Here is a 50,025-nt window from a genome sequence, read left to right as displayed (position 1 = left end):
TCCCACAATTCGTCCATCGTGCCGACGCCGCCGGGGATGGTGATGAAGCCATCGGACAGGTCGGTGAACATGCGCTTGCGTTCGTGCATGCCGGGCACGACATGCAGTTCGGTGCAACCACGATGCGCGACTTCGCTGCCGACCAAGGCTTCGGGGATGACGCCGATAACTTCGCCGCCTGCTTCAAGCGTTGCGTCAGCCACAGCGCCCATGAGGCCAAGCCGACCCCCGCCATAGACCAATCCGATTCCGCGCTGAGCCAGTTCGCGGCCAACCATCCGTGCGCATTCAATATAAACTGGGTCGGCCGGGGTGGCTGAACCGCAATAGACGGCAAGACGTTTCAACGTTTCAAGTCCTCGATCATCAATTCGGCGGTGGCCTTGGCGCTGCCCACTACACCCGGAATACCAGCCCCCGGATGCGTTCCTGCGCCGACAAAGTAAAGATTGGAAAGTACATCGTCGCGATTATGCACGCGGAACCATGCGCTTTGGGTCAGCACAGGTTCAAGGCTGAAGGCACTGCCCAGATGCGCGTTGAGATCGGTGCCGAAATCGGCGGGCGTATAATGGAATTTGGTGACGATACGCTCGTGGATGTCCGGAATCAGGCGGCGTCCGACCTCATCGAGGATGCGCTTTTCGAAGACCGGACCCATTTCCTCCCAGTCGATCGGCAGCTTGCCCTGATGCGCGACTGGAGCCAGTGCGTAGAAGGTCGAGCAGCCTTCGGGTGCCATAGAAGGATCGCTGACCGTCGGGTGGTGCAGATAGAGCGAGAAATCCTGCGGCAGAACGCCATGGGTGTAGATGTCGTCGAGCAACCCTTTATAGCGCGGCCCGAACAGGATCATATGGTGCGGGATGCCGGGCCAGGTGCCCTTGATGCCAAAATGAACGACGAACAGGCTGGGGGAGAATTTCTTGCGCGAAAGGCTTGCTGCGGCTTTCTCTCCACGCGGATGGTGACCAAGCAGATCACGGTAACTGTGCATGATGTCGCCATTGGTGGCGACCGCGTCGCAATCGATCCGGTGTCCTGATTGGGTTACCACTCCGGTGGTACGCTCGCCTTGCGTTTCTATCCGCTCGACAGGGTCTCCCAATATCAGAGTGCCGCCAATGCGTTCGAATTGCTTCACCATCGCTGCGATCAGCCGGTTGGTGCCGCCCTTGGCGAACCAGACGCCGCCGTCTTTCTCCAGCTTGTGTATCAGCGCATAGATGGCGCTGGTCTTCATCGGATTGCCGCCGACCAACAATGTGTGGAAGGACAGTGCCTCGCGCAGCTTCTCATTCTTCACAAAAGAAGAAACCATCGAATAGACACTGCGCCAAGCCTGATATTTGGCGAGTGCCGGAGCCGCTTTTATCATCGAGGCGAAGTCGAGAAATGCCTTTGTGCCGAGTTTGACATAGCCTTCGTCATGCACGCCCGCGCTATATTCAAGGAACTTCGCATAGCCTGCGACATCCTCGGGATTCAGCTTTTCGATTTCGGAGCGCAGTTTGGCGTCGTCGTTGGAATAATCGAAATTGGTGCCGTCAGCCCAGTTGAGCCGGTAAAAAGGCATGACCGGCATCAGTTCGACATCCTGCGCCATGTCATGCCCGGTCAGTGTCCAAAGCTGGGTCAGGCAGGGCGGATCGGTGATCACCGTCGGGCCGCCATCAAAGATGAAGCCGTCGCGCTCCCAATAGTAAGCGCGTCCACCGGGCTTGTCGCGGGCTTCGATGATGGTGGTCTGAATGCCTGCGGCCTGCAGGCGGATGGCAAGTGCCAGTCCGCCGAAGCCCGAGCCGATGACGACGGCTGATTTCATCTTTTTGTCTTCCGTGCCCGAATTGCTTGTAACGCCTTACCGATGGGGACCGGTGGTTTACCAGAGAGAATGCGCGCTTTGTCGCTGCCAGTACTCTGCCCGGCATAGAAGCGTTCGATCAATCCGGGCTTAAGCCTGTAGAAGCGCTCGAGTAGCTTGTACCGTTCGCCAGGTTCGGACGCGCGAAAGAGCATCCGGTTGAGAATGCGATAGAAACTGCCGCCCTTCCAATGCTCCTGCGCGCGCTGCCGCATCAGCATGTTCAATCGGTCGCCGTCGTAATCGGGCAGTTCGGAAATATAGATCGCGTTGCGCACGGCATCAGGCAACGAGTAGCTGGTGACCGGGTGGAGGAAAGCGCCGCGTGCACCGGCCTTGGCCGTCCGCCCGCTGCCGCTCGCCCAGTAGTTTTCGAGGTCGCCGCCCATGATGACGGGCAACACGCCTGTTTCCTCGCGCAGCACCCGTTCGACCTGCCAGCCCTTGCCATCGGCATAGGCCGCGATTCTCTGCGCCATCACCCGTCGGTCGAGGTCTGGCTTGTCGCTATAATAAGTGTCCTCGACGAACACCTTGTCCATGCCGAATGGCAGAACATAAACGAAGCGATAGCCGTCATGCTGTTCGACCGTTGCATCCATCACGATCGGCCGCGTCAAATCATGCGGTTCGGAAAGTTGCATCAACTGGCCGGTGAACTTCTGCCAGCCGCAATCGAGATGATGATAGTCCGCCACCCCGCGCGCATCGATCACCCCGCCCGCATTGATCCGCTGTGCTCCGTCGAGCACGACAAGACGCGGGCTGACGGCTTTGACCGTGCGCCCGGTCAGTAGTGACGATGCCGGCAGATTATGCCGCAACAGCCAATCGAGCCGCTCGGACTCGATGGTGTAGTAGATATTGTCGAGGCTGCGACTATGCGCCGGGAAATGCACGTCATAGCCCGACCAGCCATAGGTGACGAGTGGCGCGGTCAGCCAGCGGTGCTCGGGCGCGACGTCGCTCGCGAAAAAGCTCCAGATATGATTGCCGCCGAAATGCTGTTCCTGCTCGACCAGTACGATCTTGAGTTCAGGACGCTGCCGCGCAACGGCAAGCGCGATCAGCCCACCGGCAAGGCCGCCGCCGACAATGGCAAGGTCACATTTGATAGGGGTTGGAGCAGCCAACGGCATGTAGAAGGCCCTAGCGCAGGCGATTTGGCTTCAAAAGCCGCTATGTGCACAAAGGCGTGGATAATGCGGGGATATTCGCTGGGGCCAAACGATACAGGCCGAAGCTTTCGCTCCGGCCTGCCCGTCGGGATATTGCGAGACTGCGTGCACAATCCCGTCCGGTTCCCCTGTTAACTCAGAATTCGCCTGCCACGCCCACGCGGGCACCAATGCTATCGCCACCGGCATAAGAAATGCCACCGGTCACCGCGAACGGGTTTTCAGTGTTGGCGCGATAAGCAAAGGACAGACCGATCGCTTGTTCGCCACGATAGGTCGCCGCGTTCAACGCATAGCTGACCCCGCCGACATTGGATGGCATCGGTGCCGTCGTGAGAGCTAATGCCGTTGCCGAACCTCGGCGAGAATCCCGACGATCGCGATCGGTCAGCGCGAACAGTTCACTGATCTGGGCCGTGTGCGTTGCCGTCAGTGTCTGTAGCGCGGGAATCGCCCCGAGGCTAAGCGATTCCAAGGCAGTGAGGCGGGTGTTCTGTGTCGTATTCACCACCTGGATTGCGGCAATCTGCGTGTCCTGCACTGCATTTTGTGCAACGGCGCTATCTGCTGTAGTCTGCGCGGCATTGGCGGCTGTTTGTGCTGTCGCTGCATTGGCCACAGCGGTATTTGCGGTCGTCTGGGCGGTTGCTGCATTGGCTAGCGCTGTATTTGCGGTACCCTGCGCCGCCGCAGCACTCGCCGTTGCTCCGCCAACCGCAGTGTTCAATTGGGCCACGGTCGCAGCATCGCTTGCGGCAACGCCAGCTGCAATGTTCGTCAAACGACGCTCGGTACCAGCCGCACCGAACGATACCGTATTCGGATCATTGGCAATCGAGCCGTCACCCAGAGCAATTGCACCCGCCGCATTGGCCTGTGCGCCATTGCCAATGGCGACGGCACCATTGCCGTTTGCGACAGTCAGATTACCGATAGCTACAGCACCGTCGCCTGTTGCGGTGTTGTCCGCACCGATGGCTACTGCACCTGTCCCGACAGCGGTATTCGGATCGCCAATGGCCACAGCGCCATTACCCGTTGCCGTCTGGCCAAAGCCAATGGCAACGGCTGCTCCGCCGCTAGCAACAGCGTCGGTACCGATGGCGACTGCATTGACGTCCGAAGCTTCGGTTGTGCCGCTACCGATTGTGATTGCACCGTTGGCAGTTGCTTGTCGGCCCGCACCTATGGCGATGGCGCTTGTCGCAGTTACCTGCGTACTCACGCCAAGCGCGGTCCCTGAATCGCCCGATACCTCGCTGTTCGCGCCGATCGCCGTGCCGCCGACCGCGTTGACCTCTGCACGGCCACCAACGGCAGTTGCATTGGAGCCCGCAAACACTTCAGAGTTCGGCGTATTGAAGGTAAATCCGGTACCTGCACGAGCGGTCGAGCCGATCGCAACGGTATTGCTGCCGACTGCTACGGCATTGCTACCCAGCGTGCTCGCGGCGTTGATGCCGATATTTGCCGGCGTTACCGAGCCACTGAACCGCGCCGTCGCGTTTTGGCCAAGCGCGACGCCGTTGTCTTGCGCCAAGGCATTAAAGCCAATGGCGGTCGAGGCGAAAATTTGGTTGGTGGTGCTTGGCCCAATGGCTTGGGCACCTTGGCCGATGGCGATTCCGCCTGCTTGGCTGACCACGGTATTGGTGCCAAGCGCGGTGCCGTCTTCGGCAGTTATTTCCGAATTGGCACCAACTGCCGTCGCGTTGTTTTGGTTAGCCTCGGCGCGACCGCCTACAACGGTGATGTTGCTTCCGGCCTCTACCGGCGAGTTCGGTGTATTGAGGGTGAAGCCGGTGCCCGCCCGCGCTGTGGTGCCGATCGCAACCGTGTTCGACCCTACTGCGACGGCGTTGCCGCCAACCGCTATTGCCGAGTTAATGCCGATATTGGCGGGATTGACCGTGCCGCTAAAGCGCGCGGTGGCCGAATTACCGATGGCTACGGCATTGTCATGCGCCAACGCGTTATAGCCAACCGCGACCGATGCGAAAATAGGATTGGCATTGCTGGGGCCTGATGCGGTTGCGCCGTCACCAACAGCAGATGCCCAAAAAAAAATTGCACCAGACGCCGATATTGCAGACATGGTGCGACCCCGTGATCGAGAAGAACGGACCATCATAACCGACGGCCTATTCCTTTCGATAGTCATGTTATGCAGCAGTCCGACTTCAATGTATTGGACGAATACGACACCGCTTTTGGATCGGCCCTTCGCCGTGGACAGCCTGAATCAATCTGGTATGGCGACGCGATGAAGACATATTGGGCAGTGCTGGCATGCTATGCCTTGGCGGCTTCGATGGGGCCGTCACCCGTCGGGGCGTATCAGCCAGCCAATTCACAAACCGGCTATGCTGCCGAACAATGTATTGGCTACAACCGCCAGTCGACCGATAGTTTTAGCCTGATCAACAATTGCGACACTCCGGTGGATGTGATGGTTTGTGCCGAGGAAGCCGGGATATCGACTTGCGCTTCGCCCGATCGCTATTCCCGCCATTTGGTCGCGCCGCGCGCGACTCTCCCCGGACAGTATCGCCCGCTCCAATCGCTCAACATCTTTGCATGCCGCGCCCCTGCTGTGGTGACGATGCAGGCTGGGGGTCTCGCGAATTGTGACCCAAGTGGGACGGGCAACCTGCCTTTGTTGCTCGCTTCCTCGCTTAAGAATCCGGCGGCGATCATAACGGCTGCGGATTATCCGCGCGGTGTGACGGCTTCGGGGACCACAAGGTTCGAGATGGTCGTTACCGCCGATGGACGCCCGCAAAGCTGCACGGTGACCATATCTTCGGGTAAGGAAGCGCTCGACAAGGCGACGTGCAATGCCTTCATGAAACGCGCGCGCTTCACGCCTGCCAAGGGTGCAAATGGACTTGCATCCGCCGGGCGCTATCGCGGTAATGTGACCTGGAAGGAACAATGACGCCGACGATTGCGGCATTGGGATCGGCGCTGGCGATGACATTGATCGTCGGCGTTCGCTACCTCGCGACCAGCGGCTTTTTCGCATGGCTGACGGGAAAGGTTCGCCCCGGGCTTTATGCAAAACTCGACGCGCAGATGCGCCGCGAAATCTACTGGTCCTTGCTGTCAGCTGGAATTTACGGGGTGCCCGCGGGTGTTGTCGCTTGGGGCTGGCAGAACCGGGACTGGACGCAAATCTATACCGTTATTGGTGACTATCCGCTCTGGTATCTGCCGCTGTCGGTTTTCCTGTTCCTCGCGGCGCATGACACATGGTTCTATTGGACGCATCGCTGGATGCACTGGCCAAGGCTGTTTCGGGTCGCCCATGCCGTCCACCACGAAAGCCGCCCGCCGACCGCATGGGCAGCGATGAGCTTTCATCCTTGGGAGGCGGTGACGGGGGCCGTGGTCATCCCGGCGTTGGTCTTCCTGATCCCAATCCATGTTGGTGCTTTGGGCTTCGTGCTCTTCACCATGACGCTGATGGGCATCACCAACCATATGGGCTGGGAACTATTCCCGCGCAGTCTTGTTCATGGACCATTGGGTCGCTGGCTGATAACGGCGACGCACCATCAAAAGCATCACGATGCGTATAAGGGAAATTATGGGCTCTACTTCCGTTTCTGGGACCGTCTTTGCGGCACCGATCTTGGCCTTGGCGATTTTGGCAGGGCAGGGCGCGGCGCAGGCGGCGGATGATTCCACTCTGACCGTTTCGGTTACCGGATTGCGCAATCAAAAGGGCAATATTTTGGTCTGCCTGACGGCCAATGCCAAAGCCTTTCCCGATTGTTCGAAGGACCCCGCGGCGCACAAGCGTACGGTACGGGCATCGGCTGCGGGTTCGATCAGCTTCTCTGGGCTTGCCGATGGCACCTATGCGCTGTCGCTGGTCCATGATGAAAATGCTAATGACAAGCTCGACACGACGCTCGCGATTCCGAAAGAGGGTTTCGGATTTTCGCGCAATCCCAAGATCGCTTTCGGACCGCCCAAATTTGCTTCGGCGGCTTTTGCTTTAAAGGGTTCAGCGACACAGACCGTTAAAATGAAATATATGCTCTAACTTTCACTTTTTGATTTTGGTCAATTGCAACTTGCAACCGACCAGCAATTATCTCCCTCAAGCAGAGGAGATAGAAGATGCTGGATACACTGGAACGCAACGATTCGGCTGGGTCGAGCGGTGGAGTTGAACATTTTGACGTTCTGATTGCCGGTGCCGGGATTTCCGGGATAGGCTCGGCCTATCACCTGCAACAGCAATGTTCGGGCAAAAGCTATGTTGTCCTCGATATGAAGGACACATTTGGCGGGACTTGGGAAACGCACAAATATCCCGGCGTCCGTTCCGACTCCGACCTCTACACATTCGGCTATCGCTTCAAGCCATGGGTGGGCGCGCCGATCGCCAGTGCGGACGAAATCCTGAAATATATGGGTGAGGTGATCGAGGAAAATAACATTGGCCCCAACATCCGTTACGGCCACCGCATCACCGGATGTTCTTGGTCGAGCGCAGACAATCGCTGGACCATAGAGGCGGTAGACAAGTCGGGAGCGACCAAGCGCTTCACCTGCAACTTCCTCTGGATGTGCCAAGGCTATTACGACCATGAAAAGCCCTATATCCCTGATTGGGAAGGGCTGAGCGACTATAAGGGGCAATTCGTCCATGCCCAGCTGTGGGACCCGAAAACCCACTATGCCGGCAAGCGCATTTTGGTAATCGGATCGGGCGCGACTGCCGCTACTGTAGTCCCCGCCTTTGCTGAAAAGGCAGCGCATGTGACGATGCTGCAACGCTCGCCGACCTACTTCTTCTGCAGCGAAAACAAGAATGAACTGGCAGATCGTCTGCGCGAAATCGGCATCGATGAACCCACCATCCACCGCGTGGTGCGTGCACAGATCATGTATGATCAGGACATGATGACCAAGCGCTGCCAGACCGAACCCGAGGTGGTGTTCGAGGAACTGAAAGAGCTGGTCCGCGCCTTCACCGGCAAACCCGATTTCGAGTTTGAGCCGCACTTTACGCCGAAATATCGCGTGTGGCAGCAGCGGCTGGCCTTCTGCCCCAATGGTGACGTTTTCCGTGCTGCCGTGGAAGGAAAGGTCACGGTTGTCACTGACACGATCGACCGCTTCACGGAAAAAGGTGTGCGCACCAGTTCGGGCGAAGAAATCGAGGCAGACATCATCGTCGCCGCCACCGGTTTTCGCCTGTCGGTCATGGGCGACATTCCGTTCAGCGTTGATGGCAAGCCCGTCAACTGGAGCGACACCGTCACTTATCGCGGCATGATGTTCACCGGCGTTCCGAACATGGCGTGGGTGATGGGCTATTTCCGCGCCAGCTGGACATTGCGCGTCGATATGATGGGCGATTTTGTCTGCAATCTGCTCAACCATATGGACAAGGTCGGCGCCAAACGCGTCGATGTGCAGTTGCGTCCCGAAGATGCAGGGATGCCACTGGCGCCCTGGATCGAAGAGGACAATTTCAATCCGGGCTATCTGATGCGCGGGCTCGATAAAATGCCCAGGCGCGGGGACAAACCCGAATGGCGGCACAACCAGGATTATTGGGCGGAAAAAGACCAGATCCCGGCAACCGATCTGACCGGTACCGAATTCAAATATAGCTGACCGCAGACAGGACCAGAAACATGCAAATCCCAGCAAATCTCGCCCAGACCATCGTTGACTCGCGCGCTTATGCGGCGGGCGATCCGGTTGATGAAGCGTTCCGCACCATCCGCGCCGAAATGCCGCTGGCCGTGGCCGAACCCGAGGGGATGGAGCCCTTTTGGGTCGTCAGCCGCCATGCGGACATCATGACGGTCGAAAAGCAGCCGGACATTTTCCACAATGGCGATAAATCGACCTTTCTGACCCTCAAGGAAATGGAACCGATGGTGCGCTTCATCACCGGCGGTGAGCCCAATCTGGTGCGCAGCCTCGTCTCGCTCGACGGGCAGGAGCATAAGGATCTGCGTGCAGTCGTCTTTCCGTCGGTCACGCCCAAGGCGCTGCGCGGGCTGGAGGACGATATCCGCAAGATTGCAAAATCCTTCGTCGCCGAAATGCTCGAAAAAGCACCTGAATGCGATTTTGCGAGCGATGTGGCGTTCCTCTATCCATTGCGCGTCATCATGACCGTGCTGGGCGTTCCGCAAGAGGATGAGCCGTTCATGCTCAAGCTAACGCAGGAATTGTTCAGCAGTGCTGACCCGGAACTGAATCGCGACAAGAAGGAAGTGAATCCAGCCGAAGCGCTCGATGGGCTGCGCCGGACGATGGAAGATCTGGAAGCCTATTTCGGTGTGATGACCGAGAAGTTCCGGGCCAACCCGACCGACCAGGTCAACAGCCTGATCGCCAATGCCAAGGTCAATGGCGAATATCTGAATCGCCGCCAGTTGATGGGCTATTACATTATCGCCGCTACCGCCGGGCACGACACTACCTCAAACACCACGGCAGGCGCCATGTGGGCCTTGGCTGAGCGTCCGCATCTGTTCGAGCAGTTGAAAGCCGATCCGGGCAAGGTGAATGCCTTTGTCGAAGAATCGATCCGCTGGGTCGTTCCGGTGAAGCATTTCATGCGCAGCGCGACTCAGGATACCGAAGTGTCGGGGCAGAAGATCAAGGCTGGTGACTGGATGATGCTATCCTATCAATCTGCCAACCGCGACGAGGCGGTGTTCGACGATCCGTTCGACTATCGCATTGACCGCGAACCCAACCGGCAGATCGCTTTCGGCTATGGCGCGCATGTCTGCCTTGGCCAGCATCTCGCGCGCATGGAGATGCGGATTTTGTGGGAAGAATTGTTCCCGCATTTGAAATCCATCGAACTGGCCGGCACGCCGCAGCGGACGATTTCGAACTTCGTCTGCGGGCCAAAGCATGTACCTGTCCGCTTCACGCTGAACTGAGATGGCAGAGCAGTTCAAACGCTACCGCTGCACTTATTGCGGGCAGGAATATGACGAGGCCGAAGGCTGGCCTGATGACGGCATCGCGCCGGGAACCCGTTGGGAAGATGTGTCCGACGACTGGTATTGCCCGACATGCGGTGCGGAAAAAGCCGATTTCGAAATGGTCGAAATCGGCTGAAAGTCTTCAATTCAGGTCAAGGCCAAAGCCATTCTCCAACAGTGGCCGACCACGGGGTCGACCGCAGCTTTTTCCGCCCCCTCTAGCGCCGCATAGCGCGCACGCAGGTCTGCAAGGCATTTCACCTGATATTTGAACGTGCCCTGTTCATAGGGCAGGCCTATCGCGGTCATCGAGAATGTTTCCGCTCCGTTTTCAAATGCTGCTGCATTGGCGAGCAGGAAGGGCGCATAGACTTCGCCCGATATGCGAACCAGTTCCGCAACCACGGGTGCGATTTCATCCTCCCATTCGCCTTCGACGCCGGACATGTCATCGACATGCGCCAGCCAGCGATAGCTGTAAGGGAATTCCGCACGCATCATCGCTTGCGGGGTCGGGTCGGTGCCCAATTGCGATAGCTGCCCATAGATCGAAAATTCGGCGAGGCTGGGCCGGGTTCCAAACAGGCTGTGCCGGTTCACCACATGTGCCTCGAGTGCTGCGAGCACGGCCTTGGTGCTTGCCTCTATCAGCGGAAAGTTTTCACGGGTGCAGCCGACAATCGCCATGCGCCCCACCTGCCGCGAGCGAAACGCCTCAGCAAAGCCCTGACTGGTCTGGAGCCCGCCGCCTTTGAGATTATCGAACGCCAGCCAACGGCTCATCTGCACCTGGTCGACCTCTTCCAGCCAACGATAGCCGAACATGGCCTTGGTCAGCCATTCGTCAGCAAAATCCTCCAGCAGGTGCGCGAGAAAGGCGTGGGCGGGGGAAGGCGGAACCACCGAGCGATCTGCATGCCGCGCCTCAAGATCATAGACCAATGGTGTGGAATCATTGGCGAAATGTCCGTCGGGATATTGTAGCACCGGAATGACCGGCGCCTTCACCTGCTGCAACGCATCGCGCGCCGCCGTGCCATCCTTCCAGATGTGCGCAATCCGGCGATAGCGCAGCAAGGCGCGCATCTTCATCGAATAAGGGGATCCGAGCGCGCCGTAGAGTGTATACATCGGGCCTATCCTTGGCGGCGGGCGGTTGGGTCAGCCGGCCACCAAGGTGTTGCGGGCGTGTCGCTCGATACCTTGCTCGGAAAATTGGGTGCACGCTTTTCGAGGAAGGCGGAGACGCCTTCATGAACATCGGCACCCTTACCCAATGCAATGTTGAGCGGTGCATCGACCGAGAGCGCGCCCGATGGATCAGCATCGGTTGAAAAGCGCCACAAGAGTCGACGGGTGAGCGCGATGGCCACCGACGAGGTGTTGGTGGCGATTTCCATCGCCAATTCGCGTGCCCGATTGTCGAGCTGTTCGGCAGGGCAGGTTTCCGCCAGCAGACCTTTTTCCAGCGCTTCGCTGGCAGGAACGAGTGCACCGGTCAGGCACCATTTGAGTGCCTGGCTCAGCCCGACAATCTGCGGCAGGAACCATGCCGAACCCGCCTCTGGCACCAAACCACGGCGGGTGAAAACACAGCCGAATTTGGCATTGTCCGCAGCGATGCGTATGTCGCAGGGCAAAGTGAGCGTCAGCCCGACGCCAGCGGCCGAGCCGTTAAAAGCCACGATGGAGGGCTTGCGGCAGTTCATGATTGCAGCGATAAAATTGGCGTTGCGGCCTTCACTGCGCCCGCCGAAATTCTTCGCGCCTTCGCCACTCTCGGTATCGAATGAGCCTGCACCAGCCGAGACATCGGCTCCTGCACAAAACACACGGCCCAATGCGCTGAGGATGACAACCCGGATCGAATCCTCGCTATCGGCATGGTCAAAGGCCGCTGCCAGTTCCGCGCCCATTGTCGCGGTATAGGCATTCATGGCTTCGGGTCGGTTGATGCGGACCCATAGGATCGGTCCTTCTTGCTCAACCACCAGCGTGCTGTATTCGGTCATGGGTTCAAGCCTCCATGATTTTGACGGGCATGGCGGTGAAGCCGTGGAGGAACGGGCTGGCCAGCCGCGTCGGTTTGCCCTGCGGTACCACTGGTCCGGGCAGTTTCAGCATCTGATCTATGACAGCGTGCAGCTGCACTTCGGCCAGTCGCGCGCCCACGCAGCGGTGGATGCCATGGCCAAAGCCGACATGGCGGCGGGCATTGTCGCGCCCGACATCGAAGCGCTCCGCATCGGGAAACACCCGCTCGTCACGGTTGGCGGAGATATACCACATCACCACCTTTTCTCCTTTGCCAATGCGTTGGCCGGCCAGTTCGGTGTCCTTCAGTGCCGTGCGCCGCATATGCGTGACCGGGGATTGCCAGCGAATGATTTCCTGCGCCGCATTGGGGGTCAGTGAGGGGTCAGCACGCAGCCGTTCCATCTCGCCGGGATATTTGTCGAACGCCTCGACCAGCGCCGACATGGAGTTGCGCGTGGTATCGTTCCCGCCAACAATCAGCAGCGCGATATTGGCGATCCGCTCCATCGCGTCCATATTGCCCATCGCTTCCGAATGGACCATGCGGCTCAACAGATCATCGGTGGGCGGCTTGGTGCGGCGATCCTCCAGCTCACGGTCAAAGCGGGCCAGCATCTCGCCCATCTGGACCAGAAATTGGGCGCGATATTCCTCGTTCAGATTTTCCTCCGAAACGCCGCTGGCCCAATCCGACCAGCGCTTGATGTCACGCCACTCCTCGAACGGCATATCGAAAAGGATGCACAGCATTCCCAGAGTGAGCGGAAGCGAAACGCGCTCGACCCAGTCAAATTCCTCGCCGCGTGGCAGTTCGGAAAACAGCTTTTCGGTCCGTTCGCGCACCAGTTTTTCCAGCTTGAGTATCTGGCTCGGGCTGAATGCCGGGGCGATGACCTTGCGTTGCGCAGTGTGGATCGGCGGGTCCTGCGCGATAAAATTCGGAAAACCTTCCCCGTTCACCGCTTCGGCGATGGTGATGTTGCCCATGTCCCAGCGTGAGCTGAAGACATCGTGGCGCAGTTCGACTTCCTGCACCAGATCATGTGTCACCACCGACCAATAGGCGCCGAAGGGGCTTTCCGGGCGCCAACTGAGCGGCATTTCCGCGCGCAATTTGGCGAAGGGCTCCCGCCATTGGTCTTCGGTGTAGATCGCGTTTGCGCTCACTTCGAACGGATTGATCGGGCGCGTGTCTGCTATTGTTGCCATGGTTCAAGCCTCCTCCAACTGGCGCGCGGTGACCGGCAGAGCATTGCCCTTGGCTGCCGCACGTTTCGCACCCTTTTCCAGTTCCTTGTTCAATGCACGGACATAATGGTCGAAATCGAGCTGGATGGTATGCCGCCGCGCTGCGTAATATTGGCCGGTGTAATAATCTTCATCAGCCGTGATGATGCGCCGCATTTCATCTTCCGACGGCGGCGCATATTTGCCGGCGAGATAGGCCGCGACCAGTTTGGATTGCTGCTCGGCAAAGTTGACCAATGTCGGCAGCGGCTGTGCAAGGCCCATATAGAAAAGATCGGGAACCCCGGGCTTCATGATGCGTTTGAACAAGGGCGGCGGGCGGTTATCGCTGTCGGCAGTGAAGGCCGGATCGTCGAAGAAGGGGAAGCTGATGTCATAGCCTGTTGCCCAGACAATGATGTCGATCTTCTCGCGGCTGCCATCTGTGAAGACGACGCCATCGCCGTCCAGCCGTTCGACCGCGGGCTTCATGTTGATGTCGCCGGAGCCAGCGCGGACGAGGAATTCGCCCGATACCGTGCCATGGCTCTCGAACGGACCGATTTCGGGCTCTGGCAGGCCATAGTCGCTCATCTTGCCGACCAGCTTCCTTACCATCCGTCCGCCGAGCCATTGGCGCAGACCTTTGGGCATCCAGGCTGGAGCCGGGTTTTTGTCAAGCGGCTGGCCCTGATAATATTTGGGGAAAATCCAGACGCCGCGGCGGGTGGAAACAAACAGCTTGTCCGCCATCGGCCGCTGTGAAAGCTCGCTAGCAATGTCCATGGCGCTGTTGCCCATGCCGACGACGAGAACGCGTTTGCCGATGCAGTCTACCGGCTCGAAGGGCGTGCGATATTGGTGCGAGTGGATTTGCGCGCCATCGAAATGGCCTGGATATTCAGGGATGCGGGCCGCCCAATGGTGTCCGTTAGCGACCGCCAAAACATCGTAATGTTTTGTCTCTCCAGTCGAAAGCGTCACATCCCAGCCGCCACTGTCGCGCCGTTTTGCCTTTTCGACGCGGGTGTTGAAGTGGATATTCGGACGCAAGCCGAAATGGTCGACATAGTCGTGGAAATATTGGAGCAACTGCGAATGGTGCGGATAATCGGGCCAGTTTGCGGGAACCGGATAATCTTCAAAAGCCAGCCGCCATTTCGACGTATCGATATGCAGGCTCTGGTAACAGGCCGACATGCCGTTAGGGTTGTTGTAATACCAGGTGCCGCCAATATCGTCCGACGCTTCGAAAATGTCGAACGGGATGCCATAGTCTTTCAGTCGTTTTGCTGTCGTAAAGCCGGAACAACCGGCACCGATGATACACACCTTCGGCAGGTTCATGTCGATCTCTCCTCCCCGCCTGTGCGGGCTCCGGAAACGACTATGTTTAATCGTGCGATTAAAGTCTAGCCCCTAAGGCGATTTCCTGCCCTGTCGTGTTTCACCAACCTGCTGTAGAAGACGGTTTGGGGCGGTTGATACGGAGCAAGAAATGTCGAATGTAAAAGCCGCTTTAGCGATGGGTTATGTTATCGTCGCCTTGATATCGTTTAATCCAGCAAACGCTCAACCTCTGCTGGGTCCAACCAAGGAAGATCGCGACAGCCTGACCCTTGGGCTTGGTGGCGGGATCGCGCCCGAGTATGAAGGTGCCAGCGACTACGGTTTCCAGCCTGGTGGGGTTATTCAGGGGAAAGTAGACGGTTTCGAATTTCAGGTGCGCGGGCCTAACATCTATGTCGATCTTGTGCGCGATTCTGCCGATAGCCGGTGGAACGTAATCGCAGGACCAGTTGCGCAATTGCGCAGTGACCGCACAAGCCGCAGCGATCTAGACGACCCGCGCGTTGCATTGCTCGGCACACGCAAAACCGCCGTCGAATTGGGTGGCTATGTCGGGATCGGTAAAAAGGGCTTCCTGATTCCGCCCGCCTCACTGACTTTTGATCTGGCCTTTGTGCACGATGTTGCAGGCGCGCATGACAGTTACATCCTGACACCCGGTGTTTCGCTTTCCAGCCCGGTGTCGCAACGCGCCTTTGCCCGAATCGGAGTTTCCGCAGACTATGTTGGTGACGGATATGGCCGCACCTATTTCGATGTCCCTGCCTTGGCTCAGCCCGGAGCGCTTCCGGCCTATTCCACAGATGGCGGCGGTTTCAAAAATGTCGGTTCAACATTACTGCTGACCCATGATCTGGGCGGCGACAATCGCAAGGGGTGGGGCCTGTTCGCGCTTGGCGGTTACAAGCGCCTGCTCGGCCAATATGCGCGCAGCCCGATAGTGCGTGATGTCGGCGATGCCGACCAGTTTCTGGCGGTCGCCGGGATTGCTTACAGTTTTTAACCGGTCGAAGCCGGACCTTTAAAACCCGCCTGCACCCTGCGTTTTGTTCACTGTTACTTCCATGAACTGGGGCTTGGTCGTTGGCGGATTGAGCAGGACGACATTGCTGCTCTTCCCGTTTGGTCCGGTATCGATCTTCATCCCGGCCGCAGCAAGTGCATAAGGGGATGCGCGATGCCGTGTGCACAAGCCGCCGGCACCGTCGCTGACCAACGGCGTTTCAAATTCGACCGCGAAGGTGGCGTCATGCGAACGATTGACGGTGCAGACAACCAGCTGCCCACCGCCAAGGTCGAGCACCAAATCGGTGCCGACGGAAACGCCAACCAGCCCTTCGATCCGTGCGCCAGTCTTTGAGAGATCGCGCATCAAAGCGTCATAACGATGGTCATCATGGATCACGCCAATCCGGCGGAATACTGAACGCCGTTCGCCCCGATGACGATCCGGGCCGTCGGGCTCGATACGGAATTCGCCCGATTTCATGCGCTCTACAATCGTGTCCTGGGTCAGGGCCTTGGAATAGATCCAGCCCTGAATATAGCGGGCACCTTTGGATTTGACGACATCAAGCTGATCGAATGCTTCGACACCTTCGACAGTGACTTCCATACCCAACGCCTCGGACAGACCGATGATGGCGGCGATGATTTTATCGCTATTCTGGTCCTTCAAGGTGCAACTGTCGACGAAACTGCGGTCAACTTTCAGTTTGTCGAACGGTGCAGAACGCAAATAGCTGAGCGATGAATAGCCGGTTCCGAAATCGTCAAGTGCAAGGCGAACTCCCAGTTTTTTGAGCGTCCGGAAGGTTTCCTCGACAGTCTCGCTGTCGCCCATGAAAACGCTTTCAGTCAGCTCGAGTTCAAGGCGACCGGGTTCCAGTCCCGAGACCTGCAGCGCCTGCGTCACGGTGTCGGCAAATTCGCTATGGGTGAACTGGGCGGCGGACACATTCACGGCGACCCGGACGGACTCCGGCCACGCAAGCGCATCGACGCATGCCTTGTTTAGCGCCCATTCGCCAAGTTTCAGGATCAAGTCTGATTCTTCCGCGATGGGAATGAAGACATTCGGGCCGATATAGCCGCGCTCCGGATGGGTCCAGCGCATCAGCGCTTCAAATACCACAACCATATTGTCGTCGGTGCGAACGATCGGCTGATAATGCAGTTCCAGTTTCTCTTCCGCGAGTGCAACGCGCAAATCCTCCTCGATGATGCGCCGCTCTTCGGCTTCATCCTTCAGGTCTGCGGAATAGAAACGGAACTGGCCGCGCCCGCCATTTTTTGAGGCGTAGAGCGCCAGATCCGAATTGTGTATCAAATCATCCTTATGGACTCCGTCATAAGGGGAAATGGCGATCCCGACCGAGGTGCCGATCGTCGCGCGCTTATCTTCGATGATATAAGGCTGTGACACCACCTGAATGATCTTGCCCGCAAGTTCGCCTAGTTTGCCGCGATCATCAATGTCGGGCAGTATCACCTGGAATTCGTCACCGCCCAGACGCCCGACTTCCCCGCGATGGCCGACCACGCGTTGCAACCGTTTGGCAACCTGTTTCAGCAGATCATCGCCTACCGGATGGCCGAAAGTGTCGTTAACCTGTTTGAACCGATCCAGATCGAGCATCATCAGAGCACAGGAACGGTTCGTAGCCTTGTAGGAAGCCAATATGGATTCCAGCCGTTTGTTCATCCTGTGGCGGTTGGCGAGCCCGGTGAGGGAATCATATTCGGCCAACCGAGAGTCTTCCAACTGCCGTTCATATTCAGTGGTGATATCTTTCGCGCTACCACGATAGCCGTGAAATCCGCCGGATTTGTCGAATTTCGGATGCCCTGAAAGCGACCACCAGGTCTGGCGGCCTTCATGTTTGGAGCGGCCGACCGTTAGTCGGACGGTCTGGTCAACAAGCTTGTTGCGCGCCGTCAGCTGGAAATTGAGCGGCCTTGCGGTCGAGCCGCCGGGACTGTCTGGGTCGGTTTCGAAAATCTCGACAAGCGGCCGGCCCAGCATTTCTTCCAACGGTTTATCAAGGCTTTCGGCGGCATTTCCGGACAGGTAGACAAGCCTGCCATCGGCATCGGTTGCCCATAGCCAGCTGATGCCCGCCTGTTCGAAGTCGTCCAGCAGTTCGAGGCGCTTTGCAGCGTCGTTCGAGCGGATCACAGAAACCGAAGCGTTGCCGTCCGCATCCTGTGCGCCCATGCCGGTCCAGCTTCGTAGAATATTTTTCACGCTATCAATCCGATCAGCTCTAATTTCACAGGGCTCTTCGACGCTTCCTCCCTGCACAATTTCTCGCATCTTTTGGTTTATATATTGCTAACTTTTTTCAAAATCTGGCGCATTGGGCCGACAGGTTCGGGACAGCGAAAATCCTGTCTATGCGCCCTTGTGGTCTTGGATATTGGCTGGCATGGCAATGACAATGCAGCAGAGTTTCACGATATATCCGTTCAATCCTCCTGGTGACGTAGCCAAGCTGCGTGACGAGGTGCGTCGCTTTCTGGCGCAACATCAGGCCAAGCTGGGTGTCCCCAATTGCTGGGTGGTTGGCGATCCCGAATTTTCGCGTGCACTGGGTGCGGCTGGCTTTCTTGGCATGATCCTGCCCAAAGAAGTGGGCGGGCACGCCCGGCATCCGCTTGAGCGCTATATCGTCATCGAAGAGTTGCTGGCGGCAGGTGCGCCGGTTGGTGCACACTGGATTGCAGATCGGCAGACTGCCCCCCTCATCCTCCGTTATGGAAGCGACGAGGCGAAGGCCGCCTATTTGCCTGGTATCTGCAAGGGAGAGATCTACACTTGCATCGGCTTGTCAGAACCCGGCGCCGGCTCCGATCTGGCAGCTGTGCGGACATCAGCGCGCCACACTGCTGAAGGATGGCGCATTTCCGGCCAGAAAATCTGGACCTCGGGCGCGCATATGAGCCATGTGATGCTGGCACTGGTGCGCAGCGAAGAGGGCAGTGAGCGCAATGCAGGCCTCTCGCAGTTCCTGATTCCGATGGATGCTCCGGGGATTACCATCCGACCGATTATTGACATGGGCGGTGATCATCATTTCAACGAAGTGTTTTTCGATGATGTGCTCCTTCCCGAATGGGCGATGGTCGGGACGCGCGGGCAGGGATGGGCGCAGGCTACGGCCGAACTGGCACTCGAACGATCCGGCCCCGAACGCTATCTGTCCAGCCATGTATTGATGACCGCGCTGATCGATGCAGCAGGGCCCGATCCGGATTTGCAAATCAAGGGTTTGATAGGCGAGTTGACTGCAGAGCTGTGGACGCTGCGGCAAATGTCGCTTTCGACTGCCGCCAAGCTGGCAGCCGGTGAAGATCCGATGGTCGAGGCGTCGATGGTCAAGGATCTGGGCAACAGTTTTGAACAAAGCCTGCCGCAACGTGTGCAGTCGCTGGTCGACTGCCCGTCAACGCGTGACGATGATCTGGCGCAGTTGATGCGCGCGCTTCTCATTGCCGCACCGAGCTTCTCGCTGCGCGGCGGAACGCGGGAGATCATTCGGGGGATTATTGCGAGGGGATTAGGGCTGAGATGAGCGAACAACGCACCCTCTTATGCGACACTGCAGAGGCAGTCTTTGCCGAAGCTGTTACCGAGGGCATGGCACCGATCGAAGCCGCGGGCTTCGCCCAATTGCTCGTTTCCGAAGCCGATGGCGGCTTCGGCGGCGACTGGGGCGATGTCTTCGCCGTGTTGCGGCTGGCGGGTGCGAAGGTTCCGCAACTGCCGGTTGGCGAACTGATCGTCGACGGTGAAGTTTCACGGCCCATCGGTGCCTTCATCCGCGTGGCGCAGGCCGCAGGCGCGATGGATGCCGCGCTGGCGATGAGCATCGACTATGTGAACACGCGCCAGCAATTCGGCAAACCGCTCGGGAAATTTCAGGCGGTGCAGCAGGTATTGGCGGTTTTTGCAGTAGAGGCAGCAGCGGTGAATGTAGCCGGCGCTGCAGCGGCAACCGCACTTGACCGGGCTGCTGGCGATGCAGATAACGCCCTATTCGAAATTGCCTGCGCCAAATTGCGGACCAACAAAGCCATTGGGCACGCAACTGCAATCGCCCATCAAGTGCACGGAGCCATCGGCTTCACGCAGGAATATGACCTGCACAAGCTGACGGGGCCGTTGCTCGACTGGCGATCTGACCATGGCAACGACGCCTATTGGGCGAATGTGCTTGGAATGAAAGTTGCGAAACTGGGCGGCCCGGGTTTGTGGGCTGAAATCACAGCGCGTTAGTTGCGATGGATGCCGTAAGCACCGCTATTGCATCCGGTGCGCAAAAAGTCCCGGCTGGCGCACGTCGAAAACTTTAGAAACTGTGCATGTCAGTTTGTCTTTCTTACACGACAAACTCATGACCTGTTCGGCACGTTTTTCGGTTTGCTCTGCTGTGTAGCTGTCGCCTTTCTCATTGCGATAGCTGTAAAGAAAACCATTGCCGGTTCCCATGCTCACCTCGCATTTGGCATCGGCACCATTGTGCTTTCGGCATGCGGCCATAGCTGCATCGACAGCTTCTGGATAGGTCGCGTGGCCCGTTGCAACGAAAGACGTGCCATCATAGCCCGGCCCGTTAAGCCAAGCGACGGCACCATATTTTTTACGCAACAATGTCGCATTTTTAGGTTTGCGAATGTTGACCCATTGTCCATCGCTTTCATAGGTATCAGTCGATTTGAAAATGCCGATGGGCAGGCAACCAAGAACATAGCCTTTGCATTGTTCATCCAGCATCTTCTTCACTTTGCCTTTGCTACCGTCGGCCGCCCAATGGATGTTGCCCGTGGCGCCAAGAGCGACGCCAATATATCCGTTCACTTGCCAAATGACCTGACATCCCGATCCCATCACTTCGGTACAATGTCGCAAAGCCATATTATCGGCAGTCGCACGATTTTGGTATCGCGCCGACGCCCAAATGTCGCTCGCATCCTCATGCCAGGCGACTGCGGAATAATCGGCGCTAGCAGCGACTGGCGCGGACCCCTGTTGCGAAGCCGAATTGGGGTCGTCTTCACACATCGGCACAGATGCGACGCCATTTCCACCGGGGCTGACCCCGACCATAATCCGGCCGGGTCCTGGCCCATTGCAGGGATAGGCAAAGGCGGCGGCTGGTTCTGACGAGAATAGTACGGACAGACAAAAAACGGCGAAAGTGCAAAGAGCGATGCTCAAACGGTTTAGCATGATCATCCAGAAAATAGCGAAGTCCAGCCTTCAACATAAAGCAAAATCGCAAATCGCGCCGTCACTTTTGCGCACTAGTTCATCTTTACAATGCACAATACAGGCCCTAGTCGCGCAGGCCTTAATTCAGACATTGGAGTTTCCCCATGCGCGCCGATGCGCAAGCCCTTGTCGACCGGATCGACGCTGCACTCAACCTCGTCAAAATGTCGCTCGATTGGGATCGCGCGCTGCGCCGTTTGGATGAACTTAACGCGCGCGTTGAAGATCCGAAGCTGTGGGATAATCCGAAGCAAGCAGAAGAAGTTATGCGTGAGCGCCGCCGCCTTGATGCGGCAATCGGCACGGTGAAGGAAATCGGCGCCGATAAGGAAGGCACGGTCGAGCTGATCGAACTGGCCGAAATGGAAGGCGATGAATCGCTGGCGGATGAGGGCGTAGCTTCACTGAAGGCATTGGCCGATCGTGCGGACAAGGATAAGGTTTCGGCGCTGCTTTCTGGCGACGCTGATCCGCTCGACAGCTTCATCGAAATTCACGCAGGCGCAGGCGGCACCGAAAGCCAGGATTGGGCCGAGATGCTGTTCCGCATGTACACCCGCTGGGCGGAAAAGCGGGGGTATAAGGTCGATACGATCGAATATCAGGCAGGTGACACCGCGGGGATCAAATCGGCGACGATTCAGGTCAAGGGCGAGAACGCCTATGGCTATGCCAAGACCGAAAGCGGCGTGCACCGACTGGTGCGCATTTCGCCTTATGACAGTTCGGCGCGCCGCCACACCAGCTTCAGCTCGGTCTGGGTCTATCCGGTGATCGACGACAGTTTCGAGATCGACATCAACCCTGCCGACCTGAAAATCGATACCTATCGCGCGTCGGGTGCGGGCGGGCAGCACGTCAACACGACCGACTCCGCCGTGCGCATCACCCACGTCCCGTCGGGTATTGTTGTCGCCAGCCAGGTTGACCGCAGCCAGCACAAGAACCGCGAAATTGCGATGGGCATGTTGAAGGCGCGGATGTACGAAGCCGAAATGCGCAAACGCGAGGAAGCGGCCAGTGCCGAACATGCGGCAAAGACCGATATCGGCTGGGGCCACCAGATCCGTTCCTATGTGCTGCAACCCTATCAGATGGTGAAAGACCTGCGCACGGGCGTGACCAGCCCGACCCCATCGGATGTACTTGATGGCGACCTGGACGATTTCATCGCTGCTGCTTTGGCGCAGCGCGTGACGGGTGAGGCGGTATCGGTTGAGGATGTCGACTAGGTTGTAAGTCGGGCTAGAGGTCGGGCAATGTACTGGTGCACTTTCTACAATTGCATTGGCTATACTGTATGAGCGACACGATACGGTGGATTCGCTCCGTAATTCCGGCTTAGGCTAAGGTTTTTGACATGCATTTTAGAGCCGTGATTCTTGCGCTCTCGATTTTTGCCACTGTGGGCGCCGCCCATGCCCAATCCGCACTGGATGCACAATTGGCCAAAGCGATGAAACCGCTTGAATCCAAGGGTCAACAGCATTTGGGCAAGCCGGGCACCAAACCCCCGGGCACCAAACCCAGTGCGGCAGCAAAGCCGAGCTGGAGCGTCGACAATGATGGCAGCAAGGCGGATCAGCCATGCGGCATGACCTTCGTGGCGCGGGATAAGGTGATGGGCTATATCGGGCCTTACAAGGATTGGAAGGACAGCTATTTCTTCGTCGGTGGGCCGGAAGTGCCAGCAACGGCGAAAGTCAAAAAGGTAAAGGTCACGCTCGCGACCGGCGGTGACAGCCCGCAGACGGTAAAGGCAATGCACTTTCCGGTGAAAGACGGGGCACCTGTCATATTGTTCCAATTGACCAATTTCGCGGCTGCGCTGGATGGCATGGACGATGTCGAGAGCGTCTCAGTCACGATGAACGGTGCATCGGTTTTTGATGGCAATTGGACTGGCGGCTTTGCGGCGCGCGAAAAGGTGCGAGCCTGCTTGTTGAAGGTCAAGTGAAACCGCAAAGGCTTGGTTCGGTTTTTGGGCGGTTTGCCCGCCGGTCTTGCAGCTTTCACAGCCGGTGCCGGTCTGTAATCGAATTGGCCGCAGATTGAATCCATTGAATGGTGGCGCAGTTTAGCCAGCATCGAAAAGTCAGGTATATGAAAATGCGTAAAGTTCTCGCTCTCACCCTTCCTCTCTTGGCGTTGGCTGCTCCTGTTGAGGCGGGCAAATTTGTCACCATTGCTTCGGAACCCGATGCTGCACCCGAGCGGAGCATCTATGTTGCTGATTTCGACTTTATCGCCCGAAGTCTCGACGGAGGTGGCGATGCCAACACTATGGCGAATGCAGCTATGCAGTCGGCAAACCCGCTCGATTTTATGGAAGCGAAGACAATCTATAAGATCAATGTCTATCAAGTGATGGAAAAGGGTGGTGCCATTACAAAGGGCGGGCCAACCAATTTCATCCATTATGTGCTGGCCTTCAAATGTCGTGATCGACTGGTGAATATCGAAGCAGCGACGGCTTATGACAGGGCAGGTCGCACCCAGACGAGCAGCATTGCTGAATGGATGCCGGTGCCAGACAATTGGGTGGCCCAGGCTTATAAAATAGCCTGCAAGGCGCCAGACTGGGAAAAGGCCATGGCTAGCGCCCGCAAGATGGCCACCGATTTCCAGCAAGGCAAGAAATCCAAGAAGCCTTTATCGGACCCATTCGCGCCGCTGCAGATGCAGATGGTTGGGGACTATGCAGCCATCACCGACATGATTGATCAGATCTGGGCCAGATACTGGCCTGATGCCAAACAACCCGAATATGAAAGCACCATGTCGCCAGAAGAATTCGCCAAGCATAAGGCGAAGAGCATCGCTGCACTGGAAGCGCAGGCCAAGGAGCTTGGTGCCATGGCAAAGGATGTGGAAAATGACCTGAAAATGCAGGACAGCATGTCACGTGCCACCAATGCTGCGGAACAACGCTTCGTGCAGGAGCTTCAGGGAATGGCGGGGCGCAGCGAGGAAGAAGTTGTCGCCACTTTCGGCATTCCCAACAACCTGAACGTCAACGGCAATGTCCGGCAGCTCGACTGGTATTGGAGCGAAACCAAGCAGGAGCAAGTCCCAGTGACTGCCGATGTCATGGGCTGCAACGCCCATTTCTGCGGCAAGCAGGGTGAAGCTGTCGAATATCAGTGGCAAACGGTCCAGGTGAACTGCCGTCGCACACTCTATTTCCGCGAAGGCGGCACCCAGCCAGGCTATCGCCTGTTCGATTTCCGGGCAGGGTGTGATTGAGGGGGCTGGTTCGTGCGATTTCGCTCAGAATTGAAAAGCGTCGCGGTTTTTCTCAAACGCAGCGAAAACTTCGAACACGGTTTCAATTTGCTAAAATGCAGGGTAGGCGCAAATTAATTTTACACAGCTTTGGAATAGTCCTTTGTTGACAGCGGTATAGCGCTGTCTAACCTTCATCTTGCTGGGTTCTCCAGTATGTAGATGGGGGAAATATGAAGAATGGAAATATGGCGCACATGCTGTGCGCGACAAGCCTTTTTGCGTGTGCTTCGATTGCATCCGCACAGGCCACAGAAACCGCGCAAGCGTCTGTTGCCGATGCCACACCGATCACCATCGTCGAAACGGCAGCTCCGGCAGAAACACCGTCGCCAGATTTGGTTTTGAACAAGGGCACGCCGATCACACTCGCGGTCGCCGAAGAGGTAAACACCAGCACACATAAGGAAGGTGATACCTTCAAATTGACCGTGTTGAACGACGTGTCTGTCGGCCAGACTGTTGTCATTCCACGAGGCACTCCGGCGAGTGCCGAAATTACATGGCGGACCGGTAAGGGCGCTTTCGGTAAGTCAGGTAAAATGGAATTCGGGGTGCGGAGTGTCAACCTCAACGGTCAGCTCATACCCGTGAATGGCGAATTCCGTCAGGAAGGTGAAGGTAACACTGTAGCGACTGGCGTTGGTGTGATCGCCATTGGCGTATTCGCCGGCTTTATCACTGGCAAAAGGGCCCGGTTGCCCGTTGGCCGCGAACTGATGTCGCAACTCGCACAAAATGTCACCTTCAGTCCTGATGGCAGCCTTTCGGGCACTTTTGATTCGAAAGCCGCTATGGCTGCTGCTGAAGCGGAAACGCCATTGGGTAAGTGCAAGGTTAATGCCAAAGCTCTGCCCAACGAAAAGAAGCAGGCAAAAGCACTTGAAGAGTGCTACGCTGAACGCATGGATTGATGCAGGCTCCCCCTCCCTTTTTACGGGGAGGGGGAACTGCTATTCTAATCGCCTGGCGACGCTGCACTCCCGGCCAACAGGCCACCATCTAGATGCAACTCGCTGCCGGTCATATAGGCGGCGTCGTCGCTGGCCAGCAACAGCGCGAGGGCCGCTACTTCCTCGACCGTGCCAAAGCGCTTCAGCGGTGTATCGGCTACCATCGACGCCATCCGCTCCTCGCGGTCCGGACCGTCGCCGATCAGCGCCTCCCACATAGGAGTCAAGATCGCAGCCGGGTGGATCGAGTTGCAGCGGATGTTGAGGCCCTGCTGCGCGCAATAGAGCGCAACTGACTTGCTGTGGTTGCGGATAGCCGCCTTGGATGAGGCGTAGGCCGCAGCCGCCGGTATTCCGACCAGGCCGGAGCGCGAGGAGATATTGATGATTGAACCCTCACCCTTTGCCCGCATTGCACCGATCGCATAGCGGCACCCGAGGAAGGTACCATCCAGATTGACCGCATGTACACGGTGCCAATCGGCAAGGCTGCCATGTTCAGGATCATGTGGTCCGGGAGAATCCTCAAACCCCGTGATGCCGGCATTGTTGACGACAATGTCGATCTGGGGATGGGCGGCCGCCAAGCGGTTCCATCCCTTCTCGTCGGCGACGTCGAGATGGAAAAAGCTACAGCCGATATCATCGGCAATGCGTCGGCCATTTTCGGCATCGATATCGGCAATGATGACATCTGCGCCTTCGCGGACGAAACAACGGGCAATCGCTTCGCCAATACCGCGGGCGCCCCCGGTTACGAGGGCGGATTTATTCTGTAATTTGGGCATGGATAGTCCTGATCTAACTCGCGTCAACCCGGCCTCCGCCGGGGTCGCGGTCGGTTTTGATTACGCTGAGGGATTAACCTGCAGCGCCCCCTGCCTTTGCAGGGGCGACGAATTCGTCTTTACCCTTGAATCACCGGACTTACTCCATCAATGCTGTTCCAAACATTAGGCCGATTGTCTGGAGAGAGCAAGTGAGCGAGCATCAGGACTGGTTTCCCGCACCCGAAAGCGCAACACAGGATACGCATTGCAGCGCCGCCGAGTACGACCGCCTATATGCAGCAAGCATATCCGACCCCGACAGTTTTTGGGCCGAACAGGCGAAGCGCATCGACTGGTTCACCGCACCTTCCAGGATTGGCAACTGGTCGTACGATCCGGTTTCGATCAAATGGTATGAAGATGGCGTCCTGAACCTCTGCCACAACGCCGTCGATCGCCATGTGGCAGCAGGCAAGGGCGATGCGATCGCTTTCATCTTCGAACCCGATGAGCCATCAAAGCCCGCGCGCAAGGTCAGCTATGCCGCGTTGCAGGCCGAGGTAATCCGCATGGCCAACACGCTCAAGAAGATGGGCGTGACCAAGGGTGACCGGGTTACCATCTATATGCCGATGGTGGTCGAGGGCGCGGTCGCGATGCTGGCCTGTGCGCGCATCGGGGCGGTTCATTCGGTGGTTTTTGGTGGCTTCTCACCCGAGGCTTTGGCTGGACGCATCGAGGATTGCGCCAGCCGTTTCGTCATCTGCGCCGACAGCGGCGTGCGTGGCGGCAAGCATGTGCCGCTGAAGTCCAATGTCGATGCCGCGCTGGAACGCGTGGCGGGTGTGGAGGGCGTGCTGGTGATCGAACATACCGGCGATCCCTGCAACATGACTCCGCATCGCGACCATTGGTACCATGAATATGGCGCAGATGTGCCCGCCGACTGCCCCTGCGAGCCGATGAATGCGGAAGACCCGCTGTTCATTCTCTACACCTCGGGCAGCACCGGAAAGCCGAAGGGGGTGCTGCACACCACGGGCGGCTATTCTGTCTGGACCGCAACCACCTTCCATTATGTGTTCGATTACAGACCCGGCGAAGTCTTCTTCTGCTCCGCCGATATCGGCTGGGTGACCGGGCACAGCTATGTCGTTTATGGCCCGCTGCAAAATGGCGCGACCAGCCTGATTTTCGAAGGCATCCCCAGCTATCCTGACAATGGCCGCTTCTGGGATATTGTTGACCGGCATCAGGTGAACATCTTCTACACCGCGCCGACAGCGCTGCGCGCGCTGATGCGCGATGGCGATGCGCCGGTGCAGGCGCGCAGCCGCAAATCGCTGCGCTTGCTTGGCACGGTGGGAGAGCCGATCAACCCTGAGGCCTGGCGCTGGTACCATGCGACAGTGGGTGAGGGGAAACTGCCCATCGTCGACACCTGGTGGCAGACCGAAACCGGTGGCACGATGATCACCACACTGCCCGGTGCCCACGGCATGAAACCGGGTAGCGCAGGACGCCCCTTCTTCAGCATCCGCCCGCAGCTCGTCGATGCCGAGGGGCAGGTGATTGCAGATGAAGGCGATACGCGCGGCGATGTGTCGGGCAATTTGTGCATCACGCACAGCTGGCCGGGGCAGGCGCGCACAGTTTATGGCGATCATGAGCGTTTCGAGCAGACCTATTTCTCGACCTATAAGGGCAAATATTTCACCGGTGATGGCTGCCGCCGCGATGGTGATGGCTATTGGTGGATCACCGGGCGCGTCGACGATGTCATCAACGTTTCCGGCCACCGTATGGGCACCGCCGAGGTCGAAAGCGCGCTGGTGTTGCACGACAAGGTGGCCGAGGCCGCCGTCGTCGGCTTCCCGCACGAGATCAAGGGGCAGGGCATATATTGCTATGTCACGCTGAATGCCGGCGAGGAGCCGAGTTCCGAGCTGGAGAGCGAATTGCGGATGCAGGTGCGTCAGGAAATCGGCCCGATCGCTTCGCCCGACCATATCCACTTCACCCCCGCTCTGCCGAAGACCCGCAGCGGCAAGATCATGCGCCGCATCCTGCGAAAAATTGCGGAAAATGAATTCGGGGCGTTGGGGGATACCTCGACTTTGGCTGATCCCAGTGTCGTCGACAGCCTGATTGAGGGACGTCGGAATCGCTAAGGAACTAGCTGCTTGTCGATAGCCTTAGGAGCGGTTATGGCCGTTTAATCGCACGATTAAACGGAGAGGAAGCATGAGCGCACGACAAGGGCCGCTGAACGGCATCAAGGTTATCGAACTGGCCGGGATCGGCCCTGGCCCCTATGCAGGGCAATTGCTGGCAGACATGGGCGCGGATGTAATCGTTGTTGATCGTCCCGGCCCCGCTTTGCCAAAGGCGGTGGATGGTCGTGGCAAGCGATCGATCATGCTCGATCTCAAAAAGCCCGAAGCGGTTGAAGCGCTTTTGAAGTTGGTTTCCGGTGCCGATGTGCTGATCGAAGGTCTGCGTCCCGGCGTTACCGAGCGGATGGGTGTAGGCCCCGAAGCCTGCCACGCCGTCAATCCGAAACTGATCTATGGCCGCATGACCGGCTGGGGTCAGACTGGTCCCTGGAGCCAGATGGCAGGCCATGACATCAACTATATCAGCATGACCGGCGTCTTGAACGCGATCGGCAAGGCAGGACAGCCGCCAGTGCCGCCACTCAACATGGTGGGCGATTTCGGTGGCGGGACAATGTTCCTCGTCACCGGCATCCTCGCAGCTCTTGTCGAGCGTATGACAACGGGCAAGGGCAATATCGTCGACGCCGCGATCATTGACGGCACGCACAGCTTGATGAGCTTTGTTCACGGCATGGCGGGGCTTGGCCAGTGGCGCACTGACCGTGAAGCCAATCTCCTTGACGGAGCAGCACCCTTCTACCGCTGTTATGGAACCAGTGACGGCAAGTTTATGGCGGTTGGCTGCATCGAACCGCAATTTTTTGCCGCGATGATGGAGCGCCTCCCCATCGACAAGGAAGCCTTTGGTGGCCAGCACGACCAGTCGAAATGGGCACAGCAGCACAAGATGCTGGAGGACGTATTTGCCTCAAAGTCTCGCGATGAGTGGGAGGCCACCTTCGCATTGACTGATGCCTGTGTCACGCCAGTGCTCGATTATGTCGAGGCGGCATCGCACCCCGCCAATGCCGAACGCAAGGCGGTGGTGAAGGACGGCAAATGGCTGCACCCGCAAATTGCCCCACGCCTGTCGAGCCAGACCCAGGCGGATAACTTTACGATTGCCTCGCGTGGCGGAGACTATGCGGCTGTGCTGGGTGAGGCGGGTCTTGCCGCTGGAGACATTGAAACGCTGGTTTCTGGTGGCGCTGTCGTCACCGGCTAAGATCACTGCCCGAGGCAAAGAAAAGGGCCGGCCTCCATATGGAGACCGGCCCTTTCTATTATGTGTTGTCTATCAGAACTTGGTGCGCACGGTCAGGCCGTACATGCGGGGTTCTTCGACGAAACCAATGCGCGAGCGGGTGCCTGCACCACCGCGGAGCGGAGTGTTGGCGGTGACGCCGCGGGTGATTTCGTTCGACAGGTTGGTGCCCCAGATTTCAAAGGTGAAACGCTCGCTGGGATCGGTAAAACCGATACGCGCATTCATCTTGAAATAGGCATTCTGGTAATCGAGCGGCACCGGCAGACCGTTGGTATCCAAAGGAATGGTGCCGGTGCGACGCTTGCTCGAATAGTTGATGTTGCCGTTGACCAGCAGGCCCCAACCCGAGCTATCAAGCGGACCGTCATAGGTCAGCCCCATAACACCCGAGAATTTGGGCGCGTTGGTCAGGCTGCCACCGCAGAGACGGGCAACCGCATCCGCTGCGGCCGGTGCAACGCCGACTCCGCAGTTGTTGGGATAACGCGAATCTGCATAGGTCGCTGCGAAGTTGCCGGTGATATAATCGCTGAGATTGCCGAATACTTCGAGTTCAACGCCCGTCGACTTCGCAGAGGCAACATTGAAGGTGAGGAACTGGATGCCGGTAAATTCCAGCACCTGGAAGTCGCTCATCTTCATGTCGAACACGGCAAGGTTTGCCTTGAAGCGACCGAGAGTCGCTTTCACACCGACTTCGATCTGATCAACCTTTTCCGATTCAAACGACGGATCGGCATATTGCGGAGCGACAATGACCGGAACCGGCTGGGCGAGACCAGCAAGGATCGCAGACGAGTTCAGCAGGTTCGCAGAGGTGGCATCAAGGTTGAAGCCGCCCGATTTGAAGCCGTGGCTGTAACCGCCGTAAAGCAGGATATCGTCGGTCGCCTTGAAACCAAGCTGCGCCGTGTAGGTGATTTCATCGTCCTTGAACGTCTGCGCCCATTCACGTGGCAATGGCAGCAAGCGGCTTGCAAGACCGCCGCCCAAGGCTGCCGGTGCGGTCAGGTTGACCGGAGCGACAAACGGGAAGCAGTTCAGGCCAACCAGACCCGGTGCCAATGCGCCAGGGACCAATCCATTCAGGACTCCCGTAACACTTGCCTGGCAAGCAGCATTGGATGCCGACAACTGGTCGAAGCTCGCTACCTTCTTCTCGTCGACATAGCGGGCACCGAAGGTCAAGCTCAACCGGTCGGTGAAGTTGATCACATTGTGTGTGAATACCGAAAATGTGGTGGCTTCCTGATCGAACAGGTTGACCGCATTTGCCCCATTGGCGTTGACTGGAATACCACCATTGCCGAGCGCTGTCAGCGCGAACAGCGGGTTCACACCAGCGAGATTGCCGAAGTTAAAGGCGCTGTTGGCACGCTGGAAGTCTGCACCGAGTGTCATGACACCCTGTGCCTGAATGTCTTCCTTGCCGTAGAAACCACCGATTAGCCAATCAAGCTTGTCGTTAAACGCGGTGCCCTGCAAGCGCAGTTCCTGCGTAAAGGCCTTGATATTGTCGCCATTAGGCGGCGTGCCCGGTGCAGCGGTGATACCCTTGGTGCCGACCGAGTAAATCTGCAGGCCGACAAAATCGTCCTGGCTCGATTGCGACTTGAAATCGCGATAGGCAGTGATCGAGGTCAGCTTTGCGCCGCCAAAATCCCATTTCAGTTCACCCGAAACGCCCCATTGCTTGGAACTGTTCAGGAACTGTTGCGCATTGGTCGACAGATTTTGCAAAGCAGTCGGTCCGAACTGGTCGACGCCATCGCTGGTTAGACCATGGAAAGCAAAGAATGGCTGCAGCTCCGTTTCACGCACGATAACGGCATCGCAGCATTTTTCGTCGACCTTCGAATAGTCGGCTAGGATGCGGATGCTGACATCTGAATTGGGTTCAACATAAAGCTGGCCACGTAGCATGTAGCGATCACGGTCGTTGCTGGTAGCGCCGGTTGCGCTTTTCAGGAAGCCATCGCGCTTGCGCCATGTGCCCGATACACGGACGGCGGCTACATCCTGTGCAATCGGAACGCTGACGCCCGCTTGCACATTCATGAAGTCGTAATTGCCGTAAGAGGCGTTGGCAAAGCCTTCGAACTCGCTCAGGCTCGGGCGACGCGTTGTAATGTTCAATGCACCTGCCGAGGTATTACGACCGAACAGCGTGCCCTGCGGGCCGCGCAGAATTTCGAGACGCTCAAGATCAACAAGATCGCCGAGGGCAACGCCCGGCCGCGACTGATAGACGCCGTCGATGAACACGCCGACCGAGCTTTCAAGACCGGTGTTGTTGCCGGTTGTGCCGACACCGCGGATCTTGATCGAGGTGCCCTGGGTTTCGGTCTGCGAGGATTGGATGTTGAAGCTCGGCGAAATCGAAGCCAGGTTCTTGATGTCGGCAACACCCTGACGCTCCAGCGTTTCGGGGGCGACAGCGGTCACTGCAAGAGGAATGTCCTGTACATCCATCGCGCGCAGCGTTGCGGTAACGATGATGGGTTCATTTTCATAGGTTTCTTCTTCAGCCTGCGCGTCCTGCGCATAAGCTGGCGCGAAACCGAATGTCGCGAGCATGGTTGAACTGAGTGCAATTGCACTGAGTCGATTCAATCGACGCATGTACCTCTCCTTAGTTTACGTAAACTGTGCCTGCCGTATGCCGGTCTGGGCGTTCGAATTTGCTTCCTTGGCGGATTCTCCCGGGGATAACTGGAAACAGTGTGCCTTCTAAGCTGCGGATTTCCCATGTCCACAGCTTTAATCGTCCGATTAAACTTTGTTTTTTGCTGTGGCATTTATGCAGCATCTGGCTAAACCCTCGACGCATGTTTGACCGACCGACGATTATCGATGAAGGCTTTGCCAAGCGCGTGCTCTCAGGCGACTTGCCCACATCGCGCAGCAACCAGAATTTCCACGTACCGCCCGCGCACCAACTGGTCGATCTGTTCGATAGCCAGATCATGTCGCGACATCTCGACCTTTGGGCAAGGCGTTCAAAAGGAAAGACATTCTATTCGATTGGCAGTTCGGGGCATGAAGGCACAGCTGCGATGGCGGCAACCACGCGCCAGACCGATATGGCTTTTCTGCACTATCGCGACGCGGCCTTCCTGATCCAGCGCAAGAAGCAGGCGGGTGGGCTGACCCCGCTTTACGACATGGCGCTCAGCTTTGCGGCTTCTGCCGAAGACCCTATTTCGGGCGGGCGACACAAGGTGCTCGGTTGTGCGCAGACCTTCGTTCCCCCGCAGACCAGCACCATTGCTTCGCATTTGCCAAAGGCCGTTGGCGCGGCACACAGCATCGGCATGGCGCAACGGTTGAAACTGGAAGATGCCGCGCTGCCCCACGACGCCGTTATCCTCTGCTCGTTCGGCGATGCTTCGGCGAACCATTCGACTTCACAGGGTGCGATCAACTCGGCTTGCTGGGCCGCCTATCAGCATCTGCCCATGCCGCTGATTTTCCTGTGCGAAGATAATGGCATCGGCATTTCCGTGCGCACCCCTGGTGGCTGGGTGGAGGCAAATTTCGCGCACCGCCCTGCCTTGCATTACATCCAGTGCGACGGGGTCGACATGCTCGATGCGCTGCGCGGTTGCGAAGAGGCCGTTACTTATGCGCGCAGCCGCCGCAAGCCGGTTTTCCTGCACATGCGCACCGTCCGCCTGATGGGGCATGCAGGGGCGGACGTGGAGGCGAGCTATTCGGCATTGGAGGCAATCGAGGCCAATGAGGCGCAGGATCCGCTGCTCCACAGCGCGCGTATATTGCTGCAGCATGGCGGGCTGAGCCGTGAGGAGATTGTCGGGCGCTATGAGGAGATGCGTCAGCGGGTTGAACGGGTCGCGGCCGAAGCGCTGACCAAACCGCGCCTGTCGACCAATGACGAGATCATGGCGCCGATTGCGCCCAAGGTGGGTAGCAAAGATTCGCCAGCACTGCCGGAAGTTGCGGCACGCGACGCCCTGTTCGCCAAGGATGCGCGAAATCTTGCCAAGCCGGTGACGCTGGCGAAATCGATCAACTTCGCGCTGGCGGATGTGATGCAACGCTATCCCAATGTCTCGCTTTTCGGTGAAGATGTTGCGCGAAAGGGTGGCGTCTATGGCGTGACCCAAGGGTTGCAGGATAAATTCGGCCCGGCGCGGGTGTTCGATACCCTGCTCGACGAACAGACGATCTTGGGCCTCGCAATCGGCATGGGACACAATGGTTTCGTGCCGATCCCCGAAATCCAGTTCCTCGCCTATCTGCACAATGCCGAAGACCAGATCCGGGGTGAAGCAGCCACGCTCAGCTTCTTTTCAAACCAGCAATATCGCAATCCGATGGTCGTGCGCATCGCCGGACTTCCCTATCAAAAAGGCTTTGGCGGCCATTTCCACAACGACAATAGTCTTGCGGTGCTGACCGATATACCGGGTATTATCCTGGCGGTGCCGAGTTGTGCCGCCGATGCGCCCGCTATGCTGCGCGAATGCGTACGGCTGGCGCATGAAGACGGCCGCGTTATTGTCTTTGTCGAACCGATTGCGCTCTATCACACCACCGATCTGGCCGGGGCGGGCGATGGCGGCTGGGCGGCGAACTACACAGCCCCGGCAGAGGCAAAACCGATCGCGCTGGGCGAACTGGGCGTGCATGGCGCAGGCAAAGATCTGGCCATCATCACTTATGGCAATGGCTATTACCTCTCGCGACAGGCAGAATCGGAACTGCGCGCCAAGGGCGTAGACCTGCGCATCATCGACTTGCGCTGGCTGCACCCGCTCAACGAAGCGGGGATTGTCGGGGCGGTGGCGTCGGCGAAGAAGATCCTCGTGGTCGATGAATGCCGCCGCGCGGGTAGCCCGTCGGAAAAGCTGATGACTATTCTCGCGGAAGCAGGCCGGGGCAATGACGCCAGCCGTTTGACTGCTGATGACTGTTTCATCGCATTGGGCCCGGCGGCGGAACTGACCTTGCCGAGCAAGGCGTCTATCATCGAAGCAGCGCTGAAAGCGGTGGGCAAATGAAGGAAAAACTGCTCGTCGTCTGCCCTGGACGCGGAACCTATAATGCAACCGAACTCGGCTATCTGAAACGTCATCATGATGCTGGGGGCGCGCAAGTTGCGCAGCTCGATGCGTATCGCGCAGCGCTCGGTCAGCCGACGATTTCGGCGCTCGATGGTGCTGAGAAGTATAGCTCGTCACTACATATGCCCGGCGATAATGCTTCGCTACTGATATACGCCTGTGCACTCGCCGACTTTGCCGCGATTGATCGGGACCGGTTTGAGGTCGTCGCCGTCACCGGTAATTCGATGGGCTGGTATCTCGCGCTCAGTTGCGCCGGCGTGGTCGATTTTGACGCTGGTGCGCGGCTGGTCAACACCATGGGCGGCCTGATGCATGAAAAGGGGCAGGGCGGTCAGGTCGTCTGGTCGCTGGCCGACGCTGACTGGCGTATCGACCCGGCCAAGGCTGCTGAGGCTGATGCGGTACTTGCCGAAGCCACACAAGATGGTCGCGCGGTGCATGTTTCGATCCGGCTTGGCGCTATGATTGTTTTTGCTGCCGACGAAGCGGGCATGAAATGGCTGATGGAGCGGTTGCCTAAGGATGACCGTTTTCCGATGAAGCTCAACTATCATGCGGCATTCCATTCGCCTTTGCTCGACCATATTGTCCCGCTCGCCCACTCGGCGAACCCGGTTGCGGATTTTGGTGAGGGCACCATTCCTGCCATCGATGGCACCGGCAAGATCTGGTCCCCAAAGGCGTTCGATACGGATGCAATCTATAATTACACGCTTGGTGCACAGATCAACCGCACCTATGATTTCACCCGCGCGGTTCAGGTTGCTGCGCGCGAATTCTGCCCTGATCGTATCGCGGTGCTAGGCCCCGGCACCACTTTGGGTGCCCCGGTTGCGCAGGCGCTGATCGCCTGCGGCTGGCGCGGACTGAAGGGCAAGGCTGATTTCCAGCAGCGACAGGCATCTGACCCAATCCTTGTTTCGATGGGGATGGCGGACCAGCGCGGCGTGGTGACTGCTTAAGGCATCGCGTTACATACGAATAAACCGCCTCTTCCCCTCCTAGCCATTTGACATCGCTGCTATATGGTTGTCGAAGGCGCGCGACCATGCGGCTGGGAGAAGGACATTTATGAGCCAGCATAGCGAAACCCTTTTGCTGTTCGGCGCGACTGGCGATCTGTCGCGGCGGATGCTGCTGCCTTCGCTATATGCACTGCATTCGGACGAATTAATTGCGCCGAATTTGCGAATCTTCGGTACTGCCCGCAGCGAGCATGATGACGAAAGTTTCCGCGCCTTCGCCAGAGAAGCTTTGTGCGAATTCTTGCCAGATGATCGCAAGGATGAGGGCAAGATCGACGCCTTCCTCACGCGGCTGCATTATCAGGCGCTCGACGCGTCCAAGCCTGAGGGCTTTGCTGCCCTCGCCGAAAAGATTGATGACATTTCGGGTGGACTTTCGATCTTCCTGTCTACTGCGCCCTTCTTGTTTGAACCCACCATCAAAGGGCTGCATGCGGCGGGACTGGCCGGGGACAATGTGCGTATCGGCCTTGAAAAACCGCTTGGAAACGATCTCGCCTCAAGTCGTTCGATCAACGATGCCGTCAACGCGGTATTCCCCGAAAGCCGCACCTTCCGCATCGACCATTATCTCGGCAAGGAAACCGTACAGAACCTGATGGCGCTGCGCTTTGGCAACATGCTGTTCGAGCCGTTGTGGAATGCCAATGCTATTGAGCATGTGCAGATCACCGTCAGTGAGACGGTAGGGCTTGAAGGGCGTGCTGGCTTTTACGACGATACCGGTGCGCTGCGCGACATGGTGCAAAACCATATGCTGCAACTGGTGGCGCTGACCGCGATGGAGCCACCTGCAAATCTCGACTCAACCGCAATTCGTGACGAAAAAGTCAAAGTGCTGCGCGCCTTGCGTGCGGTTCAGGAAGGCGATGTCGTCACAGGCCAATATGGTGACGGTGCCGTCAAGGGCGCGCCTGTGACCAGTTATGACAGCGACCTGGGCAAGCCTTCGGACACCGAAACCTTTGTCGCGATCAAGGCCTATGTTGACAATTGGCGCTGGCAGGGTGTGCCATTCTATCTGCGCACCGGCAAACGCCTCGCCGAACGGCGCAGCGAGATCGTGATCCAGTTCAAGCCGGTGCCGCATAATATCTTCAAGGATCGCGGTGGTCGGCTGGAGGCGAACGCGCTGATCATCCGCTTGCAGCCCGAAGAATATGTCCGCCTGCTGGTGATGGCGAAGGAGCCGGGGCTTGATCGTGGCGGAGTAACGCTGCGCGAAGTGCCGCTCGACCTGTCATTGACCACCGCCTTTGCCGGATCGCGCCGCCGCATTGCTTATGAACGGCTTCTGCTTGACCTGATCGAGGGCGACCAGACGCTCTTTGTGCGTCGCGACGAGGTGGAGGCGCAATGGACCTGGGTCGATGCTATTCGGAAGCTTTGGGCCGATACTGGCCTCAAGCCCAAAAATTACGGCGCAGGAGGATGGGGCCCTAATGCAGCAATTGCGCTAGTCGAGCGCGATGGAGTGAGCTGGCATGAATAAGCTCCATCCGGTCGTCGAAGCCGTTACCAACCGCATCATCGAAAGGTCGAAACCGGGGCGCACCGCTTATCTCGACCTCATCGCCCGTGCGCGCGACGCAGGCGTGAACCGGCCGACATTGTCGTGCGGGAATCTGGCGCATGGTTTCGCGGCTAGCGGTGATGACAAAGCCGCGATCCGTGGCGGCAAGACGATGAATATCGGCATCATCACCGCCTATAATGACATGTTGTCGGCGCATCAGCCCTATGGTCGCTACCCCGAACAGATCAAATTGTGGGCGCGCGAAAAGGGCGCGACTGCACAAGTCGCAGGCGGCGTTCCGGCGATGTGCGACGGGGTGACGCAGGGCCAACTGTCGATGGAATTGTCGCTGTTCAGCCGTGACAATATCGCCATGGGTGCAGCCATCGGTCTCAGCCACGGGATGTTCGAAGGCGCGCTGTTGCTGGGGCTGTGCGACAAGATTGTCCCCGGCCTGCTGATCGGTGCGCTACGTTTCGGCCATCTGCCGATGATCCTGATTCCAGCAGGACCGATGCCGTCTGGCCTTGCCAACAAGGAAAAACAGCGCGTTCGTCAGTTGTTTGCGGAAGGCAAGGTCGGGCGTGAAGAACTGCTCGAAGCCGAAGCCGCATCCTATCATGGCGCGGGCACCTGCACCTTTTATGGCACCGCCAATTCGAACCAGATGATGATGGAGATGATGGGGCTCCACATGCCCGGCTCCAGCTTCTGCAATCCCGGCACCAAGCTGCGGCAGGAACTGACCCGTGCGGCCACACACCGAATTACCGAGATTGGGTGGGAAGGCGATGACTATCGTCCATTCGGTCAATGCGTCGACGAGAAAGCGATCGTCAACGCCATCGTTGGACTGCTGGCAACCGGCGGATCGACCAACCATGTGCTGCATCTCCCCGCGATAGCGCGGGCGGCTGGCATAATTGTCGACTGGCAGGATATGGACGAGCTGTCGTCGGTCGTACCTTTGATTGCGCGCGTTTATCCCAATGGCGCGGGCGATGTGAACTATTTCGCGGCCGCTGGCGGCATGCCCTTTGTGATCCGCGAACTGGTCGAGGCCGGTCTTGCGCATGATGACATCATGACCGTCTATGGTGACGGGTTGTCGGCAGGTGCGCAGGAACCGCGCATGGATGGAGAAACGCTGGTCTGGGATGCGGCACCCGCGCAGTCCGGTGACGACAGCATCTTGCGCGGTGTGTCCGATCCATTCCGGGCCGATGGCGGCATGCGTCTTGTGAAAGGCAATCTCGGGCGCGGCACTTTCAAGACCAGCGCGGTCGATGAAGCGCGCTGGACGATTGAGGCACCGGCGCGGGTATTCAGTGACCAGAATGAAGTCCTTACCGCATTCAAGGCTGGCGAGCTCGATCGCGATGTCGTCGTTGTCGTTCGCTTCCAGGGGCCGGCGGCCAATGGCATGCCCGAGCTGCACAAGCTGACACCCGCACTCGGCGTGCTGCAAGACAAGGGTTTCAAGGTCGCGCTTGTTACCGATGGTCGCATGTCGGGCGCATCGGGCAAGGTGCCTGCCGCGATCCATATCAGCCCCGAGGCATCGAAGGGCGGTCCGCTGGCAAAACTGCGCGATGGCGATGTCGTCCGCCTTTGTGCCAATCGGGGCAGCCTTGAGGCGTTGGTCGACAAAGACGAATGGGAGGCCCGCGAACCCGCCAAGCAGCCACCTGCCGAACCGGGCGTGGGCCGCGAACTTTTTGCCATTATGCGCCATTTTGCCGATGAGGCCGAAAAGGGCGGATCGGCGATGCTGGCGGAGGCGGGACTATGACCCGGTTGGTCACCGTCGACATTGGCGGCACGCATGCCCGCTTCGCGCTCGCCGAGGTAGCAGAGGGCAGGGTGGTCTCGCTCGGTGAGCCCGTCACCATGAAAACCGCCGAACATGCGTCGTTCCAGACGGCGTGGGAAGCGTTTGACGAGATGATCGACGAACCGATCCCGCAGGCTGTTGCCATCGCAATCGCTGGCCCGATCAACGCCGAGGTGATCAAATTCACCAACAATCCGTGGATCATCCGCCCCGCGCTGATCAAGGAAAAGCTTAAGGTTGACGCCTATACACTGGTCAATGATTTCGAGGCGGTCGGCCACGCCGTGGCACAGGCCGATGCCGGTCACTTCGTGCATCTTTGCGGCCCCGACCAGCCTTTGGGCGCTACTGGGACTTTGTCGATCATCGGCCCCGGAACCGGACTCGGCGTCGCGCATGTATTGCGTACAGGCATTGCCTATCATGTGCAGGCGACCGAAGGCGGGCATATCGATTTCGCTCCGCTCGACAGCATCGAAGATGCCATCCTCGCAAAGCTCCGCAAACGCTACCGCCGCGTTTCGGTTGAGCGGGTGGTGTCGGGCCCCGGCCTTGTCGAAATCTATGAGACGCTGGCGAGTATCGAAGGCAGGGCGATCCAGCAACTCGACGACAAGGAATTGTGGACGCTCGGCACGTCGGGCGAAGACAGCCTTGCGGCGGCCGCCGTCGATCGCTTCTGCCTCTCGCTGGGCAGCGTTGCTGGTGATATAGCGTTGGCGCAGGGCGGCTTTGCTGGGGTTGTGATTGCAGGTGGGCTTGGCCTGCGTATCAAGGACACATTGCTGCGTTCGGGCTTTGCAGAGCGTTTTCGCGCAAAGGGACGCTTCGAAGGATTGATGGCAGGCCTGCCGGTCAAATTGATCACCCATCCCCAGCCCGGCCTGTTCGGGGCAGCGGCGGCCTTTGCCCGCCAGCATGGATAAGGACACCCAATGAAACCTATCGAAGCCATCATGCGCACCGCGCCGGTGATCCCTGTATTGGTGATCGAGGATGTGGCCCATGCCAAGCCGATTGCCGAGGCGTTGGTGGCGGGTGGCCTGCGCGTCCTTGAAGTGACGCTACGAACCGAAGCGGGTCTTGACGCTATCCGTGAGATGAAGAAAGTTCCCGGTGCTATTGTCGGCGCCGGTACTGTTGTTGACGTCGCAGGGCTCGAAAGCGCCATTGCAGCGGGAAGCGAATTCATCGTTTCCCCAGGCCTTACAGAAAAGCTGGGTGCTGCCGCCGTCGCGAAGGGCATTCCATTCCTTCCCGGCGTCGCCAATGCAGGCGATATTATGCGCGGCTTCGACCTTGGCCTGACGCATTTCAAATTCTTCCCTGCCGAAGCGAATGGCGGCCTGCCTGCGCTCAAATCGCTGATCGGGCCGTTCGGGCAGTGCAAATTCTGCCCCACAGGCGGCATCCGGCAAGACACTGCGGCCGACTGGCTCGCGGTTCCAGAGATTTTATGTGTTGGCGGCAGCTGGCTTGTTGCTAAAGGAGCCCCCGATGTCGCAGCGATAGAGGCTGCGGCGCGCGCAGCCGCTGCGCTGGCGCGCTAAGCCAAAGGAAAAGGTACATGGCCGAAGAAATCGAGTGGTGGGAATTTGATTCGGCAGAAGAATTCATCGACGGTGTCGTTGGCGACGTAACCTTCATCATCGAAAGCGCACTTGATGCGCGCGGGCAGGCGCTGGTTGCCTTTCCCGGCGGCAATACGCCCAAGCCCATTCTCGAAAAGCTTGCCGAAGCGCCGCTGCGCTGGAAGGGTGTAACGATCATCCCGACCGACGAACGACTGGTGCCGGTCAGCGATCCACTTTCGAATGTCGCGATGCTGGCAAAGATTTTCTTGCCCAAGGGCGCGCGTGTATTGCCGCTGAACAGCGAAGCCGCCGACTACAAACTTGCCGGCGGTGCTGCCAATGCGCGCCTGTCTGACCTGCATTGGCCGCCAGATCTGGTCTGGCTCGGCATGGGCGGAGACGGGCATACCGCATCAATTTTCCCGGGCCCCGATTTTGAAGAGGCGATGAACCCGGCCAAGGGCGTTCGTGCTATAGGCGTGCGTCCCGATCCGTTACCTCCCGAGGCACCTGTTGATCGCGTCACGCTGACGGTTCCAGCGATTGTTGAGGCGCGCACAACGATGTTGGTCATCAATGGTGCTGAAAAGCAGCAGGTGCTGGAGCAGGCGATAGAAGATGGCAAGAAATCAGCTTATCCGGTCGGGCGTTTAATCGACGCACTGACTGTGCCAGTCGATATATATTGCCTAAACGGTTGAGGCGTCAAATTCTGCGCAGAGGGGCCTTGGGCGCGAGCGCCTGATTGTTCAACTTTCGCAGATAATGCGGGATGTTGTCGTCGTTGCTGTTGCCGCCGATTTGCTGCCGCGCCGCTTTCGGGTCGATCGGATAATCGAAAGCTATGCCGCAGCGTGATTCGGCGACCCACGCGACTTTCCCGGTCACCCAACCCAAATTCTTCAGATTAACTTCTACGGCCTCGCCGCGAATCGCCTGCACCGGCGCCTCTGCCATCAAGCCACCCGAAGACACATTCCTCACGCGCACCTCGCCCTGTGTTCCGCTCGACGGGAAACGCAAAACTGCCTTCATAAACAAGCTATTACGGTCTTGTGTCCGCGACTTGTCAGTGGCGTTTTCAGTTTCCATGGGATCAACCGGTTTGTTCATGGCGCCTTTTCGGGTGCTATATTTGGTGACAGTAAAACTCTCGCTATCAACAATTGGTCGCCAATTGGTTAATGCATCGTTCGGAAATTGAACGAAAAAGGGCGGAAACCAAATGGTTCCCGCCCCGTTTTCTTCAGACGTCTGATCCGGTCGGATCAGGCGAACCTGACGGATTAGCCGTCGAGTTCGTTGTTCACGTCGTTGAAGGTGTTCGACAGGTTGTCGCCGAGGCTCGACATCGCAGCAATTGCAGCGACAGCGATCAGAGCGGCAATCAGGCCGTATTCGATGGCGGTTGCGCCTTCTTCATTCTTGAAAAGTTTTTTGATCATTTTCATCTCAGGTCTCCTGTTCAACTATTCACCCTGGCAGCCAGATAAAATTCCAACTGTCACTGAACTGATAAAACAGACTCTCCTACCAAATCGTTAACCTGGCGATTAATCGCTGGCGTCGGTAATGTCGTTCGAAACGCCATTCCACATATTGGTAGTGGAGTCTGCGACATTGCTGAGCGAAGCCATGATGGCTATCACCAGCAATGACAGTATCAGTCCATATTCCACTGCCGTCGCGCCCATTTGGCAACTTGCGATGCCTCGAAATAGCTTCAACATGATTTGGTCCTGTCATGTCATGGTTACGACGCTCGCGTTTTTCCACAGAGGCGTTAACAAAAACTTTCCAACGGAAGAGAAGTTGAAAAAAAATCCGACAATGTTGATTGTGGTTGCTGTCGCTTTGCTCCGTCCTGATGGGCGAATTCTGCTGCAAAAACGGCCGGAAGGCCGCGATATGGCTGGTCTTTGGGAATTTCCGGGCGGCAAGCTGGAAGAGGGCGAGCAGGCGGAGGCGGCGCTGGCCAGAGAGCTGGCGGAGGAGCTCGACATTCATGTTGAACCGCAAAATTTGCTGCCTGCCTGCTTTGCGAGTGCCGCGATCGGAAGCAAGGATCTGCTGCTATTGCTCTACACTTGCCGCATTTGGGAAAAACTTCCCCGATCTGTTGAAGGGCAGGAATTGGGCTGGTTCACTCTATCCCAGATGGAGGATTTGGAAATGCCGCCGGCGGATATACCCTTGCTCGGGCTGTTACAGCGGATTTTAAGGCCGTAAATTCTTATCCGATTTGTCAAAGATTGCTGCGAGCGAGACCTGGCCACTGCCGCGGGCTGCAGGCTTGGGTTGATCCGGCGAGGGAGCCCAGCCGCTGAGGTGCAGAAACTCGAAACGTTCTGGAACCTTTCCGTCAGCATTCTGCAACGAAGACCACGCCGCATCCAGTCGCTCTGCATAAGCCCGCCCCAGAAAAGGTCTCGGACCTGCAAGGCTGTTACCGATCCCGGCGTCGCGAAGGTCGGCAATCAAAGTTCGCCAATCACGATAAAACACTTCGGTTTCAAGCTTATCCGCAACCTGCATGGTAAAGCCGGCGCGCGCGAGCAGGTCGGCCGCAGTGCGCAGCTCGATCTGCGGGTGAACATGGGCAGTGGCCCGGTTGCCGTCGGCCAGCATCATCGCTCTTTTCAGACTTGCGAGTGTACCTGCCCCGAACAGCACGCCGAGAAACAAACCGTCCGGTCGTAATGCCCTGCGTATTTGGACCATTGCGCCGGGCAGGTCGTTGATGCTGTCGAGCGTGCCTGCCGATATTATGAGGTCGAAACTGCCTGGATCAACCCCGAGCCGATCTTCCTCGGTAAAAGGCAGCGAGACCGATTCGACGGCCTTTCCGCTCAAAATGGACCCAGATTGCTCGGCAAGTGGACCCAATATCAGCGCCCTTTCGAACTGACGCGTGGTGCAGTTGAGCCGATCGTTCAAGTCATCGGCCAGAACCTCCCAAAGAAAATGTCCGGCTCCCTTTCGATGTGCGCCACGTTGACGCATGGCGAGGCGGCGGCGGCGGTCAAAAATTTCCGGAGGTGTGGCAGGGCTCATCTCACGCCTTGTGCCCTGCGCAATTATAGCCGACAAGTGGGATATGCAGGCTTTGACGCTTCCTCTGAAGACGATTGTCGATTTCGCTCTGCCGCCGCGTTGCCCAGCATGCGGCATCTTAACGACCGATGCGCACCAATTTTGCCTGCAATGCTGGCAACAGCTCAACTTCCTATCCCAACCCGCCTGCGCAACATGTGATTTGCCCCTGCCATTTGCCGGAGAAGAAGCGGTGCAATGCGCCGCGTGTATGGCGCAAATGCCGCGTCATTCGGGCATCAAGGCGGCTGTGGCCTATGGCGATATTTCGCGCGAGATCGCGCTGAAGCTGAAACATGGCGGTAAGATAGGTCTTGCGCGGCTGATTGCGGGCCAGTTGCGCCGCTATACCGCAGATCTGCCCGATGACGCGATATTGGTGCCAGTGCCCTTGCATTGGACACGCCTCTGGCGACGACGCTATAACCAGTCCGCGCTGATTGCCCAGGAATTGTCGCGCTTATCCAGCCTCGAACACTGCCCCGATGCGTTACGGCGAACGCGGCGTACGCAGGCGCTTGGCGGATTGTCCGCACGTGAACGAGCGGCGATGGTCAAAGGTGCCTTTGCCATGCACGAGCGGCAAAAAGCGAAGATTGCCGGAAAGCCGGTGATACTGGTCGACGATGTCTATACGAGCGGTGCCACCACGGACGCTTGTGTCGCTACGCTGCTGAAGTCCGGCGCCGCAAGCGTTACGATTTTCTGCTGGGCCAGGGTGCTGCCCGAGGCGTTGGAAACCGGTGGTTCGGCCTAAACGCCTACTTGACTAGCAGCCCGGGCCCACCCACATAAAATTCATGAGCGCTCATGTTGAAATCTTCACGAAATTTGCCTGCCCGTTTTGTTATCGGGCGAAGGCGCTGCTTGATGCCAAAGGGGTCGCTTATATTGAACGCGATGCCAGTGGCGGTCCGGCGCGCGAAGATATGCTTGCCCGTTCGAACGGACGGACAACGGTTCCGCAAATCTTCATCGACGGCCATCATGTCGGAGGCTGTGATGATCTGATGGCGCTCGACGCATCCGGCAAACTTGACCCTATGCTGGCGGGGCATTGACGGCATGATTGCCTATGATCTCGTTTGCAAGGCAGGCGAACATCGTTTTGAAGGCTGGTTCGGTTCTTCGTCCGACTTTGACGACCAAAAGTCGAAAGGGCTTTTGGCATGCCCCGTGTGCGGCGATGCGGAAGTAGGCAAGGCGGTTATGGCGCCCAATGTTGGCCGCAAGGGTAATCAACAGCCTAGCGTCCGGAAAAGCGACGACGGGGCTGAGGCTGTTGCGCTTGCCAATATGCCCGAAATGCCTCCAGAAATGGTCGAAATGATCGGTAAAGTCGCCGAAATGCAGGCCAGAATGCTGGAAAAATCGGATTGGGTCGGGGATCGTTTTGCCGATGAGGCACGGGCAATCCATTATGGCGACGCACCAGATCGCATCATACATGGAAACGCGACTATTGATGACGCCCGCGAGCTGCATGACGAGGGTATATCGGTCGCCCCCTTACCGTTGCCCTTCGTCCCGCCCGAAGCCAAAAATTGACGCTTCAAACGGGCGCGGCTAAGGCGAAGGCGGCGCACCCGTAGCTCAGCAGGATAGAGCATCAGATTCCTAATCTGGGGGCCACAGGTTCGAATCCTGTCGGGTGCACCAGCCTGCAGACGCCATTTTGGCGTCGGAAGGTTGGTATACTCGACCTTGGAGCCGGAGCTATCGGAGTCGGAGCCGCACAAGCGGCGGAGACGTCCGGAGCGCGAGCGCAGGACAATCCTGTCGGGTGCACCAGCCTGCAGACGCTGCATAAAAAGAAAGCCCGCCACGGCGGTGCCGGGCGGGCTCTCTGGGAAATTTTGAAAGCTTACTTCGTAGCTTCCTTGGCGGCATCGCCGGCAGCCTTGGCAGCATCGCCTGCCTTTTCGGCGGCATTACCGGCTGCTGCAGCGGCGTCCCCGGCAGCATCCTTCATTTCTTCGCCTGCCTTGGCAGCAGCGTCACCAGCGGCATCGGCTGCGCCTTCGGCGGCATCAACTGCTTCTTCAGCAGCCGCATCAACAGCTTCACCGGTTGCTTCTACAGCTTCGCCGGTTTCTTCCGCAGCCTGTTCAGCTTCCTGGGTGCCGCAGGCAGCGAGCGGGGCAAGCAAAATCGCAGCGACCGCTACTTTGGTGAATTTTTTCATGCAACTTTCCTCCCCGGATGAATTCCGGAAGGGACAAGCTAATGCAGCATGCTTTGGCGATGCAAGCAGAATTCGCGCGGCATCGCCAATTTGCTTTATGTTACAGGCAGGCTTCCAGATAGGGTTGGTCGAACCCGAACTGACGGGCCTTTTCCAGCGTATAAGGCCGGACACTGCCCGAAACGAATTCACCGATGATTTTTCCATCGGCGTCCTCATCGCGATACTCGAATTTGAACAGATCCTGCGTCACGATGACATCGCCTTCCATCCCGATAACTTCGGTGATCTGGGTCGTGCGACGTGAACCATCGCGTAGGCGCTTCACCTGCACAATCAGGTCGACCGAGTCGGCGATCTGCTTCGAGATTGCTTCCTTCGGGATTTTGATGTCACCCATCAAAATCATATTTTCCATACGACCAAGGCATTCGCGCGGACTGTTCGAGTGGAGCGTACACATTGAGCCATCGTGACCCGTGTTCATCGCGGCGAGAAGATCGAAACATTCCGCCCCACGAATTTCGCCGAGGATGATGCGGTCAGGGCGCATACGCAGGGCGTTCTTCACAAGATCACCAATGGTGATCGCACCATCGCCCTCAAGGTTTGGCGGGCGAGTTTCAAGCGGCAGCCAGTGAGGCTGCTGCAAGCGAAGTTCGGCCGCGTCTTCGATCGTCAACACGCGCTCGCCTGGATCGATCATTTTCGACAGGGCATTGAGCATGGTCGTTTTTCCCGAACCCGTACCGCCGGAGATGACGATGTTCATGCGGCAGGCACCAGCAATTTTCAGAACCGTTGCCATATGCTCGCTCATCGAGCCGAAGCCTTTGAGCATGTCGATGGTGATCGGCTTTTCCGAGAATTTACGAATCGAGATCGCGGTACCACGCAGCGACAATGGCGGTACGATGACGTTAACACGGCTGCCGTCCTTCAAACGGGCGTCTGCAAGCGGCGTGGTCTGGTCAACGCGGCGGCCAACCTGGTTCACGATTCGCTGGGCAATCTGGAACAGATGTTCTTCATCGCGGAACTGGATACCGGCAAGTTGCAGCTTACCCTTTTTTTCCACATAGGTCTGGAACGGGCCGTTGACCATGATGTCCGAAATGTCGGGATCGTTCAGCAATTCTTCGAGCGGACCGAAGCCGAGCAGTTCGTCGACCAGAACCTTTTCGAGGGCAAATTGCTCGCGACGGTTCAGCGTCAGTTTGAGTTCGGCGAGAACCTCCAGAATGATTGGCCGAAATTCCTCGGTCAATTCCTCCTTGTTCAGCGTCGCCGCCGCTTCGGGATCAACGCGTTCGAGCAAGCGCGGAAGCACCTGCTCCTTGATCTTGTGCACCGATGCCTCAAAACCTTCGCCGCCGGCGGCAGGTTCGTTCGTGCCCGCCGCACGTTCGGCCAAGCGCGACATTGCGTCGCTCATCGGCGTCGACGCGACATTCATGTCGAGCGCGTCGATAGGTGGGAATTGCTCGCCGCCCGCAGACGGTACCTGCGGCGCGCCCTGGTCCGGACGATAGGCTGCAGGCGCAGCGGGAGGGTTGTTCGATGCAGCGCCTGAACCGCCGGACATGGGGCGGGCGACGCCGAACGCAGGTCGACTGTTGTTCAATCCCGGTCGTTTGCCAAATGCGCTCACTGGAACCCCATATGCTGTTGCAAGTCTGTGTTGACCGCGTTGCTATCGTGAAATGGTGAATAAATGGGTAATGACAGCCAACTGGCCATGCGAAGACGACTGAACTTGCTGCTTGAAGGAAAGCTACCGACCGCTAAGGCCTAGCCAATTGCGGCATTTAATTTTGCCGTTTCAAGCAGCGGTTTCAGGGTATCAGATGCGTCATTCTTCCGGATTCACACTCGCACTTGCGGGCTTTGCCCTGCTGACTTGTGGCGACGCCATCATCAAGTCGATGGCTGGATTATGGCCAGCCACTGCGATAGCAGCCCTGCGCTTTTCCATCGCCGTTCCGCTGCTGGCCAGCTTTGTTGTGGCTTCGCAGGGCAGGGCGGCTCTCCGGGTAGGTAAGCCCCTGATCCAGCTGGGTCGGGGCATCTCGATTGCGGCATCATCATGCTTGTTCTTCTTCAGCCTTTTTCTGCTGCCACTGGCCGAGGCGACGGCGATCGTGTTCGCCAGCCCTATCATTACTGCGCTGCTATCCGCCCTTTTTCTCCGCGAACATATGCGCCCGATTGCATGGGCGGCGACATTCCTCGCATTGACCGGTGTTGCGATGGTCCTGCGGCCCAACCTGGCTGAATTGGGCATAGTGGCGTTCTTGCCATTGGTTGCGGCATTTTTCTTCGCGACAATGATGATCCTGAACCGGTTGGCGGCGGGGTCGGGATCTCCCATGGCGCTTCAATGGGCGCTCGCAACCGTTGCCGCGCCGATATTGCTGATAGTTGCCTTTGCGGGGAATATATCGGGCGTGGAGCAATTGAGCGTCGGTTGGCCGCATTGGTCGGTCGTCATGCGTTGCGCCATTGTTGCTATCACTGCCAGCACTGCGCATTGGTTGATCTATCTAGGAACAACTCGGGGAACCGCTGCAGACGCAGCGCAGGCGGTTTACATCCAGTTGCCGGTCGCCCTTTTGATCGATGCCTTGCTGTTCAGACATTTCCCGGATGCGCTTGCGCTGGGTGGCTCATTGCTGATCATTTGCGCGGGCTTGATTATGTGGCAAAATCAACGGCGGATGTCAGGAGCTGCGACAAAATGAAGATCATGCTGGGCATTGTTTTGGCCTTATCGCCCGTGGCAGTTTTCGCCGAACCGTCGGTTCAGGACATGCCTGGCTGGATGACCGGAGCCTGGGAAAAAATCGACGGCGCAAAATGGGCCGACGAATTCTGGACCCCGCCCCGCGGAGGCATCATGATTGGGTCCAGTCGTTCGGGTAATGGTAATCAGCTCGGTTTTTGGGAGCATATGCGCATCATGCGCGAATCCGATGGGCAATTGGCTTTCTGGGCCATTGCGGCCGATCAGAAACCAGTGCGGTTCGCTGCGGTGAAGTCTGCAGCGAGCGAAATTGTCTTTGAAAATGCGCAGCACGACTATCCACAACGCATCCGCTATTGGCGCAACGCGAAAGCATTGATGGCAGAAATTTCGCTGCTAGATGGCAGCAGGGTTGTGAAGTTTAGCTTTGACCCAATGGGCGGCAGCTAAAAGGCTTCCTGAAAAATTGGCTTAACCCAGCTTTTCAGCCAAAATCGTCAGGCCGTTTTCGTTGACCTCTGCCACGCCACCATCAAGTGCGATGGTTTCGGGCGCGGAACCCTGGCTCTTGTAGATCGCTACCTCGCCTGCGCGCAGCGTCGAGACCATTGGGCTATGCCCTTCAAGCACGCCGAAATCGCCCTCTGTACCGGGGACGGTGACCATATAGACCTCTTCCGAGCGGACGAGGCGTTCCGGGGTGACGAGTTCGAAGTGGAGTGGCATCATTCAATCCTTGGTGAAACCGACCGTAGCAATGACTATTGGCATACCTTTTTCACCTGGAGGCGATGCTGCGATCGAAACGCGAAAATTTGCGCTGTCTATGGTCTTTGACTTGAAAACTTCCACGATAATCGGGCCTTGGGGACCACTGCTCAATGGATCGAACTCAAACTCAAAGTTAGAACTGCTAATTTCATTTTTTGCTGCTTTCACGAGACTTGCCAAGTGAGGGCCAAAGGAAGTCACAATACATTGATTGCTCTTAGGATACTGCATCGCAGTGAATTTTTGGTCTCCGTCAGCAGCCATAAAGACAACTGGTTTTCCTTTGACGGGGTGTTGCAAGCGCAGCTCCTGATCAGGCGTAGCTCGTCTGAAACCGGATGCATGAAGACCGACATTTCCCTCTAACTGGGAAACACCGAGCGCCACTGCAGAGCACTCCTTAAATACGGTATCTACAAACAGTGCAGATGCCGATTGTGCATCAGCGAAGACTGGTGTCGAGAATACCAACACTGAAATCAGACATAGCAGCTTGACCAAGGTTTTAGGCGGTCGCAACATCTATAGTTACTCAAGCCGCTTCAGCAGCCAGTTTCTTGCCCTTTTCGACGGCTTCGTCGATGCCGCCAACCATGTAGAAGGCTGCTTCGGGCAGGTGGTCATATTCGCCGTCGACAACAGCCTTGAACGACTTCACCGTGTCTTCGATCTGCACGAACTTGCCGGCGATGCCGGTGAAGACTTCGGCAACGTGGAACGGTTGCGACAGGAAGCGCTGGATCTTGCGCGCGCGGCTGACGACCAGCTTGTCGTCTTCTGACAGCTCGTCCATGCCGAGGATCGCGATGATGTCCTGCAGCGACTTGTACTTCTGCAGCGTTTCCTGAACGCGGCG

General features: G+C 57.8%; 48 protein-coding genes, 1 tRNA gene and 2 pseudogenes. 30 read left to right on the top strand and 21 right to left on the bottom strand.

Translation table 11 applies throughout. The annotated features are described in order from the left end of the window. From PKC81_RS08495 to PKC81_RS08480, 4 genes are all read right to left on the bottom strand, one after another. The coding region (locus PKC81_RS08495; protein WP_324335046.1) for a TIGR00730 family Rossman fold protein at positions 1-347 on the bottom strand (347 nt) is incomplete at its 3' end. Continuing rightward, positions 344-1,825, bottom strand: coding sequence for a phytoene desaturase (locus PKC81_RS08490; RefSeq protein WP_324335044.1), 1,482 nt, complete (start codon positions 1,823-1,825; stop codon positions 344-346). The genes PKC81_RS08490 and PKC81_RS08495, both read right to left, overlap by 4 nt. Then, entirely contained in the window at positions 1,822-3,003 is a 1,182-nt protein-coding gene (gene crtY / locus PKC81_RS08485) for a lycopene beta-cyclase CrtY (RefSeq protein WP_324335042.1), read from the bottom strand. The genes PKC81_RS08490 and crtY overlap by 4 nt, the downstream gene beginning before the upstream one ends. Positions 3,004-3,178: 175 nt before the next feature. Beyond that, a complete protein-coding gene (locus PKC81_RS08480) occupies positions 3,179-5,137 on the bottom strand; it encodes a hypothetical protein (protein WP_324335040.1) in 1,959 nt (652 codons plus the stop codon). A gap of 69 nt (positions 5,138-5,206) precedes the next feature. On the opposite strand from PKC81_RS08480, the gene PKC81_RS08475 reads away from it, so the two are divergent. The 6 genes from PKC81_RS08475 (at position 5,207) to PKC81_RS08450 (ending at position 10,152) form a co-directional block, all read left to right on the top strand. Then, entirely contained in the window at positions 5,207-5,980 is a 774-nt protein-coding gene (locus tag PKC81_RS08475) for an energy transducer TonB (RefSeq protein WP_324335038.1), read from the top strand. Next, positions 5,977-6,726, top strand: a complete 750-nt coding sequence (locus PKC81_RS08470; RefSeq protein ID WP_324335036.1) for a sterol desaturase family protein — start codon at positions 5,977-5,979, stop codon at positions 6,724-6,726. The genes PKC81_RS08475 and PKC81_RS08470 overlap by 4 nt, the downstream gene beginning before the upstream one ends. Continuing rightward, on the top strand, positions 6,683-7,093 hold the full coding sequence (locus PKC81_RS08465) for a DUF2141 domain-containing protein (RefSeq protein WP_324335034.1): 411 nt from the start codon (positions 6,683-6,685) through the stop codon (positions 7,091-7,093). The genes PKC81_RS08470 and PKC81_RS08465 overlap by 44 nt, the downstream gene beginning before the upstream one ends. Before the next feature lie 77 nt (positions 7,094-7,170). After that, positions 7,171-8,679, top strand: coding sequence for an NAD(P)/FAD-dependent oxidoreductase (locus PKC81_RS08460; protein WP_324335032.1), 1,509 nt, complete (start codon positions 7,171-7,173; stop codon positions 8,677-8,679). A gap of 20 nt (positions 8,680-8,699) precedes the next feature. Beyond that, positions 8,700-9,971: a cytochrome P450 gene (locus tag PKC81_RS08455; protein WP_324335030.1), complete on the top strand. Its 1,272-nt coding sequence runs from the start codon at positions 8,700-8,702 to the stop codon at positions 9,969-9,971. A 1-nt stretch (position 9,972) separates the two neighbouring features. Beyond that, positions 9,973-10,152 carry a rubredoxin gene (locus PKC81_RS08450; protein ID WP_324335028.1) on the top strand — a complete coding sequence of 60 codons (180 nt, stop codon included), beginning with the start codon at positions 9,973-9,975 and terminating at the stop codon, positions 10,150-10,152. A gap of 11 nt (positions 10,153-10,163) precedes the next feature. On the opposite strand, the gene PKC81_RS08445 is transcribed toward PKC81_RS08450, so the two are convergent. Genes PKC81_RS08445 through PKC81_RS08430 form a run of 4 tightly spaced genes read right to left on the bottom strand, consistent with a single transcriptional unit; the run spans position 10,164 to position 14,627 of the window. Further along, positions 10,164-11,147: a glutathione S-transferase N-terminal domain-containing protein gene (locus PKC81_RS08445; protein WP_324335026.1), complete on the bottom strand. Its 984-nt coding sequence runs from the start codon at positions 11,145-11,147 to the stop codon at positions 10,164-10,166. 5 nt (positions 11,148-11,152) lie between these two features. Further along, positions 11,153-12,028 carry an enoyl-CoA hydratase-related protein gene (locus tag PKC81_RS08440; RefSeq protein ID WP_324335024.1) on the bottom strand — a complete coding sequence of 292 codons (876 nt, stop codon included), beginning with the start codon at positions 12,026-12,028 and terminating at the stop codon, positions 11,153-11,155. A 4-nt stretch (positions 12,029-12,032) separates the two neighbouring features. Beyond that, positions 12,033-13,262, bottom strand: coding sequence for a cytochrome P450 (locus PKC81_RS08435; protein WP_324335022.1), 1,230 nt, complete (start codon positions 13,260-13,262; stop codon positions 12,033-12,035). A gap of 3 nt (positions 13,263-13,265) precedes the next feature. Continuing rightward, positions 13,266-14,627: an NAD(P)-binding domain-containing protein gene (locus PKC81_RS08430; protein ID WP_324335020.1), complete on the bottom strand. Its 1,362-nt coding sequence runs from the start codon at positions 14,625-14,627 to the stop codon at positions 13,266-13,268. 151 nt (positions 14,628-14,778) lie between these two features. On the opposite strand from PKC81_RS08430, the gene PKC81_RS08425 reads away from it, so the two are divergent. Then, positions 14,779-15,633 carry a MipA/OmpV family protein gene (locus PKC81_RS08425; RefSeq protein ID WP_324335018.1) on the top strand — a complete coding sequence of 285 codons (855 nt, stop codon included), beginning with the start codon at positions 14,779-14,781 and terminating at the stop codon, positions 15,631-15,633. Positions 15,634-15,651: 18 nt separating this feature from the next. On the opposite strand, the gene PKC81_RS08420 is transcribed toward PKC81_RS08425, so the two are convergent. Continuing rightward, entirely contained in the window at positions 15,652-17,877 is a 2,226-nt protein-coding gene (locus PKC81_RS08420) for an EAL domain-containing protein (protein WP_324335016.1), read from the bottom strand. A 193-nt stretch (positions 17,878-18,070) separates the two neighbouring features. On the opposite strand from PKC81_RS08420, the gene PKC81_RS08415 reads away from it, so the two are divergent. Next, complete coding sequence (locus tag PKC81_RS08415) at positions 18,071-19,204, top strand: acyl-CoA dehydrogenase family protein (protein WP_324335014.1); 1,134 nt, start codon at positions 18,071-18,073, stop codon at positions 19,202-19,204. Further along, positions 19,201-19,908: an acyl-CoA dehydrogenase family protein gene (locus PKC81_RS08410; RefSeq protein WP_324335012.1), complete on the top strand. Its 708-nt coding sequence runs from the start codon at positions 19,201-19,203 to the stop codon at positions 19,906-19,908. Before PKC81_RS08415 ends, PKC81_RS08410 begins: the two co-directional genes overlap by 4 nt. A 24-nt stretch (positions 19,909-19,932) precedes the next feature. On the opposite strand, the gene PKC81_RS08405 is transcribed toward PKC81_RS08410, so the two are convergent. Beyond that, the gene (locus PKC81_RS08405) at positions 19,933-20,739 is read right to left on the bottom strand and encodes a DUF4189 domain-containing protein (RefSeq protein WP_324335010.1); all 807 of its coding nucleotides are present in this window, start codon (positions 20,737-20,739) and stop codon (positions 19,933-19,935) included. Between the two features lie 269 nt (positions 20,740-21,008). Here PKC81_RS08405 and prfB point away from each other — a divergent pair, with 269 nt between their 5' ends. The 4 genes from prfB to PKC81_RS08385 all read left to right on the top strand — a co-directional run bounded on the left by prfB (position 21,009) and on the right by PKC81_RS08385 (position 25,103). Next, positions 21,009-22,136: a peptide chain release factor 2 gene (prfB, locus tag PKC81_RS08400; RefSeq protein WP_324335009.1), complete on the top strand. Its 1,128-nt coding sequence runs from the start codon at positions 21,009-21,011 to the stop codon at positions 22,134-22,136. Positions 22,137-22,264: 128 nt separating this feature from the next. Next, positions 22,265-22,861 carry a hypothetical protein gene (locus PKC81_RS08395; protein WP_324335007.1) on the top strand — a complete coding sequence of 199 codons (597 nt, stop codon included), beginning with the start codon at positions 22,265-22,267 and terminating at the stop codon, positions 22,859-22,861. Between the two features lie 152 nt (positions 22,862-23,013). Continuing rightward, positions 23,014-24,150, top strand: a complete 1,137-nt coding sequence (locus PKC81_RS08390; protein WP_324335006.1) for a hypothetical protein — start codon at positions 23,014-23,016, stop codon at positions 24,148-24,150. Between the two features lie 212 nt (positions 24,151-24,362). Beyond that, positions 24,363-25,103: a hypothetical protein gene (locus PKC81_RS08385; protein WP_324335004.1), complete on the top strand. Its 741-nt coding sequence runs from the start codon at positions 24,363-24,365 to the stop codon at positions 25,101-25,103. 44 nt (positions 25,104-25,147) lie between these two features. On the opposite strand, the gene PKC81_RS08380 is transcribed toward PKC81_RS08385, so the two are convergent. Next, complete coding sequence (locus tag PKC81_RS08380) at positions 25,148-25,930, bottom strand: SDR family oxidoreductase (RefSeq protein WP_324335002.1); 783 nt, start codon at positions 25,928-25,930, stop codon at positions 25,148-25,150. A 191-nt stretch (positions 25,931-26,121) separates the two neighbouring features. Between PKC81_RS08380 and acs the strand changes: the two genes are divergently transcribed. Further along, a complete protein-coding gene (gene acs / locus PKC81_RS08375) occupies positions 26,122-28,083 on the top strand; it encodes an acetate--CoA ligase (protein ID WP_324335000.1) in 1,962 nt (653 codons plus the stop codon). A 73-nt stretch (positions 28,084-28,156) separates the two neighbouring features. After that, a complete protein-coding gene (locus PKC81_RS08370) occupies positions 28,157-29,296 on the top strand; it encodes a CaiB/BaiF CoA-transferase family protein (protein ID WP_324334998.1) in 1,140 nt (379 codons plus the stop codon). A gap of 72 nt (positions 29,297-29,368) precedes the next feature. Here PKC81_RS08370 and PKC81_RS08365 read toward each other — a convergent pair whose 3' ends face one another. Further along, positions 29,369-31,960, bottom strand: coding sequence for a TonB-dependent receptor (locus PKC81_RS08365; protein WP_324334996.1), 2,592 nt, complete (start codon positions 31,958-31,960; stop codon positions 29,369-29,371). Positions 31,961-32,166: 206 nt separating this feature from the next. Between PKC81_RS08365 and PKC81_RS08360 the strand changes: the two genes are divergently transcribed. The 7 genes from PKC81_RS08360 to pgl all read left to right on the top strand — a co-directional run bounded on the left by PKC81_RS08360 (position 32,167) and on the right by pgl (position 41,078). Then, entirely contained in the window at positions 32,167-34,362 is a 2,196-nt protein-coding gene (locus PKC81_RS08360) for a thiamine pyrophosphate-dependent enzyme (RefSeq protein WP_324334994.1), read from the top strand. Beyond that, on the top strand, positions 34,359-35,390 hold the full coding sequence (locus PKC81_RS08355; RefSeq protein ID WP_324334992.1) for an ACP S-malonyltransferase: 1,032 nt from the start codon (positions 34,359-34,361) through the stop codon (positions 35,388-35,390). Before PKC81_RS08360 ends, PKC81_RS08355 begins: the two co-directional genes overlap by 4 nt. 109 nt (positions 35,391-35,499) lie before the next feature. Further along, complete coding sequence (zwf, locus tag PKC81_RS08350; protein WP_324334990.1) at positions 35,500-36,945, top strand: glucose-6-phosphate dehydrogenase; 1,446 nt, start codon at positions 35,500-35,502, stop codon at positions 36,943-36,945. Next, positions 36,938-38,761 carry a phosphogluconate dehydratase gene (edd, locus tag PKC81_RS08345; protein ID WP_324334988.1) on the top strand — a complete coding sequence of 608 codons (1,824 nt, stop codon included), beginning with the start codon at positions 36,938-36,940 and terminating at the stop codon, positions 38,759-38,761. Before zwf ends, edd begins: the two co-directional genes overlap by 8 nt. Next, complete coding sequence (gene glk / locus PKC81_RS08340; protein ID WP_324334986.1) at positions 38,758-39,729, top strand: glucokinase; 972 nt, start codon at positions 38,758-38,760, stop codon at positions 39,727-39,729. The genes edd and glk overlap by 4 nt, the downstream gene beginning before the upstream one ends. Before the next feature lie 9 nt (positions 39,730-39,738). Next, positions 39,739-40,353 carry a bifunctional 4-hydroxy-2-oxoglutarate aldolase/2-dehydro-3-deoxy-phosphogluconate aldolase gene (gene eda, locus PKC81_RS08335; protein WP_324334984.1) on the top strand — a complete coding sequence of 205 codons (615 nt, stop codon included), beginning with the start codon at positions 39,739-39,741 and terminating at the stop codon, positions 40,351-40,353. Between the two features lie 17 nt (positions 40,354-40,370). Then, positions 40,371-41,078, top strand: coding sequence for a 6-phosphogluconolactonase (gene pgl / locus PKC81_RS08330; protein ID WP_324334982.1), 708 nt, complete (start codon positions 40,371-40,373; stop codon positions 41,076-41,078). A 4-nt stretch (positions 41,079-41,082) separates the two neighbouring features. Here pgl and PKC81_RS08325 read toward each other — a convergent pair whose 3' ends face one another. The 3 genes from PKC81_RS08325 to PKC81_RS08315 all read right to left on the bottom strand — a co-directional run bounded on the left by PKC81_RS08325 (position 41,083) and on the right by PKC81_RS08315 (position 42,071). Then, the gene (locus tag PKC81_RS08325; RefSeq protein ID WP_324334981.1) at positions 41,083-41,490 is read right to left on the bottom strand and encodes a PilZ domain-containing protein; all 408 of its coding nucleotides are present in this window, start codon (positions 41,488-41,490) and stop codon (positions 41,083-41,085) included. Between the two features lie 173 nt (positions 41,491-41,663). After that, positions 41,664-41,828, bottom strand: coding sequence for a Flp family type IVb pilin (locus PKC81_RS08320; RefSeq protein WP_298597596.1), 165 nt, complete (start codon positions 41,826-41,828; stop codon positions 41,664-41,666). Positions 41,829-41,930: 102 nt separating this feature from the next. Then, the gene (locus PKC81_RS08315; RefSeq protein WP_324334977.1) at positions 41,931-42,071 is read right to left on the bottom strand and encodes a Flp family type IVb pilin; all 141 of its coding nucleotides are present in this window, start codon (positions 42,069-42,071) and stop codon (positions 41,931-41,933) included. Between the two features lie 136 nt (positions 42,072-42,207). Here PKC81_RS08315 and PKC81_RS08310 point away from each other — a divergent pair, with 136 nt between their 5' ends. Then, positions 42,208-42,606, top strand: a complete 399-nt coding sequence (locus PKC81_RS08310) for an NUDIX domain-containing protein (RefSeq protein ID WP_324335049.1) — start codon at positions 42,208-42,210, stop codon at positions 42,604-42,606. Here PKC81_RS08310 and PKC81_RS08305 read toward each other — a convergent pair. Next, entirely contained in the window at positions 42,595-43,431 is an 837-nt protein-coding gene (locus PKC81_RS08305) for a methyltransferase domain-containing protein (protein ID WP_324334975.1), read from the bottom strand. The two genes, PKC81_RS08310 and PKC81_RS08305, sit on opposite strands and share 12 nt — an antisense overlap. Here PKC81_RS08305 and PKC81_RS08300 point away from each other — a divergent pair. The 5 genes and pseudogenes from PKC81_RS08300 to PKC81_RS08280 all read left to right on the top strand — a co-directional run. Continuing rightward, a pseudogene (locus PKC81_RS08300) lies at positions 43,379-43,672 on the top strand (double zinc ribbon domain-containing protein); the annotation flags it as partial. The gene PKC81_RS08305 and the pseudogene PKC81_RS08300 sit on opposite strands and share 53 nt — an antisense overlap. Before the next feature lie 9 nt (positions 43,673-43,681). Next, entirely contained in the window at positions 43,682-44,227 is a 546-nt protein-coding gene (locus tag PKC81_RS08295) for a ComF family protein (RefSeq protein ID WP_324335051.1), read from the top strand. Positions 44,228-44,270: 43 nt separating this feature from the next. Continuing rightward, positions 44,271-44,531: a glutaredoxin 3 gene (gene grxC / locus PKC81_RS08290; protein ID WP_324334973.1), complete on the top strand. Its 261-nt coding sequence runs from the start codon at positions 44,271-44,273 to the stop codon at positions 44,529-44,531. Positions 44,532-44,535: 4 nt separating this feature from the next. Then, positions 44,536-45,018 carry a DUF1178 family protein gene (locus tag PKC81_RS08285; RefSeq protein WP_324334971.1) on the top strand — a complete coding sequence of 161 codons (483 nt, stop codon included), beginning with the start codon at positions 44,536-44,538 and terminating at the stop codon, positions 45,016-45,018. Positions 45,019-45,052: 34 nt separating this feature from the next. After that, positions 45,053-45,129 (top strand) — tRNA-Arg (locus tag PKC81_RS08280). A gap of 205 nt (positions 45,130-45,334) precedes the next feature. Here PKC81_RS08280 and PKC81_RS08275 read toward each other — a convergent pair. After that, a complete protein-coding gene (locus PKC81_RS08275; RefSeq protein ID WP_324334969.1) occupies positions 45,335-45,655 on the bottom strand; it encodes a hypothetical protein in 321 nt (106 codons plus the stop codon). 100 nt (positions 45,656-45,755) lie between these two features. After that, positions 45,756-47,306 carry a CpaF family protein gene (locus tag PKC81_RS08270; protein ID WP_324334967.1) on the bottom strand — a complete coding sequence of 517 codons (1,551 nt, stop codon included), beginning with the start codon at positions 47,304-47,306 and terminating at the stop codon, positions 45,756-45,758. A 196-nt stretch (positions 47,307-47,502) separates the two neighbouring features. On the opposite strand from PKC81_RS08270, the gene PKC81_RS08265 reads away from it, so the two are divergent. Both PKC81_RS08265 and PKC81_RS08260 read left to right on the top strand, forming a co-directional pair. Further along, positions 47,503-48,396 (top strand): DMT family transporter, encoded by an 894-nt coding sequence (locus PKC81_RS08265; protein WP_324334965.1) that lies wholly within the window; start codon positions 47,503-47,505, stop codon positions 48,394-48,396. Then, the gene (locus PKC81_RS08260; protein WP_324334963.1) at positions 48,393-48,848 is read left to right on the top strand and encodes a DUF6265 family protein; all 456 of its coding nucleotides are present in this window, start codon (positions 48,393-48,395) and stop codon (positions 48,846-48,848) included. The genes PKC81_RS08265 and PKC81_RS08260 overlap by 4 nt, the downstream gene beginning before the upstream one ends. Positions 48,849-48,869: 21 nt before the next feature. Here PKC81_RS08260 and PKC81_RS08255 read toward each other — a convergent pair whose 3' ends face one another. The 3 genes and pseudogenes from PKC81_RS08255 to PKC81_RS08245 form a co-directional block, all read right to left on the bottom strand. After that, positions 48,870-49,124 carry an ATP synthase F1 subunit epsilon gene (locus PKC81_RS08255; protein WP_324335047.1) on the bottom strand — a complete coding sequence of 85 codons (255 nt, stop codon included), beginning with the start codon at positions 49,122-49,124 and terminating at the stop codon, positions 48,870-48,872. A gap of 3 nt (positions 49,125-49,127) precedes the next feature. Next, positions 49,128-49,670 (bottom strand): hypothetical protein, encoded by a 543-nt coding sequence (locus tag PKC81_RS08250; protein ID WP_324334961.1) that lies wholly within the window; start codon positions 49,668-49,670, stop codon positions 49,128-49,130. A gap of 31 nt (positions 49,671-49,701) precedes the next feature. Beyond that, positions 49,702-50,025: pseudogene (locus PKC81_RS08245) on the bottom strand (F0F1 ATP synthase subunit beta); the annotation flags it as partial.

It is taken from the genome of Sphingorhabdus sp. (genome assembly GCF_035329025.1).
Classification (GTDB): domain Bacteria; phylum Pseudomonadota; class Alphaproteobacteria; order Sphingomonadales; family Sphingomonadaceae; genus Sphingorhabdus_B.
The sequence above is the reverse complement of the archived record's forward strand: the minus strand, read 5'-3'. Positions and strand labels throughout refer to the sequence as shown.

What these genes read in the sequence shown, in the direction of transcription:
- PKC81_RS08490 (WP_324335044.1), bottom strand. Translation starts at nt 1,825, where the DNA reads ATGAAATCAGCCGTCGTCATCGGCTCGGGCTTCGGCGGACTGGCACTT.
- crtY (WP_324335042.1), bottom strand. Translation starts at nt 3,003, where the DNA reads ATGCCGTTGGCTGCTCCAACCCCTATCAAATGTGACCTTGCCATTGTC.
- PKC81_RS08480 (WP_324335040.1), bottom strand. Translation starts at nt 5,137, where the DNA reads ATGTCTGCAATATCGGCGTCTGGTGCAATTTTTTTTTGGGCATCTGCT.
- PKC81_RS08475 (WP_324335038.1), top strand. Translation starts at nt 5,207, where the DNA reads ATGCAGCAGTCCGACTTCAATGTATTGGACGAATACGACACCGCTTTT.
- PKC81_RS08470 (WP_324335036.1), top strand. Translation starts at nt 5,977, where the DNA reads ATGACGCCGACGATTGCGGCATTGGGATCGGCGCTGGCGATGACATTG.
- PKC81_RS08460 (WP_324335032.1), top strand. Translation starts at nt 7,171, where the DNA reads ATGCTGGATACACTGGAACGCAACGATTCGGCTGGGTCGAGCGGTGGA.
- PKC81_RS08455 (WP_324335030.1), top strand. Translation starts at nt 8,700, where the DNA reads ATGCAAATCCCAGCAAATCTCGCCCAGACCATCGTTGACTCGCGCGCT.
- PKC81_RS08450 (WP_324335028.1), top strand. Translation starts at nt 9,973, where the DNA reads ATGGCAGAGCAGTTCAAACGCTACCGCTGCACTTATTGCGGGCAGGAA.
- PKC81_RS08445 (WP_324335026.1), bottom strand. Translation starts at nt 11,147, where the DNA reads ATGTATACACTCTACGGCGCGCTCGGATCCCCTTATTCGATGAAGATG.
- PKC81_RS08440 (WP_324335024.1), bottom strand. Translation starts at nt 12,028, where the DNA reads ATGACCGAATACAGCACGCTGGTGGTTGAGCAAGAAGGACCGATCCTA.
- PKC81_RS08435 (WP_324335022.1), bottom strand. Translation starts at nt 13,262, where the DNA reads ATGGCAACAATAGCAGACACGCGCCCGATCAATCCGTTCGAAGTGAGC.
- PKC81_RS08430 (WP_324335020.1), bottom strand. Translation starts at nt 14,627, where the DNA reads ATGAACCTGCCGAAGGTGTGTATCATCGGTGCCGGTTGTTCCGGCTTT.
- PKC81_RS08425 (WP_324335018.1), top strand. Translation starts at nt 14,779, where the DNA reads ATGTCGAATGTAAAAGCCGCTTTAGCGATGGGTTATGTTATCGTCGCC.
- PKC81_RS08415 (WP_324335014.1), top strand. Translation starts at nt 18,071, where the DNA reads ATGCAGCAGAGTTTCACGATATATCCGTTCAATCCTCCTGGTGACGTA.
- PKC81_RS08410 (WP_324335012.1), top strand. Translation starts at nt 19,201, where the DNA reads ATGAGCGAACAACGCACCCTCTTATGCGACACTGCAGAGGCAGTCTTT.
- PKC81_RS08405 (WP_324335010.1), bottom strand. Translation starts at nt 20,739, where the DNA reads ATGGTCGGGGTCAGCCCCGGTGGAAATGGCGTCGCATCTGTGCCGATG.
- prfB (WP_324335009.1), top strand. Translation starts at nt 21,009, where the DNA reads ATGCGCGCCGATGCGCAAGCCCTTGTCGACCGGATCGACGCTGCACTC.
- PKC81_RS08395 (WP_324335007.1), top strand. Translation starts at nt 22,265, where the DNA reads ATGCATTTTAGAGCCGTGATTCTTGCGCTCTCGATTTTTGCCACTGTG.
- PKC81_RS08390 (WP_324335006.1), top strand. Translation starts at nt 23,014, where the DNA reads ATGCGTAAAGTTCTCGCTCTCACCCTTCCTCTCTTGGCGTTGGCTGCT.
- PKC81_RS08385 (WP_324335004.1), top strand. Translation starts at nt 24,363, where the DNA reads ATGAAGAATGGAAATATGGCGCACATGCTGTGCGCGACAAGCCTTTTT.
- PKC81_RS08380 (WP_324335002.1), bottom strand. Translation starts at nt 25,930, where the DNA reads ATGCCCAAATTACAGAATAAATCCGCCCTCGTAACCGGGGGCGCCCGC.
- PKC81_RS08370 (WP_324334998.1), top strand. Translation starts at nt 28,157, where the DNA reads ATGAGCGCACGACAAGGGCCGCTGAACGGCATCAAGGTTATCGAACTG.
- PKC81_RS08365 (WP_324334996.1), bottom strand. Translation starts at nt 31,960, where the DNA reads ATGCGTCGATTGAATCGACTCAGTGCAATTGCACTCAGTTCAACCATG.
- PKC81_RS08360 (WP_324334994.1), top strand. Translation starts at nt 32,167, where the DNA reads ATGTTTGACCGACCGACGATTATCGATGAAGGCTTTGCCAAGCGCGTG.
- PKC81_RS08355 (WP_324334992.1), top strand. Translation starts at nt 34,359, where the DNA reads ATGAAGGAAAAACTGCTCGTCGTCTGCCCTGGACGCGGAACCTATAAT.
- zwf (WP_324334990.1), top strand. Translation starts at nt 35,500, where the DNA reads ATGAGCCAGCATAGCGAAACCCTTTTGCTGTTCGGCGCGACTGGCGAT.
- edd (WP_324334988.1), top strand. Translation starts at nt 36,938, where the DNA reads ATGAATAAGCTCCATCCGGTCGTCGAAGCCGTTACCAACCGCATCATC.
- glk (WP_324334986.1), top strand. Translation starts at nt 38,758, where the DNA reads ATGACCCGGTTGGTCACCGTCGACATTGGCGGCACGCATGCCCGCTTC.
- eda (WP_324334984.1), top strand. Translation starts at nt 39,739, where the DNA reads ATGAAACCTATCGAAGCCATCATGCGCACCGCGCCGGTGATCCCTGTA.
- pgl (WP_324334982.1), top strand. Translation starts at nt 40,371, where the DNA reads ATGGCCGAAGAAATCGAGTGGTGGGAATTTGATTCGGCAGAAGAATTC.
- PKC81_RS08325 (WP_324334981.1), bottom strand. Translation starts at nt 41,490, where the DNA reads ATGAACAAACCGGTTGATCCCATGGAAACTGAAAACGCCACTGACAAG.
- PKC81_RS08320 (WP_298597596.1), bottom strand. Translation starts at nt 41,828, where the DNA reads ATGAAAATGATCAAAAAACTTTTCAAGAATGAAGAAGGCGCAACCGCC.
- PKC81_RS08315 (WP_324334977.1), bottom strand. Translation starts at nt 42,071, where the DNA reads ATGGGCGCGACGGCAGTGGAATATGGACTGATACTGTCATTGCTGGTG.
- PKC81_RS08310 (WP_324335049.1), top strand. Translation starts at nt 42,208, where the DNA reads ATGTTGATTGTGGTTGCTGTCGCTTTGCTCCGTCCTGATGGGCGAATT.
- PKC81_RS08305 (WP_324334975.1), bottom strand. Translation starts at nt 43,431, where the DNA reads ATGAGCCCTGCCACACCTCCGGAAATTTTTGACCGCCGCCGCCGCCTC.
- PKC81_RS08295 (WP_324335051.1), top strand. Translation starts at nt 43,682, where the DNA reads ATGGCGCAAATGCCGCGTCATTCGGGCATCAAGGCGGCTGTGGCCTAT.
- grxC (WP_324334973.1), top strand. Translation starts at nt 44,271, where the DNA reads ATGAGCGCTCATGTTGAAATCTTCACGAAATTTGCCTGCCCGTTTTGT.
- PKC81_RS08285 (WP_324334971.1), top strand. Translation starts at nt 44,536, where the DNA reads ATGATTGCCTATGATCTCGTTTGCAAGGCAGGCGAACATCGTTTTGAA.
- PKC81_RS08275 (WP_324334969.1), bottom strand. Translation starts at nt 45,655, where the DNA reads ATGAAAAAATTCACCAAAGTAGCGGTCGCTGCGATTTTGCTTGCCCCG.
- PKC81_RS08265 (WP_324334965.1), top strand. Translation starts at nt 47,503, where the DNA reads ATGCGTCATTCTTCCGGATTCACACTCGCACTTGCGGGCTTTGCCCTG.
- PKC81_RS08260 (WP_324334963.1), top strand. Translation starts at nt 48,393, where the DNA reads ATGAAGATCATGCTGGGCATTGTTTTGGCCTTATCGCCCGTGGCAGTT.
- PKC81_RS08255 (WP_324335047.1), bottom strand. Translation starts at nt 49,124, where the DNA reads ATGCCACTCCACTTCGAACTCGTCACCCCGGAACGCCTCGTCCGCTCG.